Here is a 49,596-nt window from a genome sequence, read left to right on the forward strand (position 1 = left end):
GCTTGCCCTTGGCGTGCTGGGTCTCGGTCGCGCGGTCACTCGGGCCGCGCCGCGCCTGCTCACGCAGCGAGTGCAGCTCGGCCACGCGCCCGCGGGCGTCCGTGGGCTCGCTCGGGGTCTGGTCCACAACGGTCATGTACCGACCTTACGAAGCGGGCCATCAAAAACCTCCGTTCATTCCGCACAGTCTCCGGAGTGTTCCGCTGTCCGGCCCGCACAGTACGGCGAAGGGATGCAAGGACTTCACCAGACGGGACCTTCGTCCTTTGTGTGACTTCCACAAATCCGCGCGACACCCACCGAGGATGTTGAATTTTGAACGGAATAGGCCTAACGTCGTTCTCGTTGAGGTCGTTGAACATTCAACAGACCGGATCCCCCCACCGAGGAGTACGTCATGGGCATCTTCACCCGCCGCAGCCAGACCGCCGACGCCACCACCACCGCCGCCACGCTCGCAGTGGACCCGGCGCTCGCCGCCCTCACCGGCGACTACGCCATCGACCCCGCCCACAGCAGCATCGGCTTCACCGTCCGGCACGCCATGGTGACCAACGTGCGCGGCGGCTTCGAGACGTTCGAGGGCAGCCTGCACCTGGACGGCGGCGAGCCCGCCCGGTCCACCGCCTCCATCGACGTGACGATCGGTTCGGTCAACACCGGCATCGCGGACCGCGACGCCCACCTGCTGGGCAGCGACTTCTTCGACGCCGAGCTCTTCCCGAAGATGACCTTCCGGTCCACCGGGGCGGCGCAGCTGGGCGGCGACAAGTACCGCATCACCGGCGAGCTGACCATCAAGGACGTGACCCGGCCGCTCTCCATCGACCTGGAGTTCAACGGCTCCGCCACCGACGTCTACGGCAGCGAGCGCGTGGGCTTCGAGGGCTCGGCCGAGATCCTGCGCTCCGAGTGGGGCCTGACCTGGAACGCCGCGCTGGAGGCCGGCGGCGTGATGGTCAGCGACAAGGTGAAGCTGACCTTCGACATCTCCGCGATCAAGCAGGCCTGAGCGGAGCCCGGGGGCGGCTAGAAGCCGCCCCCGCCGTCGAACCCGCCGCCCCCGTCGAACCCGCCACCGCCACCGAAGTCCCCGCCGCCGAAGTCGGACGGGTTGAAGTCGGCCCCGGACACGTCCCCGCCGTCGAAGCCGTTGTCGAAGCCGTTGCCGCCGCCGAAGTCGGAGGCGTAGGCCGGGCTGGACATCATCGAACCGAGCATCGTGCCCACGAGGAGGCCGGGCAGGATGCCGCCGCCGAAGTAGCCGCCGGCCCAGGGACCGTACGCCGGGCCGGCGTCGTAGTAGGGGCGCGGCCCGTGTTCGGTGTCGACCGTGCGCACCGCCGGGTCCAGGCCGTCGCGCAGCCGGACCGCGTCCGCCGTACAGACGGGCACGGTACGGGCGGCCCCGCCGGCCGGAGCCCAGGTGGCGTCCTCGGTGCTCGGCCCGTGGCGCGGGTCGAAGAAGCACGGCGAACGGCGCTCGGGCAGGGGCTCGCCCTTCCGGCGCGCGTCCAGGCGGGCCAGCGCGTACCGGCCGTCCTCCAGGGCCTGTGTGACCCCCTTGACCTCTTCCGGGTACTGGACCGAGGCCATGATCTGCTTGGCCCTCTCGTACGAGTCGAGCCCCTGCTCGTAGTCCTTGCGCATGGCGTCGTCCGCGCCGGGCTCGCCGGGGTGGAAGTCGAGCCGGTCGAGTTCCTCGCCGAAGGCCGTGATGTCCTCGTCGACGACCACGCCGAGCCGCTCGATCGCCTCGCGCCGGGCCTCTTCCTTCTTCTTCCGGTTGCGCCGCACCAGCGCGTACGCACCGCCGCCGCCGACTGCGGCGACCGCGGCGAGGGTGATCAGTCCGCCCACGGGGGCTCCGGAGTCCGCGGCGGTGCCGCCCCAGGAGGCGGGGGCGCGGCCCTTGGTCTGGCTCAGGGCCTGGTCCACGAAGTTGTCCAGCTGGGTGCTCGCGTCGGGCGAGCCCACCTTCACCGCGTCGGTCAGGTTGCGGACGGCGTTCCCCGGCATGACCGCCCGGTCGGCGCCGGCGTCGAAGCCGTCGCCGAGCCGGATCGCGTACAGCCCGGTGATGCCCGTCTCGGCGCGGACGGCGCGCAGCACCGTGTCCTGGGGGAACTCCGAGGTGGCGGGCAGCACGGCGACGAACACCGGCTTCCCCGCGTCCTTGATCTTCTTCGCGAGGGCGTCCGCCTGGGCCTTCGGCAGCTGGGCCTCGGCCCGGGGGTCGACGTAGACGGGCCCGCGCTTGAGGGCCTCCCCCACGGCGGCGACGCCCGTGTCGGCCGACGCCTGCGGGGCGACCACGAGAGCGGTCGCCGACAGGGCCAGCAGCAGACCGGACAGCACCGATCCAATTCGTACGGATATCAGCCTGGTCCTCATACACACGAAGCTACCCGAACGGGCTAACTCTTGTGTGAATGGGACATAAGCGCGCCCGGGCGGGTGACGGGGCTACTCGGGCGGTTCCACGCCCGCGTGCAGGAGGCCGTACGTGAAGGCGTCCTCCAGGGCCTGCCAGGAGGCGGCGATCACGTTTTCCGCGACGCCGACCGTGGACCACTCGCGGCTGCCGTCCGTCGTGGAGATCAGGACGCGGGTCGTGGACTCCGTGCCGTGCTTGCCCTCCAGGATGCGGACCTTGTAGTCGATGAGCTCGAACTTGGCCAGCTGGGGGTAGAAGCGCTCCAGGGCCACCCGCAGGGCGCGGTCCAGCGCGTTGACCGGGCCGTTGCCCTCCGCCGTGGCGACGATCCGCTCGCCCTTGGCCCACAGCTTGACCGTGGCCTCGTTGGCGTGGGTGCCGTCCGGGCGGTCCTCGACGATCGCGCGCCAGGACTCGATGCGGAAGTACCTGCGGGCCCGGCCCTCGGCCTCCGCGCGCAGCAGCAGCTCGAAGGAGGCGTCGGCCGCCTCGTAGGTGTAGCCCTGGAGCTCGCGCTCCTTGACCCGCTCCACGACCCGCGAGATCAGCGCGCGGTCGCCGTTGAGGTCGACGCCGAGTTCCTTGCCCTTGAGCTCGATGGAGGCCCGGCCGGCCATGTCGGAGACCAGCATCCGCATGGTGTTGCCGACCCGCTCGGGGTCGATGTGCTGGTAGAGGTCCGGGTCGACCTTGATGGCCGAGGCGTGCAGGCCCGCCTTGTGCGCGAAGGCGGAGAGGCCGACGTACGGCTGGTGCGTGGAGGGGGTGAGGTTCACGACCTCGGCGATGGCGTGCGAGATCCGGGTCATCTCGGCCAGCGCGCCCTCGGGGAGCACCTGGCGCCCGTACTTGATCTCCAGGGCCGCGACCACGGGGAAGAGGTTGGCGTTGCCGACGCGCTCGCCGTAGCCGTTCGCCGTGCACTGGACGTGCGTGGCGCCGGCGTCGACGGCCGCGAGGGTGTTGGCGACGGCGCAGCCGGTGTCGTCCTGGGCGTGGATGCCGAGACGGGCGCCGGTGTCGGCGAGGACGGTGGCGACGGTGGCGGTCACCTGGGCGGGGAGCATGCCGCCGTTGGTGTCGCAGAGGATGACGACGTCGGCGCCGGCCTCGTGGGCGGCGCGCACGACGGACTTCGCGTACTCGGCGTTGGCCCGGTAGCCGTCGAAGAAGTGCTCGCAGTCGACGAAGACGCGGCGCCCCTGGGCGACCAGGTGGGAGACGGTGTCGCGGACCATCTCCACGTTCTCGTCGAGGGTGGTGCGCAGGGCGAGCTCGACGTGGCGGTCGTGGGACTTGGCGACGAGGGTGATCACCGGGGCGCCGGACTCCAGCAGGGCCCGCACCTGCGGGTCCGTGGCGGCCGAACCGCCGGCGCGGCGGGTCGCGCCGAAGGCGACGAGCTGGGCGTTCTTGAAGTCGATCTCCGCACGGGCACGGGCGAAGAACTCGGTGTCACGGGGGTTGGCGCCGGGCCAGCCGCCTTCGATGAAGCCCACGCCGAACTCGTCCAGGTGACGGGCGATCGTCAGCTTGTCGGCGACGGTGAGGTTGATGCCCTCGCGCTGGGCGCCGTCGCGCAGGGTGGTGTCGAAGACGTGGAAGCTGTCGTCCAGGCCCCCGGACAGCACATGTGCCGCCTCTGGTGTCGTCGTCATGCTGATCTGACTCCTGTCGGATGAGTGGTTCCGGATACCCGGGGGATCCACTGCCCCCATCATCGCGCGCGTTCACGTCCCGGCATGGATGAGGCCGGGAAACGAAAAGACCTCTCGCGGGTGCGAGAGGTCTGCGCGCGGGTCTGGGGCACGGTGGCCGCTTCCCGCGAAGGTCTTCCACGGTTCAGCGGTCACTGAGGACCGGCGCGCTGCTGGCGATAATCATGAGCTGAGCAGGCACGCTCGCAGTGTGCCATACCGCTTGCCGCGGATGGACGGCGATCTCACGATGCGGGCACTCGCCCCGCACCCACCCGCTCCGGGCCGCGGGCGATCCAGCCCTGCCGGCGTTTGAGGCGCGGGGTCCGGGGCGGAGCCCCGGCAGCGGCGCCGTGGCCGACCGCCCGTGCACCACCGGCCGTGCCCGCAAGAGCCGGGCCTACGGCAGGGGGGTGAGTGCTGCCGTGAGGTATTCGCGGACGTGGTCCAGGATTTCCGCACGGTCGACCGTCGGCAGACCGACCGCCAGCTGGATGCTGAAGCCGTCCAGGAGCGCCCGGGTGCGTGCCGCGAAACGATCGGCGTCCACCGGGCGGAACTCGCCGCGCGAGATGCCCTCCGCGAGCAGGGCCACCAGGTCGCGGTGCCAGGCGCCCTCGATGGCCGCCTGTCGGTCGCGCTCCTCGGGGCCGGCGTTCTGGGAGCGGTTCCAGACCTCCAGCCACAGCGTCCAGTGCGGGTCGCGGGCCTGCGTGGGCACGTAGAGGTCCACGTACGCCGCCAGCCGCTCCCGCACCGGCCCGCGCCGGGACAGCAGCGCGCGCCGTTCGGTGCCCAGTTCCGCCTCGCTCCACTCCAGGGTCTGCAGCAGGAGCTCGTCCTTGCTGCGGAAGTAGTAGAGGAGGTGGCCGCTGCTCATGCCCACCTCGCGGCCCAGACCGGCCATGGTCAGGCCCTCCAGCCCGCGCTCGGCGATCGTGGCCATGGCGGCGACGAGTACGTCCTCGCGCGGGGGCGCGTTCTTGCGCGCCGCCCGTACCGGTACTCCGCCCGCCGCCATGGTCACTCCTTCGAACGTGGTGCCTCGGGTCAGACCTTCGGCTGCTGCTGGGTGATGCAGTGGATACCGCCACCCCCGGCGAAAATCGTACGTGCGTCGACGAGCGTCACCGTCCGCTCCGGGAACAGTCCGCGGAAGATCTCGGCCGCCTCCTCGTCGCGCGGGTCGTCGAAGGAGCACAGGACGACGCCGTCGTTGCACAGGTAGTGGTTGATGTAGGAGTAGTCCACCCACTCCCCGTCCTCTTCCAGCACGGTCGGCGCCGGGATCTCCACGACCTCGAGCCGCCGGCCCTGGGCGTCCGTGGACGCGCGCAGGATGGCCGCGATGGTCTTGCAGCGCTCGTGGTCCGGGTGGGCCGGGTCGGGCTGGCTGTGGACCATGACGACGCCGGGGCGGGCGAAGGCGGCGACGATGTCGACGTGGCCCTGCGTGCCGTAGGTGCCGTAGTCGCCGGCCAGGCCGTAGGGGAGCCAGATCGCCTTGGTGGTGCCGAGGTGGGCGTGGATCTCCTGCTCGACCTGCTCGCGGGTCCAGTCGGGGTTGCGGCCCTTGCCCAGCTGGACGGTGTCGGTGAGGAGCACGGTGCCCTCGCCGTCCACGTGGATGGCGCCGCCCTCGTTGACGAGCGGGGTGCTGTAGGTGCGGGTGCCGACCACGTCCGAGATGTGCCGGGCGATCTTGGAGTCGTGCTCCCAGCGGGCCCATTCCTGGGCGCCCCAGCCGTTGAAGGTCCAGTCGACGGCCGCCAGCTCGCCGGCGTCGTTGGTGACGAAGGTCGGGCCGATGTCGCGCATCCAGGCGTCGTCGAGGTCCCGCTCCACCAGCACCAGTTCGTGGCCGTCGGCCCCTCCGGCGATCGCGCGGGCGCTCTCGGCGTCACCGGGCGAGACGACGAGGGTCACGGGCTCGTACGTGCGTACCGCGCGGGCCACGGCTCCCCAGGCCTCGCGGGCCTCGGCGAGCTCCTGCTCGTTGGTGAAAGTGGGGTTGGGGCTCGGCCAGGCCATCCAGGTGCGCTCGTGGGGCATCCACTCGGCGGGCATCCGGAATCCGTCGTTCACGGGCTTGTTCGTGGTCATGAGGGGTCCTTACGGGCTTGCGGGCAAGGCTGCTTAGAGGAAGTACAGGCGATTGAGGGAGACCGAGTCGGCCGCTTCGGAGCGCAGCGGTTCCCCGTCGAGGGAGACGAGGCCGCTGCGCGCGTCCACATCGACCGCGCCCACCCGGGAGTTGAGGAGCAGGTCCCCCGGGCCGATGCCGCGGGTGCCGCGGACGGCGACCCGGCGCCGGCGGGTCGGCATCTCGTCGCTGCCCAGGGCCGCCGCGGCGGCCGAGACGAAGGCGACGGAGATGTCGGCGGCCGTGGCCCCGTACGAGCCGAACTGCGGTCCGAGGACCAGCGGTTCGCAGGTGTCGGTGGCCGCGTTGGGGTCGCCGGTGACCCCGTAGGCCGGGAAGCCCGACTTGAGCACCAGCTGCGGCTTGGCGCCGAAGAACTGGGGGCGCCACAGCACGATGTCGGCGAGCTTGCCGACCTCGATGGAGCCGATCTCGTGGGCCAGGCCGTGGGCGATGGCCGGGTTGATGGTCAGCTTGGCCATGTAGCGCAGCACGCGGGCGTTGTCGTCGCCCTCGCCGTCGCCGTCCAGCGGGCCGAGCTCGCCCTTCATCTTGGCGGCCATGGCGAAGGTGCGGCGTACGGTCTCGCCCGCGCGTCCCATGCCCTGGGCGTCGGAGGAGGTGATGCCGATCGCGCCCAGGTCGTGCAGCACGTCCTCGGCGCCCATGGTGCCCGCGCGGATCCGGTCCCGGGCCATGGCCGCGTCGCCGGGGAGGTCCGGCTTGAGGTCGTGGACGGAGACGATCATTCCGTAGTGCTCGGCGACCGCGTCCCGGCCGAAGGGCAGGGTGGGGTTGGTGGAGGAGCCGATGACGTTCGGCACGCCCGCCATCTTGAGCACGTTCGGGACGTGCCCGCCGCCGCAGCCCTCGATGTGGAAGGCGTGGATCGTACGGCCTTCCAGCACCCGCAGGGTGTCCTCGACGGAGAGGCATTCGTTCAGGCCGTCGCTGTGCAGGGCGACCTGTACGTCGTGCTCCTCGGCCACGCGCAGCGCCGTGTCCAGGGCCCGGGTGTGGGCACCCATGTCCTCGTGGACCTTGAAGCCGGACGCACCGCCCTCGGCGAGGGCCTCGACGAGCGGGGCGGCGTCCGAGGATGAGCCGCGGGCGAGGAAGCCGATGTTGACGGGCCAGGCGTCGAAGGCGTTGAAGGCGTGCTTCAGCGCCCACGGGGAGTTGACGCCGACGCCCCAGACCGGGCCGAACTCCTGGCCGATGATCGTGGTGACGCCCGCGGCGAGCGAGGCCTCCATGACGCGCGGGGAGAGCAGGTGCACGTGGGTGTCCACCGCTCCGGCCGTCGCGATCAGGCCCTCGCCGGAGACGATCGACGTGCCCGTGCCGACGACCACGTCGACGCCGTCGAGGGTGTCGGGGTTGCCGGCCCGGCCGATCGCGTGGATCCGGCCCTCGCGGATGCCGATGGACACCTTGCGGATGCCGAGCACCGCGTCGATCACCAGGACGTTGCTGATGACGACGTCGCAGGTCTCGCGGACCGCGGCGGCCTTCAGGTGCAGGCCGTCACGGGCGGTCTTGCCGAAGCCGGCCAGGAACTCGTCCCCGGGCTTCTGCGCGTCGGACTCCACCCGGACGGTCAGTCCGGAGTCGCCGAGCCGCACCCGGTCCCCGGCGCGGGGGCCGAAGACGGAGGCGTACTCGTGGGGGTCGATGTGCCGGCTGCCGGGGGCGCAGTGCGCGCTGTGGTCGGTGTGCGGGGTCTGACGGCTCACGCCTGGTCTCCTTCCGGGGCGCCTGCGGTGGTGTCGGCCACGCCCAGGTAGCCGCAGGCGGCGGCCCGGCGCAGGGCCTCCGCCTTGGCGCCGGGGGCGTCGAGCGGGCCGTCGACCAGGCCCGCGAAGCCGATGGCGATGCGGTCGCCGCCGATCGGGACCAGGCCGACCTCGCCCTCGCCGTGCGGGTCGAACCGGACGGACGAGCCGGCCGGCACGCACAGCCGCATGCCGTAGGCGGCGGCGCGGTCGAAGTCGAGGCGCGGGTTGGCCTCGAAGAAGTGGAAGTGGGAGGTGACGCTCACCGGCACCGCGGCGGTGTTGCGCACCCGCAGGTGCAGCACCGGTTCCGGCTGGGGGACGCCGGGGCCGGGGACGACCGCGCCAGGGGCGTCGTCGCCGAGCGACGCCGCGCCCTGGATGGGCGACGAGACCACCGCGAGACGGGATCCGTCGTCGAAGACGGCCTCCACGTGCACCTCGGAGACCACATCGGCCACACCGGGCAGGACGTCGTCCGGGCCCAGCACGCCGCGGGCCTCCTCGATCGCCTCCGCCAGTCGCTTGCCGTCACGGGCCGCCTCGCAGACCGTGTCCGCGATCAGCGCGGTGGCCTCGGGGACGTTGAGCCGCAGGCCCCGGGCCCGCCGGGCCCTGGCCAGTTCAGCAGCGCTGCGGAGCAGCAGCCGGTCGCGCTCCGTAGGGGTCAGCCGCATGCCGATCCACCACCTCTTGAGTCGATGGGTTAGAGCATCACTCTAACTCTTCATTTCCTCGCAAGGAATCATTGACCTGAGACCAGGGAGTAAGTCACATTGAGTGTCGCTCAAACGAATACGCAACCACCCCCCGCCCTGCCAAGGGAGTCCCCCCATGCCCATCGAACAGCGCGGAGTCGACACCATCCCGGAGGAGGAGCGGACGAGCGGTCCCCGTGACCTGATCTCGATCCTCCTCGGCTCCAACCTCTGCCTCGGTGTGATCGTCTTCGGCTGGCTGCCCCCGTCCTTCGGGCTGGGTCTGTGGCCCTCGGTCACCGCCATCGTGACCGGCACCCTCGTCGGGATCGCCTTCACCGCGCCGCTGGCACTCGTCTCGCTGCGAACCGCCACCAACCTCTCCACCTCCAGCGGCGCCCAGTTCGGCGTAAGGGGGCGGCTGGTCGGCTCCGTCGTCGGCCTGCTGCTCGCCCTCGGCTACACCGCGCTCACCCTGTGGATCGGTGGTGACGTGATGGTCGGCACCCTGGCCCGGCTGATCGGCCTGCCGGACACGGGCCTCACCCACGCCGCGATGTACGGGGTCCTGGCTGCGTTCACGGTGGTCGGAGCGGTGTTCGGCTACCGCCTGCTGCTGCGCATGAGCAAGGCGCTCTCGATCGGCATGGTGATCCTGCTGGCCATCGGGATCTACGCCTACGCGCCCGGTTTCACCACCGCCGCCCCGGCGGACACCTCGTACCTGCTCGGCTCCTTCTGGCCGACCTGGATACTCGCCGCCGTCGCCGCCGGCCTCAGCGGTCCCGTCGCCTTCATCACCCTGCTCGGGGACTACACGCGCTACGTCTCCCCCCGCAAGCACAGCTCCCGCAAGGTCTACTGGGCCACCTGTCTGGGCCTGCTGATCGGCCTGCTGGTGCCGCAGCTGTTCGGCACCTACACCGCGCTCGCCGCCGGCGCCGGAGCCGACTACGCCGGGCCGCTCGTGGAGGCGTCGCCCTTCTGGTACCTGGTGCCGCTGCTGGTGGCCGCGGCCGCCGGTTCGGTGGGCAACGCCGGCCTGATGCTCTACTCCATGGGCCTCGACCTGGACGCCATCGTCCCCAAGGCCACCCGCACCAAGGCCACCGTGATCGCCGCTTCCGTCGCCACGGCCTTCGTCTTCATCGGCTCCTTCGAGTGGGACGTCCAGTCCGCGATGACGTCCTTCGTACTGCTGCTGACCGCAATCGGCACCCCGTGGGCCGTGATCACCCTGATCGGCTACGTGCGCTGCCGCGGCCGGTACGACGCCGACGCCCTCCAGGTCTTCAACCGCCGCTCGGTCGGTGGCATCTACTGGTACCGCGGCGGCTGGAACATCGCGGCCACCGCCTCCTGGGCGATCGGCGCCGGGGTCGGCCTGCTCGCGGTGACCACCCCCTTCTACGAGGGCCCGCTGCTCTCCCTCACCGGCGGCGTGGACTGCTCCTTCGTCCTCTCCGGCCTGGTCGGAGGCCTGGTCTACACGGCCCTGACCGCCCGCACCGCCCCGGTGACCGCCCCCGCCCCCGCCTCCGCCTCCGCCGAGGAGCCGGAGCCCGCGGCCGCCGTCTGATCCGGCCCCGTACGCGAGAAGGGCCCGCCTCCCGATCGGGAGGCGGGCCCTTCTCGCGTTCCGGGGGACTAGCCCAGCGGGTGCATCCAGCCGTGGGTGTCGGCGGCGTGGCCCGTCTGGAGGTCCAGGAGGGCCTTGCGGAGCTTCATGGTGACCTCGCCGGGCTCGCCGTCGCCCTGGGTCCAGTTGGCGCGCTCGGACTTGACCGAGCCGACCGGGGTGATCACGGCCGCGGTGCCGCAGGCGAACACCTCGGTGAGGGTGCCGTTGGCGTTGTCGCGCTCCCAGTCCTCGGTGGTGATCCGGCCCTCCTCGGCGGTGTAGCCGAGGTCGCGGGCGATGGTGAGGAGGGAGTCGCGGGTGATGCCCGGGAGGAGCGAGCCGGTGAGCTCGGGGGTGACGATGCGGTCCCCGTACACGAAGTACAGGTTCATCCCGCCCATCTCCTCGATCCAGCGGTGCTCGACGGCGTCGAGCCAGACCACCTGGTCGCAGCCGTGCGAGGCCGCCTGGGCCTGGGCGACCAGGGACGCCGCGTAGTTGCCGCCGGTCTTGGCCGCGCCGGTGCCGCCCTTCGCCGCCCGGACGTACTCCTCGGAGAGCCAGACGGAGACGGGCTTCACGCCGCCGGGGAAGTACGCGCCGGCGGGCGAGGCGATGACGATGAAGAGGAACTCGTTGGCCGGGCGGACACCGAGCCCGACCTCGGAGGCGAACATGAAGGGGCGCAGGTACAGGGAGGCCTCGCCGGAGTCCGGCACCCAGGCCCGGTCCTGCTGGACGAGGGCGTCGCAGGCCGCGATGAACAGCTCGGTCGGCAGCTCCGGCATGGCCATGCGGCGCGCGGAGGCCTGGAAGCGCTCGGCGTTGGCCTGCGGGCGGAAGGTGGCGACGGTGCCGTCGGTCTGCTTGTACGCCTTGAGGCCCTCGAAGATGGTCTGCGCGTAGTGCAGGGTCATGTTCGCCGGGTCGATCGACAGCGGCGCGTACGGGACCAGCTCTGCGTCGTGCCAGCCGCGACCCTCGGTCCACTTGATCGTCACCATGTGGTCGGTGAAGTGGCGGCCGAAGCCGGGGCTGGCCAGGATCGCCTCGCGCTCCGCGTCGGACAGCGGGTGCGAGGAGGGCTTGAGCTCGATCGTGGGCGTCGTCATGAGTGCTTGTCCTTCACCGGTTGTGTATGGCGGACCGCGCTCACGGCGTACTAGGACGTCCGAGCTTCCCCGTATTCCGCGGCCTCGCGTTCGATTATCGCGCGCACGAGGACTTCGGAGAAGCGGGGGTAGCGGCCCAGGGGAGATGGTGGCACCCGGGGCCGCGCAGGAAAAGCCGCCGGGTCGCCTGTGTGACCCGACGGCTTCCTGGAGTGGTGCTGCCGGGTCAGCCGGCTACTCGCGCGGCGAGTGCGTCGCCGATCGCGTCGGTGGAGCGGAAGGTGCCGTCGCGCTCCGCGAGGTCGGCGGAGACCGCGTCCTCGATGCGGACGGCCTGGGCCTCGTAGCCCAGGTGACGCAGCAGGAGGGCCACGGAGAGGATCGTCGCGGTCGGGTCGGCCTTGCCGGTGCCCGCGATGTCCGGGGCCGAGCCGTGGACGGGCTCGAACATGGACGGGAACGCGCCGGTCGGGTTGATGTTCCCGGAGGCGGCGAGGCCGATTCCGCCGGTCACGGCGGCGGCCAGGTCGGTGAGGATGTCACCGAAGAGGTTGTCCGTCACGATGACGTCGAAGCGCTCGGGCTGGGTGACGAAGAAGATCGTCGCGGCGTCGACGTGCAGGTAGTCGGTGGTGACCTCGGGGTACTCCTGGCCGACCTTGTCGAAGATGTTCTTCCACATGTGGCCCGCGTACACGAGGACGTTGTTCTTGTGGACCAGGGTCAGCTTCTTGCGGGGGCGGGCGTTGGCCCGCTCGTACGCGTCACGGACGACGCGCTCGACACCGTACGCGGTGTTGATGCTGACCTCGGTGGCCACCTCGGCGGGGGTGCCGGTGCGCAGGCTGCCGCCGTTGCCGGTGTACGGACCCTCGGTGCCCTCGCGGACCACGACGAAGTCGATCTCCGGGCGACCGGCCAGCGGGGTGGCCGTGTTCGGGAAGAGCTTCGAGGGGCGCAGGTTGATGAAGTGGTCGAAGGCGAAGCGGAGCTTCAGCAGCAGGCCGCGCTCCAGCACGCCGGACGGGACCGAGGGGTCGCCGATGGCGCCCAGCAGGATCGCGTCGTGGTGCTTGAGGGCTTCGAGCTCCGCGTCCGGGAGGGTCTCACCGGTGCGGTGCCAGCGCTGGGCGCCGAGGTCGTATTCCTTGGTCTCCAGCTTCACATCCTGGGGCAGGACCGCGGTAAGGACCTTGAGGCCCTGAGCCACGACTTCCTGGCCGATGCCATCACCGGGGATCACTGCGAGATTGATGCTGGTCGACATGGCGAAACCGTACTCCCTGTCCCAGCCCTCAGACATATTGCGTCCGCCATGTGGACGCGTGCCGCAATATGTCCGATGAGCGGGTTGATCAGTGGCCGGTCGCGCCGCCGTTGTCACGGCGGTCGAGCGCGCGCTGGAGGGCGGCGGCGGCGTTCTTGCGGTCGACGTCGGCCGTGGAGGAGCGGCGGACGCGGCGGGCTGCGGTGGCGGTGGTGGTCTTCATGAGGGGAGCGACTCCTTGAGATCACGGCGTGGCGGGGCCACGGATGAGGGGTTCCTTCAAGGCGCCGGAAGGGGCGGGGAGCAGTGCGCCGCAGGGGTTGCCTGCCGGGGCGCGCGCTCTCTACCGCCATTCGCCTGATCAGCGAGACGTTCGGCTCCTACAAAGCTAGGGCAGCTCCCGCTGTCTGTCTCCGCAATTACTCGGACTTCCTACTATCTGAGACGCCGAGCCACCCGGAAGGCCGCTCCAAGGGCTCCGTTTTCAGCCGCTTGAGGAGCGAAGTTCCCTGATCAGGGCCCTTGTGGCGAGGGTGGCGGCCGATTCCGGTGTGGTGACGTATCCCACGCGCCTCACCGGCCCCTCGGGGCCCAGACAGGTGACGTCGACGGCGCCGGTCGCCTCCCGGAGGGACAGCTCGGGCATGATCGCCATGCCGAGCCCGCGGCCGACCATGGTCAGCACCATCGCGTCGTCCTCCGCCTTGACGGTGGCCCGGGGGATCCAGTCCTGCGCCCTCCACCAGGCCCGCGTGTACGAGCCGCAGTTCTCGTCCCAGTCCATCAGGGGCAGCGTCTTCGGCTCGGGGTGCCCCGCCGGGTGCACCAGGGCGTACGCCTCCTCCACCAGCACCCCGCTCAGCAGACCCGGCGCCACGCCCTGCGCGCCGCCCAGGGTCGCGATGCCGAGGTCCGCGCGACCGGCGGCGACCTCCCCCGCCGCACCGGGGCCGATCTCCCGGACCACCCTGACCTCGGGGCGGATGCCGGGGTGGCGGGCGGTGAGCCGCTCCAGGGCGGGCGGCAGCAGGTGCAGGGCCGCACTGCGGAAGGCGGCGATGCGGAGCACACCGCCCACCGGGTCCGCGCCGGTGCCCGCGCCGCGCACCTCCGCGCCCATCACCTCGTACAGCCTCAGGATCCGGCGGGCGTGGCCGACGGCCCGCTCCCCGGCAGCGGTGGGCGTGGCGCCGCTGCGGCCGCGTGCGAAGAGCACCGCGCCGAGCTTGGTCTCGGTGCCGCGCACGGAGTGCGAGACGGCCGACTGGGTGAGGCCGAGCGCGGCCGCCGCGGCGGAGAAACCGCCGCTCTCGGCTACTGCGACCAGGACCCGCAGTTCCCGCGGCGCGGGCTCGCTGGCTGTCATGGCCTTCACCTCGTTCTATGAGCGCCGTTCATGGATGTGCCGCTTCCATGAACCGAACCCCCTGCCCGGCCCCTTGATTCCCTCCTAGCGTCTGCGCCATGACCACGAACACCGCATACGCCGTCCACCAGATCGCCCGGCCTTCCGGCTTCCCCACCGCCCGCGACTTCGCCTACGCCGAGATCCCGATGCCGCGGCCGGCGCCCGGCACGGCCCTCGTGGAGAACCTGCTGCTCTCCGTGGACCCGTACCACCGCGGGTTGATGGACGGCGGCGAGGGCGGCTTCGAACTCGGAGCCCCGCTCGAAGGCCGTTCGGTGGGCCGGGTGATCGCCTCCCGCGACCCCGGCCTGACCGAGGGCGACCTGGTCTTCCACCGCGAGGGCTGGCGCACGCACGCCCTGGTCGCCCTGGGCTCGGGCGGCACACGCAAGCTGCGCGGCCACGAGGGCGTCCCCCTGGAGGCGTACCTCTCCATCCTCGGCGGCACCGGCCTGACCGCGTACGCCGCCCTCACCCGGACCGCGGCCCTGCGCGAGGGCGAGGACCTCTTCGTCTCGGCCGCGGCGGGCGGGGTCGGCACGGCCACCGGCCGCATCGCCCGGCTGCTCGGCGCCCGCCGGGTCATCGGCAGCGCCGGCTCGGCGGCCAAGGTCCGCCACCTCACCGGGATGCTGGGCTTCGACGCGGCCTTCGACTACCACGACGGGCCGGTCGGCGAGCAGCTCGCGAAGGCCGCCCCCGACGGCATCGACGTCTACGTGGACAACGTCGGCGGGGAGCACCTGGAGGGCGCGATCGACGTGCTGCGCGAGTACGGGCGGATCGCCTGGGTCGGCGGCCTCTCGCTCTACAACGGCGACCGGTCCCCCGCCGCGCCCCGCAACCTCTTCGAGGTCGTACACAAGTCACTGCGACTGGAAGGAGTATTGGTTCGCAATCACACCAATCTCCAGGACGAGCTGGAGGACTTCCTCGTCCCGCATCTGCGCAGTGGCCGGATCGGCACCGACACCACCGTTGTACAGGGCTTCGATCACACGGTGGACGCTTTCCTGGGCATGTTCCGGGGGGACAATCTGGGCAAGATGCTTGTGCGGATCGACGACTGATTCCAGCCAACCGGATGTTCACCGAGTTCTTACCGCACGGATGTAGACCTTTGCATCGGCTGCCGCCACTCTTTCCTGCGTCAATGTGCCAACGGGGCACTGCAGTTGGAGGCGAGGACCCAGTGACACCGATCAGCCGCAGAGGTTTCGTGGGAATCGGCGCGGGACTGGTGGCCGGGGCGGCCCTGCCTCCGCTCCTGCCGACGACGGCGGCCGCGGCCGCCGCGACCGGCACCATCACCGATGTGAAGCACGTCGTGATCCTGATGCAGGAGAACCGCAGCTTCGACCACTACTTCGGCAAGCTGAAGGGTGTCCGCGGCTTCGGCGACCGCGCCGCCGGCAACATCCCCGGCGGCTGGGGCACCTTCAACCAGTACAACTGGGGCGCCCGCCAGTACCCGTGGAAGCTGTCCGCCACCCCCGCGGCCGGCGGGGCCGACAGCGAGACCCTCGCCCAGTGCACCGGTGACCTCCCGCACAGCTGGAGCTCCCAGCACGGCGCCTGGAACAAGGGCCGGATGGACAACTGGGTCACCGCCGTCGGCAAGACCCACACCCTCGGCTACCTCGACCGCGGCGACATCCCCTTCCACTACGGGCTCGCCGACAACTACACGATCTGCGACGCCTACTTCTGCTCCACGCTCAGCGCGACCGGCCCCAACCGCACCTTCCTGTGGAGCGGCAAGGTCGACGCGGGCAGCAAGGACGGCGGCGACGAGTCCGGGCTGACCTGGGAGACGTACGCGGAGGCGCTCCAGCGTGCCGGGATGACCTGGAAGGTCTACCAGAACGCCCAGGACAACTACGGGGACAACGGGCTCGCCTACTTCAAGAAGTTCACCGACGCCAAGCCGGGCGACCCGCTGTGGGACCGCGGCATGGGCTCCGTGCCGAAGGTGACCGGCTCCACCCCCGACGACATCGCCGCCGCCATCCGCGCCGACGTCGTCGCCGGAACCCTCCCGCAGGTCTCCTGGGTCGTGGCGAACGAGGCCTTCTCCGAGCACCCGTACGCCCCGCCCGGGGACGGCGCGCACTTCGTGGACCTGGTCTACCGAGCGCTCGCCGCGAACCCGGAGGTCTTCGACTCCACCGTCCTGTTCCTCAACTACGACGAGAACGACGGCTTCTTCGACCACGTGGCGCCGCCCATAGCCCCGCCGGGCACCCCCGGCGAGTACATCGACGGGATCCCGGTCGGCCTCGGCTTCCGCGTCCCCATGATCGTGATGTCGCCGTGGACGCGGGGCGGCTGGGTCAGCTCCGAGGTCTTCGACCACACCTCCGTGCTGCGCTTCATGGAGACCTGGACGGCCGCCCTGGGCACCCCCGCCACCTGCCCGAACATCAGCGCGTGGCGCCGCAAGGTCGTCGGCGACCTGACCGGCGTCTTCGACTTCGCACACCCGGTCTACGGGGTGCCCTCGGGCCTCCCGGGCACGGCCAAGGTCATCGGCCAGTCGACGTGCGGCCCGCTGCCCAACCCGGCGCCGCAGGACAACGCCCTCCCGGCCCAGGAGCCCGGCACCCGCCCGGCTCGGGCCCTCCCGTACCAGGTGAACGGCAACATGGACCGGCTGGAGTTCGGCGCGGCCGGCAAGATCCTGGCCTGGTTCTCCATGACCAACCAGGGCGCCGAGGCGAAGCGGCCCGCGCACTTCTCGATCCACCCGCACCAGTACCGGGACACGGCCGCCTGGCAGTACACGGTCGACCCGGGCGCCACGTCGAGCGACTACTTCAACATCGGGCTCGGCAGCGGCTCCGGGAAGTACGACATCTCGATGTACGGCCCGAACCGCTTCCTGCGGCGCTTCCTGGGCGACGCCACGAAGCCCGGCAAGTCCCTGGAGGTCGCGGCCCGCTTCGCCGTCGAACCGGGCACCGGCAAGACCGCGATCTGGTTCAAGATGACGAACGCCTCGGCCTCGCCGGTCACCTTCACGATCCGCTCGAACGCCTACCGCACCGACGGCCCGTGGACGTACACCGTCCCGGCGAACTCCTCCACCGAGGACTACTTCAACGCGGTGGCGTACAGCAACGGCTGGTACGACTTCACGATCCTCGCCGACTCCGACGGCACCTGGTCGCGCCGCTACACGGGCCACATCGAGACGGGCGCCCCGAGCATCTCGGGCAGCTAGGCCCACCGGGGGCGGCTCAGAGCACGTCCCCGTCCCGCCAGTCGAAGTCGAGCCGCCCGGCGGGGTCCAGCCGGACCCCGCCGGGCGGCACCCACACGTACGTGGAGCCCTCCTCGTCGGCGAGCCGCACCGGCCCGTCCGGCGAGAGCGCCCCGATCCGGCCGCCCCACACCTGCCAGCCGCGCCCCTCGTAGAGCCTGGCCCCCGCCTCCGAAGCCGACAGCGCGCCCAGTACGTAGGCCCGCGCCACGACCCGTTCCAGCCCGGCCATGACCTGCCCACCGAGGCCACGGCGCCGCGCATCGGCCCGTACGGCGACGGCCTCGACGTATCCCGTGCGCAGGGCGCGTCCCGCGTGCACGACCCGCCGCTGCACCACACTGCCGTGCGCGACGAGCCGGCCGTCCTCGCGGATCAGCACGTGCATCCCGCCCAGCGCGTGCTCGTGGTCCTCTTCGGAGAAGTCCCCGCCGAAGGCCCCGTCGAGCAGCTCCCGTACCTCCCGCAGCTCGCCGTCGGTCAGCTCCGAGGTGTGCGCGGTCCGCGTGTCGGTCATCCCGGGACCGTACCAAGGCGGCCTCATCGCGGACGCGGAACGCCGTACACCGGCCGCGATGGGGCCGACGCGGCTCTGGCGGTCTGGACCATTGCCTCGGCAGACTCGCTCCATGTCGCCCGATACCGAAGCGTGGACCCCGATCCACGGCCTGCCCTACCGTCCCGCCCCCTACCGCCCCGCACGGATGCCGAGCGGTGAATCCCTGGCCCGGGCCGCCGAGTTGCGCGCCCGCATGGACGAGCGGCGCACCGTGCGCCACTTCTCCCCCGACCCCGTGCCCGAGCAGGTGGTCCGCGACGCCATCGCGTGCGCCGCGACCGCCCCGTCCGGGGCGCACCAGCAGCCGTGGACCTTCGTGCTGGTCAAGGACCCTGCCGTACGGGAACGGATCCGCGCCGCCGCCGAGCAGGAGGAGGAGCTCTCCTACGACGGCCGCCTCGGCGACGAATGGCTCGCGGCCCTGCGCCCCCTCGGCACGGACGCCGTCAAGACGCACCTCACGGACGCGCCGGCCCTGATCGTGGTCTTCCAGCAGCGCTACTGGCTCGGCCCGGACGGTACGAAGCGCAAGCACTACTACGTGGACGAGTCGGTCGGCATCGCGGTCGGCATGCTGCTGTCAGCCCTCCACCTGTCGGGCCTGGCGGCGCTGATCCACACGCCGAGCCCGATGCGTTTCCTCTCCCGGGTGCTGGAGCGCCCGGAGAACGAGAAGGCCTTCGCGGTGATCCCGGTGGGCTACCCGGCGGACGACTGCGAGGTCCCGGACCTGGTCCGCAAGTCCCTGGACCAGGTCATCGTGGAAGTCTAGCCCTCCGGTTCGGCGGGTGGCCCGGCATCATCGGCCTGTCGCCCGCCGAGCGCACCGGCCAGCCGCAGTCCGATCCGTACCCGGTCCCTGGCGGAGCAGCCCTCCATCGCGGCCCGCACCTGCCTGAGGATCAGCCAGTCCCGCACCACCTTGGCCACGGCGAGCACGGCCGCCGTGACGATCGCCGCGGTCAGCATCAGCGGACCCCTCCCCGCAGGGCCCGCATCGGCTGTTCGGCACAAGGCGCTTGCCGGACCGTGACGAGGGCTTCTCCGAGCTGGAGCTTGCCGTACCGCGTCCAGTTCCCCGCTTCGGGGTCCTGGTCGCCCGTCCAGCCCGGTGGCACCGCGGTCAGACCGCTGCGGACGAGGCGCTCCGCCATCTGCGCGCTGCCCATGGCGCAGCACCATTCGATCACGACGCCCCGGCTGCCGTGCGTGTACGTGTTCGCCCAGCCGTGCGCGGCACCGGCCTCGTTGACCAGGGACGAACGGCGCAACAGACGGCTGATGAGCCAGTCGCGCGCCTCGCCCCAGGAGGCATGGGGACTTTCCGTCTCGATGCCCTCCGGTCGCCGTGGGCTGCGGCGCCACACATACGCCGTGTCCGCCTGGTCGCCCGGCAGGGTCGGCATCCAGGTCGGATCGGGATGGACCAGTCGGATGCACGTGTCGTCGACGAGCCCGGACAGGCTCCAGCGGCCCGGCCCGCCGACCAGCCGCAGTCCGGGGACGCCCCGCAGACCTCCGTACCTCGTGTCCAGGCGCGGCAGCAACTCCGAGACGACGCGGTCCGCCATGGCCGGGTGGACGGTCAGGACCAGCCCCTCGGAAGTGGGCTCGGCCCGGGTGAATCCGAGCAGCGCCCCGCCCGCCTGCTCATGACGCAAACGGTCCGCGAGGACGAGGACGACGTGCGCCTCGAAGGCCCGCTGGGCCGCTCGTGCGGCGTCGGGCACCGGTTGGGTCCGCGTGATGAGGCCCTCACCGGCCCAGCGGTGGCAGATGTGGTGCGGCAGTCCGGTGGCCCGGCGGCAGATGGTGGCCACACGGTGGCGGTTGTTCGTGCGCTTGGACATACGTCTCCCCGGACGCCGTCCCGGTACGGGCGCGTAGAGGTGTCGTATCTCCTGGCGAACAGCCCACCCCGTACGGGAACTCGTGAGAGCCCTCAGCTCCCTCGGGGAACCGGGCCCGAGTCCTGGAGCGTGTCGCCGTACACGACAACTACGCCCAGGCTAGCAGGAGTTGCCCATCCGGGATATGGAAACCGCCCCCGCTCCGGACTTGGGGGTACCGGAACGGGGGCGGGGTTCGGCGGGGCCGGGTCAGCCCATGTGGGGGTAGCCGTACTCGGTCGGCGGGACCAGGGTCTCCTTGATGGAGCGGGTCGAGGTCCAGCGCTGGAGGTTGGTCGCGGCGCCGGCCTTGTCGTTCGTGCCCGAGGCGCGGCCGCCGCCGAAGGGCTGCTGGCCGACCACGGCGCCGGTGGACTTGTCGTTGATGTAGAAGTTGCCCGCGGCGAAGCGGAGCTTCTCCATCGCGTCCGCGGCCGCGTACCGGTCGGCGGCGATGATCGAGCCGGTCAGGGCGTAGGCCGAGACGGACTCCATCTGGGCCAGCATCGCGTCGAAGTCGGCGTCCTCGTAGACGTGCACGGCGAGGATCGGACCGAAGTACTCGGTCGTGAAGACCTCGTTCTCCGGGTCGGTGCAGGCGATGACGGTCGGGCGGACGAAGTAGCCCTCCGAGTCGTCGTACGTGCCGCCCGCGATGATCTCGCAGGTCGGGTCGGCCTTCGCCCGGTCGATCGCGGCCTTGTTCTTCGCGAAGGACCGCTCGTCGATGACGGCGCCGATGAAGTTGGTCAGGTCGCGGACGTCACCCATGGTGACGCCGTCGACCTCGGCCGCGAAGGCCTCCTTGAAGCCGTCGTTCCAGATCGAGGCCGGGACGTAGGCGCGCGAGGACGCCGAGCACTTCTGGCCCTGGAACTCGAAGGAACCGCGGGTCAGGGCGGTCTTCAGGATGGCGCGGTCCGCGGACGGGTGCGCGACGACGAAGTCCTTGCCGCCGGTCTCACCGACCAGGCGCGGGTAGGACTTGTACTTCTCGATGTTGTTGCCGACCGTCTTCCACAGGTACTGGAAGGTCTTGGTCGAGCCGGTGAAGTGGATGCCCGCCAGCTCGGGGTGGTTCAGGGCCACCTCGGAGACGGCGAGGCCGTCGCCCGTCACCAGGTTGATGACGCCCTTCGGCAGGCCGGCCTCCTCCAGGAGCTCCATGAGGAGGACCGCGGAGTGGGTCTGCGTCGGGGACGGCTTCCACAGGACCACGTTGCCCATGAGGGCGGGGGCGGTCGGCAGGTTGCCGGCGATGGCCGTGAAGTTGAACGGCGTGATCGCGTAGACGAAACCTTCCAGCGGGCGGTGGTCGCTGCGGTTCCACACGCCGGCGGAGTTCGCGACCGGCTGCTCGGCCAGGATCTGGCGGGCGAAGTGGACGTTGAAGCGCCAGAAGTCGACGAGCTCGCACGGGGTGTCGATCTCGGCCTGCTGCGCGGTCTTGGACTGGCCCAGCATGGTCGAGGCGGCGAGCTTCTCGCGCCACGGGCCGGCCAGCAGCTCGGCGGCGCGCAGGATGATCGCGGCGCGGTCGTCGAAGGACATCGCGCGCCAGGCCGGGGCGGCGGCCAGGGCGGCGTCGACGGCCTCCTGCGCGTCGGCCTCGGTGGCGTTGGCGTAGGTGCCGATGACCGACTTGTGGTCGTGGGGCTGGACCACGTCGAAGCGCTCGCCGCCGCCCATCCGCTTGACGCCGTTGATCGTCATCGGGAGGTCGATCGGGTTCTCGGACAGCTGCTTGAGCTGCGCTTCGAGACGGGCGCGCTCGGCGCTGCCGGGGGCGTACGAGTGGACCGGCTCGTTGACCGGAGCGGGGACCTGGGTCACTGCGTCCATGGCTCTGCTAACTCCTTGACCTGGTTCTGGACTAGTTCTTGGTGATCATCGAGCGGAGGAAGAAGAGGAGGTTGGCGGGCTTCTCCGCGAGGCGGCGCATGAAGTAGCCGTACCAGTCCGTCCCGTACGCGGTGTAGACGCGCATCCGGTGGCCTTCGGCGGCGAGCCGCAGGTGCTCTTCGCTGCGGATGCCGTAGAGCATCTGGAACTCGTACTCGTCCAGCTTGCGCCCGGCCGCCCGGGCGAGCTCCTGTGCGATGGCGATCAGTCGCGGGTCGTGCGACCCGATCATCGGGTAGCCCTCGCCCTCCATCAGGATCTTCATGATCCGGACGTACGCCTTGTCGATCTCCGCCTTGTCCTGGTAGGCGACCTCGGCGGGCTCCTTGTAGGCGCCCTTCACGATCCGGACGCGGCTGCCGGCGGCGGCCAGGCGGCGGGCGTCGGCCTCGGTGCGGAAGAGGTACGCCTGGATCACGCAGCCGGTCTGCGGGAAGTCCCGGCGCAGTTCCTCGTGGATGGCGAACATCGAGTCGAGGGTGGTGTGGTCCTCGGCGTCGAGGGTCACGGTGGTGCCGATGGCGGCGGCGGCCTCGACCACCGGGCGGACGTTGGCGAGGGCGAGCTCGTGGCCGCCTTCCAGCGCCTGGCCGAACATCGACAGCTTCACGGACATCTCGACGGTCTCGCCGAGGCCGAGGACGTCGAGGTGCTCGATGAGCTGGAGGTAGGCGTCGCGGGCGGCGTGCGACTGGGCCACCTCGGTGATGTCCTCGCCGACGACGTCGAGGGTGACCTCCAGGCCACTGCGCGTGAGGTCCTCGACGATCGGGATCACCTGGTCGACCGTCTCACCGGGGATGAACCGGTTCACCACGGGCTTGGTCACCGGGGCGGCGGAGACGATTCGGCGCATCTTGTCGCTGCGCGAAGCGGCGAGGATCACGGGACCCAGCACGGGGGCACCTCCAGCGGGTGGCAGAAGAAAAGCTCAAGTAAAACCACCGTGAAACCTAAGGATCGCTTCGATGCTCTGCCATCGACAGCTGTCACGCATCCGTGTCCCGGATCTCATACATCTGTCTGAAGAGCCGGTCCGCGGGTGGGAGAATGTCCGGGTGAAGGGCGATTACCAGGACCTTGTGGACGAGATCTCGGCGCTTCTCGGCGCCCCGGCGACGCTGGAGAACCGGGACTTCCGCCTCATCGCCTTCGGCGCGCACGACAGCGAGGACGACTCGGCGATGGACCCGGTCCGGACCCGGTCGATCCTCACGCGGCAGTCGACGGCCGCCGTCCGGTCCTGGTTCGAGGGGTTCGGCATCGCGCGCGCCACCGGACCCGTCCGGATCCCGGCGGCGCCCGACGCGGGGGTCTTCCGGGGGCGGATCTGCCTCCCGGTGCGCTACCGGGGCATCGTGCAGGGGTACGTGTGGCTCCTCGACCAGGAGCCCGGCAAGCCCGGCCGCCCCTCCCCCGGCGCCCATTCTCCCGGGGCCCCCTCCTCCGGCCCGAGTGCCGCGGCGCTCGACGCGGCCATGGAGGTGGCCGAGCGGATCGGGGTCCTGCTCGCCGAGGAGGCGAAGGCGGGGGCCGACCTCTCGCGGGAGTTCCTGGCGGTGCTGACCGCCGGGCGGGGCTGGCAGCAGGACATGGCGGTGTCCGCGCTGCGGCTCGCCCTGGGCCCGGGCGGGGACGGGCTGCACGCGGCGGTGTGCGTGACGCCGTGGCCCGGGGAGGCCCCGGCGTCGGTCCCGGGCGCGGCGGCGGTGTGCGTGGTCCCGCGCGGGGCGGGCGGGAGCGGCGGCGATGCCGGCGGGGCCCACGGCGCCGCGTCCGGGGGCGGCGACCTCGCGGTGCTGCTGCGGCTGCGCTCGCCGGACGCCCTGGATCCGGCCCTGGCGGCGGTGGCCCGGCTGCTGCCGCGCGCGGCCGGAGCGGGTGCGGCCGGAAGCGGCACGGCCCCCGCGGGCACTGCCGCATCCGGAGCGCGCCTGGCCACCGCCGGCGTGGCCGAGCCGATCCGGGGCCTCGGGGCGCTGCCCGCCGCCTGGGAGCAGGCCGTCGCGGCGGCCCGCGCGGCCGCGGCGCAGCCCCGGCTGGGCCGGGTCGCGCGGTGGTCGGACATCGGCCCGTACCGGCTGCTGGCCGCCCTCGCCGCCGACCCCGTGGACGACCCGGCGGCCCGCGCCCTGCTGGACCCGGCCCACCGCGAACTGGCCCGGACGGCCGAGGTGTTCCTGGACTGCGCGGGGCAGGCGGGTCGCGCGGCGGCCGCGCTGGGCATCCACCGGCAGACCCTGTACTACCGGATCTCGCGGGTGGAGCAGCTGACGGGGCTGGACCTGGACGAGGGCGAGGACCGGCTGCTGCTGCACATGGTCCTCAAGGCGTCCCGGCTGCACGGCTGACCCGGCGTCACCTAGGGGTCGTCCCCGATACCCGTGCGCGAGCCCCTCGCCTACCGTCGCGAGTACCGAACTCGCGCGCTGCGGAGGCCCCATGAAGGCGATCGTCCAGGACCGGTACGGCTCATCCGACGTTCTGGTGTTCAAGGAGGTCGACCGCCCGACCCCCGGGGACGGCGAGGTGCTCGTACGGGTGCGCGCGGCCTCGGTGAACGCCCGCGACTGGCACGTCATGCGCGGCGATCCGTACATGGCACGCCTGGCCTTCGGGCTGCGCAGACCCAGACAGCCCATCCAGGGCACCGACTTCGCGGGGGTGGTGGAGGCCGTCGGCAAGGGGGTCACAGGGCTGCGTCCCGGCGACGAGGTGTACGGCGAGGCCGAGGGGGCATTCGCCGAGTACGTGTGCGCTCCGGCGGCAGTGATGGGCGCCAAGCCGGCCAATCTGACGTTCGAGCAGGCCGCGGCGGTGCCGCTGGCAGGGAACACCGCCCTGATGGGCCTGCGCGATCTGGGGCGGCTGGAGCCGGGACGGCACGTCCTGGTCAACGGTGCCTCGGGCGGCGTGGGCACGTTCGCCGTGCAGATCGCGAAGGCGCTCGGCGCGGAGGTGACCGGCGTGTGCAGCACGCGCAACGTGGACCTGGTCCGCTCGCTCGGCGCGGACCACGTCGTCGACTACAAGCAGGAGGACTTCACCCGGACGGGCCTTCGGTACGACCTCGTGCTCGACCTGGTGGGCAACCGGACGCTGACCGACCTGCGGCGCGCGCTGTCCCCCGCGGGCACCCTGGTCCTGTCCGGCGGTGGCGTGTCCGAAGGCGGCAGCCTGTTCGGCCCGATGGGCCTCCTCATTCGCGGGACGCTCATGTCCCGCTTCGGGGGCCGGCGGATCCACGTCCTGACGGCGAAGCCGAGTGCGGACAACCTGGCGGCGCTGCGCGAGCTCGTCGAGCGGGGTGCGGTCGTCCCGGCCGTGGACCGGACCTACCCGCTGAGCGAAGGGGCCGAGGCCATCCGCTACCTCGAGATGGAGCACGCGAGCGCCAAGGTCGTCATCGCCTGCTGACGGGGCTTCAGCGCCGCCGAGGCCCCTGCTCCAGTGGTGTGCCGCTCGCGGAGTCGAGGATGACGCGCTCTTTGACCGGCCGGGTGAGGGTGACGGGGACGGTCTGCTCATGCATCACGGCGTCGCAGGCCACGCCCGGTCCGAGCTCTTTGCCGGGCAGGATCCGCCCGGCGAGGACCACGGTGTCCGCGCCTTCCAGGACGTCCACGGCGACCCCGCCGTCGCAGCTTCCGTGACCGGCCGTCACCTCGAAGGAGGTGGCGTCCGGGGAGGCGGCCGAGTGGCCGAACAGCTGGGCCGTGCCCCCGTCGAAGGTGTGCAGCGGCTCGATCGGGGGCTTCGGCAGCTCCTGCGGCCGGATCGCGATCCGGGCGAGCGGGGTGTCGTAGCCCTCGATGGTGAACAGCCACGCGGGCACCCGGGCCGGACCTCGACTCGTGCGCACGGCGGTCTCCCCGAAGCGGACGGCTGTGACCGGCAGGGCGTGTCCGGACTCGGGCGGCGGCCCCTTGGGCCTGGCGAGTTCCGCGTACACCTCCTGCGCGCCCAGCAGGGGCAGGGTGAGCTCGGCGCCGCCGGCGTCCCACCGGACCGGGGTGGCGGGCGGGGGCCCGGCGGGCAGTTCGGCTCTCAGCACGAAGTGCCCGTTCACGGCGGCCGCCTTGTCCTCGCCCGAGCGGAACCCGCCCGGCGGCGCCCAGTCCTGTTCGTCCAACGGGTGGAAGCCCTCCCGCCACTGGCCCAGGGCCGCCGAACCCTCCCAGGCGGCGGCCACCTGCTCCATGCGCGGCCGGGTGTCGGCCGGAGCGGCCGGCCCGCCCCGCGCCCCCGGCGCCGGGCCGCATCCGGCCGCCAGCACCACCGCCGCCACCAGACCGCACAGCGCAGCACCGGCTCCGGCTCTCCTTGCCACCATCGCAGCTCCCCCTCGGGTCGATTCGGGGGTGGGACGGGGCGGGCCCGGCGGTGGTTCCTCCTCCGCTTACTCCGCCGGAGGCGCCAGCGCAGCGGTGGCGGCCATCCGCATGCCCTCGGTCAACTCTTCCGGGCTGGCTGCGGACTTCGGGTCGAACAGCCACCCGATCATCAGGCCGTTCAGCAGCGCCTGATAGAAGGCCCCGAGTGTCCGCTCGTCCCGCTCGCTGATCTCCTCCTCCGGGGTTCCCGTGAGCATCGCGATCAGGCCTCGGCGCCCCTCGCCCTGCGAGGCGGCGATCATCGCGTGCAGATCCGGCATCCGGTCGCGGGAGAGCGCGACCTCCAGGCTGGCCGACCAGACCGGACCGGCTTCATCCCGGTGCGCGAGGAAAACCTCCCAGACCTCTTGGAACCGTTCCAGCGAGCCGCCCTCACCTCGCATGCCGTCCTGGGACGCCGCGCCGCCGATCTCCTGCATCAGGGAGATGAAGGCCTCGGTGAGGAGGGCGTCCTTCGAGCCGTAGTGGTAGCCGATCGAGGCCAGGTTCGCACCCGAGGCCTTCACGATGTCGCGCGCCGTCGTACGCACGAAGCCCTTTTCGACCAGGCATTTCTTGGCGCCTTCAAGCAGATCCTCGCGATGTCCCATGCCGTCACCGTAGCAAGACGGAAGTCACAGACGAAAGTTCAAGACGACCGTTTCACACAACCGTCATAGACAAACGTTTATGACGGTTGTACATTCCTTCTCATGACGAACCCCAGCGCCACCGCGCGACTCGCCGGCCGCCGCGAATGGACCGCCTTCACGGTCCTCCTGCTGCCTCTGCTCCTGGTCTCGATGGACGCCTCCGTCCTCTACTTCGCGATCCCCGCCATCACCGAGCAGCTGGACCCGAGCGCCACTCAGCAGCTCTGGATCTTCGACAGCTACGCCTTCGCCCTCTCCGGCCTGCTGATCACGATGGGTTCGCTGGGCGACCGGATCGGCCGCCGCAGGCTGCTGCTGATCGGAGCCGCCGCCTTCGGCCTCGCCTCGGTCGGCGCCGCCTACGCCACGAGCGCGGAGATGCTGATCGCGGCCCGCGTGCTGCTCGGCATCGGCGGCGCCACCCTGATGCCCTCCACGCTCGCGCTGATCCGCAACCTCTTCCAGGACGACAAGCAGCGCGGCAAGGCCATCGCCATCTGGTCCGGGGCCATGACCGGCGGGATCGCCCTCGGCTCGGTGCTCAGCGGTGTGATGCTGAACCACTTCTGGTGGGGTTCGGTCTTCCTGATCAACGTGCCCGCGATGCTGCTCCTGCTGGTCCTGGCCCCCGTGCTGGTCCCGGAGTTCAAGGACCCGGCCCCCGGCCGCTTCGACCTGCTGTCCGTCCCCCTGTCCATGGCCGCCGTGCTCCCGGTCGTCTACGGGCTCAAGGAGATCGCCGCCGAGGGCGTCACCCCCCTCCACCTGGCCTGCCTGCTCGCCGGCCTGGCCTTCGGATACGTCTTCGTCCGCCGCCAGCGCACCCGTGAGGACGCGATGGTCAGCCGGGCGCTGTTCCGGGGCCGCGGCTTCGGGGCCGGCGTCGGCCTCAACACGATCGCCGCCTTCGCCATGCTGGGCTCCGCCTACTTCACCACCCAGTACCTGCAGTCCGTGCTCGGCATGGGCACCCTGGAAGCCGCGCTGTGGAGCCTCGCCCCCTCGGTCGTCATCGGCGCCGCCGCCCCGGTCTCCGCCGCCCTCGCCCAGAAGGTGGACCGGGCGTACGTCATCGCCGGCGGGTTCGTCCTCGCCGCCGCCGGCTTCGCCCTGATGGCCCTGGTGGGCACCGACTCGCTGTGGCTGCTGCTGACCGGCGCCGGGGTGCTCGCCTCCGGCATCGTCACCGTGATGTCCCTGGTCTCCGACATGGCGCTCGCCTCCGCCCCCGCCGAGAAGGCCGGTTCCGCCGCCTCCCTGCTGGAGACCGGCCAGGAATTCGGCGGCGCCCTGGGCATGGCGGTCCTGGGCAGCCTGGGCACCGCCGTCTACCGCGGCGACCTCGCCGCCGCCGACCCGGCCGCACGGGAGACCCTGGGCGGAGCGGTGGCCGTCGCCCACCGGATCGGCGGGGAGGCGGGCGGGCAGCTGCTGGCCCTGGCCCGGGAGGCCTTCTTCCACGGAATGCAGTACGCGGCCTGGGGCGGCACCGCACTGCTGCTCGGCGCGGCGCTGCTCGCCGCGGCCCTGATGCGGGGAATCGGCACCCCCGCCCCGGCCGCGGCGGAGCCGGCCGGGATTCCCGCACCCCCGGCGAACGAGCCGTCGTACATGTGATCGGACACGAGAAAGGGCCCGGGGATCCCCCCGGGCCCTTCTCCGTGTCCGGTGCCGGTCAGCCGAGGCTGACGGTGCGCGCGGAGACCGCGCCGATCTCGGTGGCGATGTCCGCGAGGACGTTCGCCGGGACCTCGGCGTCGACGGTGAGGACGGCGAGCGCCTCACCGTGCTCCTCGGCGCGGGCGACCTGCATGCCCGCGATGTTCAGACCGGCCTCGCCGAGCAGCTGACCGACCTTGCCGACCACGCCGGGGCGGTCGGTGTAGCGCAGCACGACCATGAAGTCGGCGAGCGCCAGGTCCACGTCGTACTCGCCGACGCCGACGATCTTCTGAAGGTGCTTCGGGCCCGCGAGCGTGCCGGAGACCGAGACCTCCTGACCGTCCGACAGGGTGCCGCGGACGGTCACCACGTTGCGGTGGTCCGGGGACTCCGAGCTGGTGGTCAGACGCACCTCGACGCCGCGCTCCTGCGCGAACAGCGGGGCGTTGACGTAGGAGACCGTCTCGTCGACGACGTCCTCGAAGACACCCTTGAGGGCGGAGAGTTCGAGCACCTTCACGTCGTGCTGGGTGATCTCGCCGCAGACCTCGACGTCGAGGCGGACCGCGACCTCGCCCGCGAGGGCGGTGAAGATGCGGCCGAGCTTCTCGGCGAGCGGCAGGCCGGGGCGCACGTCCTCGGCGATGACACCGCCCTGGACGTTGACCGCGTCCGGCACGAGCTCGCCGGCGAGCGCGAGGCGCACGGACTTGGCGACCGCGATACCGGCCTTCTCCTGGGCCTCGTCCGTGGACGCGCCGAGGTGCGGGGTGCAGACGACCTGGTCGAGCTCGAAGAGCGGGGAGTCCGTGCAGGGCTCCTTCGCGTACACGTCGAGGCCGGCGCCGGCGACGCGGCCCTCCTTGATGGCCGAGTACAGCGCGGCCTCGTCCACGATCCCGCCGCGCGCGGCGTTGACGATGCGAACGGACGGCTTCACCTTGTGCAGGGCCTCGTCCCCGATGAGACCGAGGGTCTCGGGGGTCTTGGGCAGGTGCACGGTGATGAAGTCGGCGACCTCGAGGAGCTCGTCCAGCGCCAGCATCTTGACGCCCATCTGGGCGGCGCGCGCGGGCTGCACGTAGGGGTCGTACGCGACGACCTTCATGCCGAAGGCCGACATGCGCTGGGCGACCAGGACGCCGATGCGGCCCAGGCCGACGACACCGAGGGTCTTCTCGCTGAGCTCGACGCCGGTGTACTTGTTCCGCTTCCACTCGCCGTTCTTCAGGGCGGTGTTGGCCTGCGGGATGTTGCGGGCGGTCGCGACGAGCAGGCCGCAGGCGAGCTCGGCGGCCGTCACGATGTTCGAGGTCGGGGCGTTGACGACCATCACGCCGGCCTTGGTGGCGGCGGAGACGTCCACGTTGTCCAGACCGACGCCGGCACGGGCGACGACCTTCAGCTTCTTCGCCGCGGCGATGGCCTCGGCGTCGACCTTGGTGGCGGAGCGCACGAGGATCGCGTCGACGTCGGCGATCGCGGGCAGCAGCTCGGCGCGGTCAGCGCCGTTGCAGTGCCGGATCTCGAAGTCCGGGCCGAGCGCCTCGACGGTCGCGGGCGACAGCTCTTCGGCGATGAGTACGACAGGTTTCGAGCTCACGTGGGTCCTCACAAGTCCAGTGCGGACGGCCGTCCCGACGGCCGCAGGCGGTGGAGGGGGTAGCCGCGTGGAAGACGCACGACACTGTGGGCCTGACGCGTATGTGTTGAGAGTGTAGTGGCGGCAGCGGACCGGATTTCCGCCTGTACGGAAGGATCACCCGTCCGTGGTTGGCCGCGTTGGACAAGCCGGGCCTTGTCGGCCCGTCCGGCCATGCACGGCGGGGCCGGGACGCAGTGTCCCGGCCCCGCCGCTCATCCGATCAGCTCTCGTCGCTGTCGACCCAGCTCATGAGCTTGCGCAGCTTCTTGCCGGTGGTCTCGAGCAGGTGCTCCGAGTCGGCCTTCTTGTACTCGTTGTACTTGGGCAGACCGGCCTTGTACTCGGCCATCCAGGTGTTGGCGAACTCGCCGGACTGGATCTCGGCCAGGACCTTCTTCATCTCGGCCTTGGTGGCGTCGGTGATGACGCGCGGGCCGGTGATGTAGTCGCCCCACTCGGCGGTCTCGGAGACCGACCAGCGCATCTTCTCCAGGCCGCCCTCGTACATCAGGTCGACGATGAGCTTCAGCTCGTGCAGGCACTCGAAGTACGCGATCTCCGGCTGGTAGCCGGCCTCGGTCAGCGTCTCGAAACCGGCCTTCACCAGCGCGGAGGCGCCACCACAGAGAACGGCCTGCTCACCGAACAGGTCGGTCTCGGTCTCCTCGGTGAAGGTGGTCTTGATGACACCGGCGCGGGTACCGCCGATACCGGCCGCGTACGACAGGGCCAGGTCGAAGGCGGAACCGGTGAAGTCCTGCTCGACGGCGGCGATGCAGGGCACGCCGCGGCCTTCCTCGTACTGGCGGCGGACCAGGTGACCCGGGCCCTTCGGGGCGACCAGGGCGACGTCCACGTTGGCCGGGGGCTTGATGAAGCCGTAGCGGACGTTGAAGCCGTGGCCGAAGAAGAGCGCGTCGCCCTCCTTGAGGTGGTCCTTGATGGACTCCTCGTAGATCTCGGCCTGCAACGGATCCGGGGTCAGGATCATGATGACGTTCGCCCACTCGGCGGCCTCGGCCACGGGGACGACCTTCAGGCCCTGCTCCTCGGCCTTCGCCTTGGACTTCGAGCCCTCCTTCAGGCCGACGACGACGTCGACGCCGGAGTCACGGAGCGACAGCGCGTGGGCGTGGCCCTGGCTGCCGTAACCGATGACCGCGACCTTGCGGCCCTGGATGATGGACAGGTCGGCGTCGTTCTCGTAGAACAGCTCGGCCACTGGGATATCTCCTTGGTGCGCTGGTGTTGCACCCACCGTACGGCGGGGAACGGAATCTGAGTTTTCGGTCTCGCTATGCGAACGTGACGTGTCGACGCGTCAGGCGGTGCGGTCGAGCGCCCGCAGGCTGCGGTCCGTGATGGACCGGCCGCCACGCCCTATGGCGATCGTGCCGGACTGGACGAGCTCCTTGATGCCGAACGGCTCCAGCATCTTGAGCATCGCGCCGAGCTTGTCGGCACCGCCGGTGGCCTCGATGGTGACGGCCTCCGGAGAGACGTCGACCGTCTTGGCACGGAACAGCTGGACGATCTCGATGATCTGCGAGCGGGTCTCGTTGTCGGCGCGGACCTTCACCAGAACGAGTTCGCGCTCGATGGCGTTGTGCGGCTCCAGCTCGACGATCTTGAGCACGTTGACCAGCTTGTTGAGCTGCTTGGTCACCTGCTCGAGCGGGAGGTCCTCGACATTCACGACGATGGTGATGCGGGAGATGTCGGGGTGCTCCGTGACACCGACCGCGAGGGAGTCGATGTTGAACCCGCGGCGGGAGAACAGCGCGGCGATCCGGGCGAGGATGCCGGGCGTGTTCTCGACCAGGACGGAGAGCGTGTGCTTGGACATGTGAGGCGTTCTCTCTCTCGGCTCTCTCGGCTCAGTCGTCTTCGTTGTCGCCGAAGTCGGGACGCACGCCCCGGGCAGCCATGACCTCGTCGTTGGAGGTGCCGGCGGCGACCATCGGCCACACCATGGCGTCCTCGTGGACGATGAAGTCGACCACGACCGGGCGGTCGTTGATCGCGTTGGCCTCGGCGATGACCTTGTCCAGGTCGGCCGGGTCCTCACAGCGCAGCGCCACGCAACCCATCGCCTCGGACAGCTTGACGAAGTCCGGGACGCGGGTGCCCATGCGCGGGGCGATGGACTCGCCGAGCTGGGAACCGACGGTGTCGTGCCCGGTCTCGCCCGCGTGCAGGACGGTGTTGGAGTACCGCTGGTTGTAGAACAGGGTCTGCCACTGGCGGACCATGCCCAGCGCACCGTTGTTGATGATCGCGATCTTGATCGGGATGTCGTTCAGCGCGCAGGTGGCCAGCTCCTGGTTGGTCATCTGGAAGCAGCCGTCGCCGTCGATCGCCCAGACCGTGCGGTCCGGCATGCCGACCTTGGCACCCATCGCGGCCGGGACCGCGTAGCCCATGGTTCCGGCGCCGCCCGAGTTCAGCCAGGTGCGCGGCTCTTCGTAGTTCACGAAGTGCGAGGCCCACATCTGGTGCTGGCCGACGCCGGCCGCGTAGATGGTGCCCTTCGGCGCGAGCTGACCGATCCGCTCGATGACCTGCTGCGGCGACAGGGTGCCGTCTTCGGGCAGGTCGTAGCCCAGCGGGTAGGTGTCGCGCCAGCGGTTGAGGTCGTTCCACCAGGCGGCGTAGTCGCCGGTGTTGCCCTCGGTGATCTCGGCCTGGACGGCCTGGATCAGATCGGCGATGACCTCGCGGGCGTCCCCGACGATCGGGACGTCCACGGCACGGTTCTTGCCGATCTCCGCCGGGTCGATGTCCGCGTGGATCACCTTGGCGAAGGGGGCGAAGCTGTCCAGCTTGCCCGTGACGCGGTCGTCGAAGCGGGTGCCCAGCGCGACCAGCAGGTCGGACTTCTGGAGCGCGGTGACGGCGGTGACCGCACCGTGCATGCCCGGCATGCCGAGGTTCTGCGGGTGGGTGTCCGGGATCGAGCCCAGGGCCATCAGGGTGGTGACGACCGGGAGGCCGGTGAGCTCGGCGAGGACCTTCAGCTCGGCGGTGGCGCCGGCCTTCATGACGCCGCCGCCGACGTAGAGGACCGGCCGCTTGGCGGCGGCGATCATCTTGGCCGCCTCGCGGATCTGCTTGGCGTGCGGCTTGGTGACCGGCCGGTAGCCGGGCAGGTCCTGGCTGGGCGGCCAGGAGAAGGTGGTCTGCGCCTGGAGGGCGTCCTTCGCGATGTCGACCAGGACCGGGCCCGGGCGACCGGTCGCGGCGATGTGGAACGCCTCCGCGATCGTCTTCGCGATGTCCTCGGCCTTGGTGACCAGGAAGTTGTGCTTGGTGATCGGCATCGTGATGCCCACGATGTCCGCCTCCTGGAAGGCATCCGTGCCGATCGCCTTCGAGGAGACCTGACCCGTGATCGCGACCAGCGGCACGGAGTCCATGTGCGCGTCCGCGATCGGCGTCACCAGGTTCGTCGCACCGGGACCGGAGGTGGCCATGCACACGCCCACCTTGCCGGTGGCCTGCGCGTAACCGGTCGCCGCGTGGCCCGCGCCCTGCTCGTGCCGGACCAGGATGTGACGGACCTTCTTGCTGTCCATCATCGGGTCGTACGCCGGGAGGATGCAGCCGCCCGGGATGCCGAAAACGGTGTCGCACCCCACCTCTTCGAGAGAGCGGATGAGGGACTGCGCGCCCGTGACGTGCTCAACTGCGGCGGACTGCTGTCCGCCGGAACGGGGCCGCGGCTGCGGATGGTGGGCCCCGGAGGCCTGCTCGGTCATCGGCATTCTCTTCTCGAAGCTGAGGGTTTTACGGGATTCGGCTCTGTGCCAGTGCAACAAAAAACCCCTCGTGCCGTTGGGCAAGCGAGGGGAGCGCGTCGGGTGCGTTCAGCGGGGACATGCTGGTCCCGGCTTCAGCCGACGCGCTTTCCAAGTACGAGAATTCGGGTGCGCATGGCACCGACCTTCCCTCTGGCGGGAGGTTGATGTCAAGTAGGTGGGACGGCCGTCTCATTATGTGAGCCTCTGTGGATGACCATGGAGCCCGCTGTGGAACCACCGGCCAGGGCCGGCTGAACCGCTCCGCCCGGTACTGGGAACGTACCTCGCACGAGCGCGCGGCGCAGCCGGTACTCGTCCAGCGGGCCGGAGAAGGCCATTCCCTGGCCGTGCGTGCAGCCCATCGCGCGCAGGGTCATCACCTGCTCGGGCAGGTCCACGCCGTCGGCCACCGACCGCATGCCGAGATCGTTCGCGATCCGCAGGAGGCCGGCGGTGATCTTGTGCAGCCGGGAGGACTCGACGACGCCCTCCACCAGACCCCGGTCCAGCTTGAGCATGTCCACCGGCAGCCGGCGCAGGGCGCTGATGGCCGCGTAGCCGCTTCCGAAGCCGTCCAGGGCGATTCCCACACCGAGTCGGTGCAAGGCCGTCAGGCGGCGCTCCAGGTCGTCGAACGGCACCCTGGGGTCGGAGACGGCCAGCTCCAGGACGAGGGCCCCGGAGGGCAGCCCGTGCCTGGTGAGCAGGGCCTCCACGGAGCCCAGCGGCACCGCGCGGTCCAGCAGCCGCTGGGCGGTCATCCGGACGGCCACGGGCACGTCGTGCCCGGCGCGGTGCCGGTCCGCGGCCTCCTCGACGGCCTGCTCCAGCAGCCAGCGCCCCAGCTCGGCGGTGCGGGAGGCGTCCGGGCCGGCGGCGCCCGCGGCGCCCTCGCCGCACTCGGCGACCCGGAGGAACTCCGCCGGTGTGAAGAGGATCCCCTGCGCGGAGCGCCAGCGGGCCTGCGCGGCCACCGCGGCGATCTCACCGGTGGCCAGCGAGACCACGGGCTGGTGCAGCAGGGCGAACTCCCCCTCGTGGAGCGCGGTCCTCAGCCGCCCCGCCACCTCGGCCTTGCGTACGACCTCGGCCTGCATCTGGGGGGCGTACATCTCCACGCGGTCCTTGCCGCCGGCCTTGGCCCGGTACATCGCGAGATCCGCGTTGCGCATCAGGTCCGAAGGGGTGATCCCGGGGTCGGCGAAGGCCACGCCGATGCTCGCGGCGACCCGGACCTCGCTGCCCGCGATCCGGTACGGCTGGGAGAGGGTCGTGCGCAGCCGGTCCGCGATCTCGTGGACCTGGTACTCGCGGGCGCTGCGGTCGCGGTTCCCATCGCCGAGGATCAGCGCGGCGAACTCGTCGCCGCCGAGGCGGGCGGCCGTGTCCCCGGCGCGCACCGAGTCCTGGAGCCGGCGCGCGGCCTCGATGAGCAGCTCGTCGCCGGCCTGGTGGCCGATGGTGTCGTTGACCGCCTTGAAACCGTCGAGGTCGATGAAGAGCACGGCGGTGCTGTGGTCCCCCGCCCGGCGGCCGGTCAGCGCCTGGCGCACGCGGCGGGTGAACAGGGCCCGGTTGGGCAGGTCGGTCAGCGGATCGTGCTCGGCACTGTGCTGGAGCTGCGCCTGGAGTCGGACGCGCTCGGTGACGTCACGGCTGTTGAGGATGAGTCCGCCCTGGTGGCGGTTGACGGTGGACTCCACGTTGAGCCACTCGCCGGTACCCGACTTGAAGCGGCATTCGATGCGGGTGGTGGGCTCCTCGGCGGGCGGTGCGGCGAGGAACCGGCGTACCTCGTGGACCACCCGGCCGAGGTCGTCGGGGTGGATCAGCGTGGCGAGCTCGGTGCCGACCAGCTCCTCGGCGTCGCGGCCGTAGACCCCGGCGGCGGCGGGGCTCACGTAGCGCAGGGTGCCGGTGGGCGCGGCGATCATGATGACGTCGCTGGAGCCCTGGACCAGGGAGCGGAAGTGGTTCTCCTTCTGGGCCAGTTCCTGGGTCAGCGCGATGTTGTCGAGCAGCATGATGCCCTGTCGGACGACGAGGGCGAGCACGACCGTGCAGCCGGTGACGACGACCACCTTGTCGACGCTGCGGCTCTCCAGCACGTTGTAGAGGATGCCGAGGGTGCAGACGGCGGCGGCGAGGTACGGGGTGAGGGCCGGCAGCGACCGGGCGATCGGGCGGCTGACGGGGCGCGGGCCGCGGGGCTCCGCCTGTTCGTGGACGGCACCGATCCGGCGGGCGCCCCAGGGCGCGTAGGCGAGCAGCAGGGATCCGGCGAACCATCCGGCGTCGAGGAGCTGCCCGGAGCGGTAGGTCTCCTTCAGCAGCGGCGAGGTGAAGATGGCGTCGCAGAGCACCGTCAGCGCGAGCGCCGCGATGGCGGTGTTGATGGCGGAGCGGTTGGTCGCGGAGCGCCGGAAGTGCAGCACGAGCACCATGGAGACGAGCGCGATGTCTAACAGGGGGTAGGCAAGTTCGAGCGCGGCTCCCGCGACGCTGCCGGCGCTGTGGGAACGGGCCGCCTTCGCGAGGGCCAGGCTCCAGGACAGGGTGAGCAGCGAGCCGGCGATCAGCCAGGAGTCGAGGGCGAGGCAAACCCAGCCCGCGCGGGTGACGGGCCGCTTGGCGAGGACGAGGAGGCCCACGATGGCGGGCGGCGCGAAGCAGAGGAAGAAGAACTGGGCCGGGGACGGGCTCGGCATCTCCTCGTGGATGACGACCTCGTACCAGCCCCAGACCGCGTTGCCGCAGGCCGACATCAGGGACGAGAGAGCAAAGAGCACCCAGGCGAGCCGGTCTCGGTTCGCATGGGTGCGCGCGTACTGGTAGCAGGATCCGGCGGCCACGAAGGCCGCGGCGGCGAGGCCGAAGTCGCCCATGGTGTCGGCGAGTTCACTGCCGCCCCAGCCGAGGCCCGCGCCCACCGCGTAGCCGCACCACACCACGGCCAGGAGTACCTGGACGGCCACCACCCGGCCGCCTCCGCCCCGCGGGACGGGCGGCCGGTTCAGGAGCGCCGCCCCCGGGGCACTCACCGCTCCCCCTCGCCCGCTGGTTCCGGTGCAGCCCAGTCTCGGCAGCGTCGCCTCCGGCGGCCCTGCCGCATCGGATCCTTCGTCCATTGGCCGTACATCGCCCGTCGCCCCCCAAAGTGTCCGATCACTCCCCAGCGCCAGACGTTCGTGGCGCAGCCCCTTCTTCCGGACGATACACCACTTTCGTCACTCAGCGACATAGGTTCTCTACTCTCCGTCACCAATACGGGAGTTGCGGCGCCCTCCGGGCATCCGCGGGAACGCGGCGCGGGCGCCCGGCGTCACTCGGTGATCAGCACCGTGTGTTCCACGGGCTCCCCGGCGGCGAACCGGCCGAGCTGACGCGCCAGCAGGCGCTTGGCCCGTGGTTCGAACGCCGAGCTGCTGCCACCGACATGAGGGGTGATCAGGACATTCGGAGCATGCCAGAGCGGGTGGCCGGCCGGCAGCGGTTCCGGGTCGGTGACGTCGAGTGCGGCGCGGAGCCGGCCCGACTCCAGCTCGGCCAGCAGGGCCTTCGTGTCGACGACCGGGCCGCGCGAGACGTTGACCAGCAGGGCGCCGTCCTTCATGCGGCTCAGGAATTCGGCGCCTGCCAGGCCCCGGGTGGCATCGGTCAGCGGCGTCACGAGGATCACCACGTCCGCGCCGGGCAGGAGTCCGGGCAGGTCGGCGAGGGCGTGCACGGGGCCGCGCGGAGCGGTCCGCGCGGAGCGGGCGACGCGGGTGATCGGCCCGCACTCGAAGGGCGCCAGGCGGTCTTCGATGGCCGAGCCGATCGATCCGTAGCCGACGATCAGGACGGACTTGTCCGCCAGGGCGTCGTAGAAGCCGCCGCGCCATTCCTCGCCGTCCTGGCCGCGGACCATGCCGGGGATGCCGCGCAGCGAGGCGAGCGTCAGGGTGAGGGCGAGCTCGGCGGTGCTGGCCGTGTGGACCCCGACGGCGTTGCACAGACGGACGCCGGGTCGCAGGTCTCCGAGGCCGCCCAGCACGTGGTCGATGCCCGCGGTCAGGGTCTGCACGACCTCCAGGGCCTGCATGGCCGCGAGCGGGCGCACGGTGACCTCGGCGGACTTCATGTACGGGGTCACGTAGAAGACGCAGTCGGCCGGGTCGGCCGGGAAGGTCTCCTCGCCGTCCCAGAGGCGGTAGCGGAAGGAGTCGGGCAGGCCGGCGATCTCGTCGGCGGGGAAGGGGAGCCAGACGTCCCCGGTCTTTGAGCTCATGATCACGAGGCTATGCCAAGCCATCGCGATCAAGCCGTTAGTTTGTTTGCCGGAGCGGGAGGGGGACCCAGGGGTGGAGCGCAGGTCGATCGGGGCGGGGGCGCTGGCGGTGGGGGCCGTGGGCCTCGGCTGCATGCCGATGAGCTGGGCGTACGCGCCTTCGCGGCGGCGGGGGCAGGAATCGCTGGCCGCCGTGCACACCGCGCTCGACCTGGGGTCGAACCTGCTGGACACCGCCGATGTGTACGGGCCGTTCACCAATGAACTGCTGCTCGGGCGCGTGCTGCGGGAGCGCCGCTCCGAGGCCTTCGTCTCTGCGAAGGTGGGGCTGCGCGCGGGTGATCAGCACGTGGTGGCCGACGGGCGGCCCGGCTATCTGCGGCGGGCGTGCGACGCCTCGCTGCGGCGGCTGCGGACGGACGTCATAGACCTCTACCAGTTGCACCGGGTGGATCCGGAGGTGCCCGTGGAGGAGACCTGGGGGGCGATGGCCGAGCTGGTGGGTGCGGGGAAGGTCCGGGCGCTGGGGTTCTGCGCGCTGGGCGCGGGTGCCGGGCCGGGGGCCGGGCGGCGCGGGGACAGGGCGTACCGGACGACGCTGGCGCACCTGGAGCGGGTGCAGCAGGTGTTCCCGGTGAGCGCGGTGCAGGCGGAGCTGTCGGTGTGGTCGCCGCAGGCCGCGTGGCAGCTCCTGCCGTGGTGCGAGGCGCGCGGGGTGGGGTTCCTGGCGGCGATGCCGCTGGGCAGCGGGTTCCTCACGGGGACGCTGACGCCGGGCGAGGGTTTCGAGTCGCAGGACGTGCGGGCCAGGCATCCCCGGTTCACGGCGCATGCGATGGCGTCGAACCAGGGGCTGGTGGCGGGCCTGCGGCGGGTGGCGCTGCGACACGGGGACGGGGTCACCGCGGCGCAGGTGGCGCTGGCGTGGGTGCTGGCGCAGGGGCCGCAGGTGGTGCCGGTGCCGGGGGCGGACCGGTCGCACTGGGCGGCGGAGAACGCGCTGGCGGCGGAGGTCCGGCTCTCGGCGGGGGACCTGGAGGAGATCGCGGCGCTGCCTGCGGCGGTGGGAGCCTGGGACTGACGGGCTCCGCGGAACGGCGCGACGACCACTCGATCGAGTGTACGAAGGGTGGAACTCGGGGTACGGCCGAAGCTGTTGAGACAGGTGTAGGGCACGAGTGGCGCACGGGAGGGGAGCAGGGCGATGCGATACGGATCGGGGACGTACGGGAGCGCGGGCGCGCGGCGCCGGAGCATGGTGGTGGCCGCGGTGGCGGCCGGGTGCGGCGCCCTGCTGGCGGCCGGGTGCTCGCCGCCGGGAGGGGCCGGGGCGGGGCCGAGCGGCTCCCCACCGGGCACGACGGCCGCGAGCCCGGGGTCACCGGGCCCGTCGGGGAGTCCGTCCGGCCCTCCGGCGGCCTCCGGTCCCCCGGCGAAGGGCTCGGTGACGGTGAGCGGCGAGATCGCCAAGGGGCTGGAGACTCCGTGGGGCGTGGCCCCGCTGCCCGGCGGGGATCTGCTGGTGGCCTCGCGGGACAAGGGGACGATCAACCGGGTCTCGGTGGGCTCGGGCGCGGTGACCGAGATCGGTGAGGTACCGGGGGTGGCGCCGGGCGGGGAGGGCGGGCTGCTGGGCCTCGCGCTGTCGCCGTCCTTCGCCTCGGACCGGCTGGTGTACGCGTACTTCACGACCGAGTCCGACAACCGCATCGCACGGATGCGCTATGACGAGCACAGAGCGCCCGGTCAGCAGCTGGGCGCTCCGGACACGGTGCTCCGGGGCATCCCCAAGGGCACGATCCACAACGGCGGCCGGATCGCCTTCGGCCCGGACAAGATGCTCTATGCGGGGACGGGCGAGTCCGGCGACGGTGCGCTCGCGCAGGACAAGAAGTCGCTGGGCGGCAAGATCCTGCGGATGACGCCGGACGGGCAACCGGTGCACGGCAATCCGGAACCCGATTCCGTCGTCTACTCCTACGGGCACCGCAATGTGCAGGGCCTCGCGTGGGACAAGGACAAGCGGCTGTGGGCCGCCGAGTTCGGGCAGAACACGTGGGACGAGCTGAATCTCGTCGAGCCCGGCGCGAACTACGGGTGGCCGGAGGCGGAGGGGAAGGCGGGCAGGCCGGGCATGCGGGATCCGGTGGCGGTCTGGCGGACCGACGAGGCCTCGCCGAGCGGGATCGCGTGGGCGCAGGGCTCGATATGGATGGCCGCGTTGAAGGGCGAGCGGCTGTGGCGGATCCCGCTGGCCGGAGCGGAACCGATCGCGGCGCCCGAGGCGTTCCTCGAGGGGAAGTACGGCCGGCTGCGCACGGTGGTGGCGCTCGGCGGGGACAGGTTGCTGCTGGTCACGAGCGAGACCGATGGGCGCGGGTCGCCGGAGGCGGGCGACGACAGGATTCTGACACTGACGGTGCAATAGCCGGCCCGGGCCGAGGCGCGGACCGGCGGGGAAGGCACGGTGGGCACGGTGTTCAACATGATCGAGGAGCTGTTCAGTCCGAGCCGCAGGCACACGGACGAGGAGAAGAAGCGGCTGGAGCTCTCCCGGGTCGACGTCAATGACGGCGACCCGGGGAAGGGTCCGATAGACCTGGACTCCGGCAAGGTGCTCATACGCCTCGAAGAGGAGCCTCCGTCCGGGCGGTGACCGGCACGGGCGGGGCGAAGAGCCTCAGCCGGTGGGCGAGGGCGGCGGCCTCGCCCCGGCCTGCGACGCCCAGCTTAGCCAGGATGTTCGAGACGTGGACGCTCGCCGTCTTCGGGGAGATGAAGAGTTCCTCGGCGATCTTGCGGTTGGTGCTGCCGGCCGCCACCAGGCGCAGTACGTCCCGTTCGCGACTGGTCAGGCCGAGCTCCTCGACCGGGTCGGTCTGCGGGGCGGGGATCGCCGGGGGCGTGTCGGCCGCGGTGAGGGAGATCCGGGCGCGCTGTGCGAGCAGGGCCAGGTCCTCGCGCAAGCGGCGGGTGCCGAGCCGGTCGGCGGTGGCGTAGGCGTCGCGGAGCAGGGCGGTCACGGGCTCCCGGTCGCCGCCGGCGGCCAGCAGGGCCTCGGCGAGCTGGTGGCGTGCGCTCGCCAGCAGGTACGGGCGTTCCAGCGGGCGGACGGCCTCCTCGACGGCGGTCCAGTCGGCGACGGTGTCCCGGGCCTCGGCTCGCAGCAGTTCGGCGCGTACGTACTCGGCGTGGGCGCACCACACCGGGGTCGGGGTCGACAGGCGGCGGGCTGCCTCGCGCAGGACGTCGAGGGCGGCTTCCCGGCCGGCTTCGGCCGCGGGGAGTCCCCGGGCGTCGGCCTCCGCGGTGGCGGAGGCCAGCAGCACCGGCCAGGCGTAGCGGTGCTGCCCGAGCGGGAATCCGTAGGCGACGGCGGCGGCCGTCTCGGCGCGGACGTCGGCGATGCGGCCCTCCCCCGCGGCGACGCCGACCGCGAGGTGGTACAGCGGTATCCGGTGCTGGGGCTGGATGTCGTGGGTGCCGAAGTGGGCTTGGGCCGCGGCCAGCTGCTGGGTCGCTTCCGTCAACTCGCCTCGTCCCAGTGCCAGATAGGCGAGCCGGGCCGCGGCCGAGCCTCGGGGGCCCGCGCTCTGCCCGACGCGGAGGGCGCGTTGGGCGGCCTCGCCGGCCTCGTCCCACCGGCCGAGGCCGTACAGGCTCTCCGCCATGTTGCCGCGGATCCAGGCCTCGGCGTCCAGCAGCCGGGACTTCCTGACCAGTTCGGCCCCTTGTTCGGCCAGTTCCACGGCTTCGCGGGACCGGCCCATTCCTTCCAGCTGAGAGGTGAGATTGATATGCGCACGTCCTGCGAGCACGATGAGGCCGAGTTCCGTGGCCCGTTCCCTGACCGCGTGGAGCTCGGCCAGGCCCCCTTCGCGGCCGCCGGAGTCGGTGAGCAGACTGCCCACCGTGATCCGCGCGTTGAGCTCGATGTCCTCGGCGCCGACCATCCGCGCGTACTCGACGGCGCGTTCGGCGGCGACGATGTTGCCGGGGCCGGGGTCGTGGAGCATGCCCCAGCCCGCGGCCCGGACGAGGACCTCGGCGTGCACCTGGGACGGGGGCAGCCCCTGCACCAGTTCCTGGGCCTTGGCGATCTCGTCCCAGCCGTCGCCCCGCCCCAGGCTCGCGACCAGCCGGGAGCGCTCGGTCCAGAACCAGGCGGCCCGCAGTGGGTCGTGACCGTCCTCCAGCATGCGCGCGGCCGTCTTGCAGAACTTCAGGGCGCGTTCCCGTTCCCCGCCGTAGCGGGCCGCCACGGTCGCCTCGGCCAGCAGGTCGAGGCGCTGGAGCGGGGTGTCCGGGTCGCAGCCGCACGGCGGGTACACATCGGTGTAGTCCGCCGGGCGGAGCTCCTCGCGGACCTGTTCCGGGACGCTGTCCCACAGGTCCATCGCGCGCTCCAGCAGGCGCAGCTGCTCGGAGTAGGCGTGCCGGCGGCGGGCGGCCACGGAGGCGGCCAGTACGGCCGGCAGCGCCTGGGAGGGGTCGTTGGCGTGGTACCAGTAGCTGGCCAGCCGGATGACCCGCTCCTCGGCGCGGATCAGCGAGCCGTCGGCCTCCATGGCCTCGGCGTAGCGGCGGTTGACGCGGGCGCGTTCGCCGGGCAGCAGGTCGTCGCTGACGGCTTCCCGGACCAGCGAGTGGCGGAAGCGGTAGCCGTCGCCGTCGGGGGTGGCGAGCAGGATGTTGGCTCCGACGGCGGCCCGCAGCGCGTCGATCAGCGCGTCCTCTCCCAGCCCGGCGACGGCGCGCAGGAGCGGGTACTCGACGGTGGATCCGCCCTCGGCGACGATGCGGACCACTCGCTGGGCCTCGTCGGGGAGGACCTCGACGCGGACGAGGAGCAGGTCGCGCAGGGATTCGGTGAGCCCGGCGCGGCATCCGCTCTCGTGGGAGGCGACGAGTTCCTCGACGAAGAAGGCATTGCCGTCGGACCGCTCGAAGACGGAGTCGACGAAGTCCTCCCCGGGCTGGGAGGCGAGGATGCCCGCGAGTTGGCGGCGCACCTCGGCGCGGTTGAAGCGGGGCAGCTCGATGCGGTGGACGGTGCGGAGCCGGTCCAGTTCGGCGAGGAGCGGGCGCAGCGGGTGGCGGCGGTGGACGTCGTCCGCACGGTAGGTGGCGACGACGACGAGCCGGCCGCCGGCGAGGGTGCGGAAGAGGTAGGAGAGCAGGTGCCGGGTGGAGGTGTCCGCCCAGTGCAGGTCTTCCAGGACGAGGACGACAGTGCGGTCGGCGGCGAGCCGTTCCAGCATCCGTGCCGTCAGTTCGAAGAGCCGGGCGGTGCTCTCCTCGTCGTGCGGGCCGCGCGGGGTGTCTCCGAGTTCGGGGAGGATCCGGGCGAGTTCGTCCTCCTGGCCGGCGGCCGCGGCGGCCAGCTCCTCGGGGAGTGCCCGGTGCAGGCTGCGCAGGGCCGTCGAAAACGGGGCGAAGGGAAGGCCCTCCGCCCCGATCTCCACACAGCCTCCGACGGCGACGACGGCGCCGCGGCGGGCGGCCTCGCAGAGGAACTCCTCCGTGAGGCGGGTCTTGCCGACCCCCGCCTCTCCCCCGATGAGCAGTGCCTGCGGCTCCTGGCCGGCGGCTCGCGTCAGTGCGTCGGTGAGTACGGCCAGTTCGTCGGCGCGGCCGACGAACACCGGGCTGACAGATCTGGTCTCCACGTCGCCGAGCATCGCACATCCGTGCTGCTGGGCGGCACTTGTTATCGGTGCGCTCCTCATGACGTGTCAGTCCACGCGTGTCGCGGCGCGGGTCACGCGGCGCGGGTGAAGCGGCTCCGGTGTGCGCTCACCGCCCTCTCGGTTTCCCGGCTTCGGGAGGAGGCGCGCCGCGCCTTCTTGGCCTCCCGGATCAGGCGGTACTCGTCGGCCTCGCGAATGAGGTCGGCGCTGCGGGCGGTGGCGATCTCGTACTCGAACATCTCGTACTCCCTGGTTGCGTTTCCCGGTCACCTCGTTCGGTGTGATCCAAGCTTCGCGTCCCAGGGGGTACCGGCACATCGGTCGCATGCCGCATCCGGGAGGGGCAGGGGGCCTTAGTCCCGGGCCCAAGGCCCCTCAGTCGGGCCGAGGACGCCTAAGGCCGTGCTTAGCGGGTGGTGGGGCGGTGCCTAGCTCATCGCCGGAGCCGGGATGGTGAGGAGGAGGTCGAAGTACATGAGGACGAAGAGCAGGACGCCGACGGCGCCGAGCGCTACGCCCGCCCAGGAGACGGAGCGGACCCAGGCGGGGAGGGTGCGCTGGGGGGAGGCGAGGGCCGGCAGGGCCAGCGCGAGGATCCCGATGATCAGGGCGAGAGCGGAGAAGATGCCGTTCACCAGGGCGGTGGTGTGCCACGGGTCGACGAACTGGGCGGCGATCTGCGCGTTGACGTCCGCGGCCTGGCTGAGCTTCAGCTGGCTGGTGACGCGGGCGCGTTCGGCGACTATGCCGCCGATCCAGCTTCCGCTGAGGGCCACGGCGCCGAGGCCCGCTGCCACGATCCCGAAGGCCGCGGCTCCGACGTGGCCCGGCTCCTCCGCCGCGGCCTCCTCGTCGGCGAACTCCTCGTCGTTCAGGTCCTCGTCGGCGAGCTCGGCGGTGGCGGGCTCGGCGTCGGCGAGCCCGGCAGCGGGTTCGACGGCGGGTTCGGCCTTGGTCAGGTCGGCCGGGGTGGTCTCCGCCTCGGGGGCGTCGGGGGTCTTGGTGGTGTCCATGCGGGGCACCGTAGGTGCCTTGTCTGAGAGTTTTCTGAGAATCCGCTGGTCATGGCCGTCCCGGGCCCCGCGGTCCGCGGGGCCCGTACGGACGCGTGCCTCAGGCGGGCCGGGCCCCGGGCCACTCGTGGGCGAGGACCGACCAGACCTCGGTGCTCTGGCGGACGCCCCGGTGCAGGTGGTTCTCGCGCATCACGCCCTCACGGGTGAGGCCGAGGCGCTCGGCGACGGCGATGCTCTTCTTGTTCCCCGTGGCGACGTGCCACTCCACGCGGTGCATGCCGCGCCCGTTGAAGGCCCAGTCGATGAGCACCCGGCAGGCGGCGGTGACCAGTCCGCGTCCGGCCGCCGAGGGCTCCAGCCAGCAGCCGACCTCGCAGTTGCCGGTGGCGGCGTCGAAGGCCGGGTAGAGCACCCCTCCGACGAGGGTGTCGTCGACCCAGATGCCGAAGAACCGGGTGCCGTCGTTCGCCGCCTTCTCCGCGTTCGAACGGAGCAGCTCGCGCGCCGAGTCCAGGTCGGTGGCCCGGTCGGGGAAACCCACGTACTGACCGATGAATTCGCGGCCGCGGTCGATGTGGGCGAGGAATTCCTTGGCGTGCCACACCTCGAGGGGCCTCAGCTGGGCGTCTTCGGCCAGGTCTATCGCGAACATGAGTTGAGTCCTTACGGCTGGTCAGCTGGACACGGGTACAGAGTCAGCCGGCTCCGCGCTGTCTTCGCTCGGCCGCTGTGCCGGAAGTTTCCCATGCGGGTGGTGCTCCGGCGGCTCGATGCTGATCCTGGGCAGCCGTCGGTCGAGCCAGGCGGGCAGCCACCAGTTCGCGCCGCCGAGCATGTGCATCAGCGCCGGGACGAGGAGGGTGCGCAGCACGAAGGCGTCCAGGGCGACGGCCGCGGCGAGCGCGATGCCGAACATGGCGATGATGCGGTCGCCGCTGAGCACGAAGGCCAGGAAGACGGAGATCATGATGACGGCCGCCGAGTTGATGACCCGGCTGGTCTCCGCGAGGCCGACGCGGACGGCTCGCTTGTTGTCGCCGGTCTCCAGCCACTCCTCGTACATCCGGCTGACGAGGAAGACCTGGTAGTCCATCGACAGTCCGAACAGGACGGACACCATGATCACGGGCAGGAAGGGTTCGATGGGGCCCGCACTGCCCAGGCCCAGCAGCTCGCTGCCCCAGCCCCACTGGAACATGGCGACCACGACTCCGAAGGAGGAGGCGACGGCGGCGATGTTCATGGCCGCCGCCTTGAGCGGGATCCCGATGGAGCGGAAGGCCAGCAGCAGGAGGACGCAGCCGAGGGCGACGACCACCGCCACGAAGAGCGGGAGCTTGCCGATGACGACCTCGGCGAAGTCGTCGTAGCCGGCGGTCACGCCGCCGACGTGAGCTTCCATGGAGTTGCCGTGCTCCGCGCGCGGAACCACGTCCTCGCGGAGCCGGTCGACGAGCTCGCTCGTGGCCCGGGACTGGGGGGCGGAGTCGGGGACGACCGTGATGACCGCGGTGTCGCCGCTGCGGTTGAAGACGGCGGGGCCGGTGGAGGCGACGCCCTTCGTCTTGCCGAGCGCCTCCGCCAGGTGCCCCACGGCGAGGCGGTCGGCGGCCCCGTCGAGGCGGGCGACGACGGTGAGCGGGCCGTTGCTGCCGGGGCCGAAACCGTCCGCCAGCAGGTCGTAGGCCTGCCGGGTGGTGGAGGTCGCCGGGTTGTTGCCCTGGTCGGAAGTGCCGAGGTGCAGCGAGAGCGTGGGCAGGGCCAGTACGACCATCACGGCGGTGGCGACGATGCCGAGCAGCTTCGGGTGGCGCTCCACGAAGGCGGACCAGCGGACGGCGAAGCCCGTGGTCTGTTCGGGCAGCGGGCCCTCGGCGGCGAGCCTGCGGCGTTCGCGGCGCGACAGGGCGCGCATGCCGATCCAGGAGAGGAGGGCGGGCAGCAGGGTGACCGAGGCGGCGACCGTCAGGACGACCGTGACGGAGGCGGCTATCGCGACGCCGTTCAGGAAGTTCAGCCGCAGGACCAGCATGCCGAGCAGGGCGATGCAGACGGTGGCTCCGGCGAAGACGACGGCACGGCCGGTGGTGGCGACGGCGTTCTCGGCCGCCTCCTCGACCGGGACTCCCCGGGCGAGTGCCTTGCGGTGCCTGGTGACGATGAAGAGGGCGTAGTCGATGCCGACGCCGAGGCCGATGAGCGTGCCGAGCATCGGGGCGAAGTCGGCGACCGCCATCGCGTGCCCGAGCAGCGTGATCCCGAAATAGGCGGTGCCCACGCTGACGAGGGCGGTGGCGATGGGCAGCAGGCTCGCGGCGAGCGAGCCGAAGGCGAGGAAGAGAACCAGGGCCGCCACGACCACGCCGATGACCTCGGCGAGATGGGTGGCGGGGGCCTCGGTCAGGCCGATGGCGCGGCCGCCGAGTTCGACCTGGAGACCGCCGCTCTCGGTGGCCGGGTTCTTCGCCGCGTCGACCACGGCCTTGGCCTGGGCCTTGGGTACGGAGTCGGCCTGCCGGTCGAAGGTCACCACGGCATAGGCGGTGCGCCCGTCGGAACTGATCTGGGCGCCGCTCTCGGGGCCGGGGCCGTAAGGGCTGCTCACCGACCCGACGCCGGGGAGACCGGCGATGGTGTCGAGCGCGCGGGTCATGCGCTGCTCGATGTCCGGGGTGCGGGCGTTGTGATGGTCCGGGGCCCGCCACACGATGGTGTCTGTGTCGCCGCCCTGGCCGTGGAAGCCCTCGCGCAGCAGTGCGTGCGCCTTGCCGGACTCGGTGCCGGGCACCTCGTAGTCGTTGGAGAACGCCGATCCCGCGGTCCCGGCGGCCACCGCGGTCGCACCGAGGGCGAGCAGCCAGATCAGGACGGCGAGGAGACGGTGGCGAATGCACCACCGTGCTATTGCTGCCAACGGACGTGCTCCCTGGTGGTTCGGATCTTTACCGGGGGCGGCCCGTCGCAAAGAACGCTGGAACTCGTGAAGGCCCGGCTGCGCGTTCGGGGGGTCACCCCTGGGCGCGCCGAGATGGTCTACAAGGCAACGATCGCAGCGTTTCGTGATCGTTGGCCCGTTTCGTGTGCTTCGTCACAGGGGTGCGGCGTCGCCAGGTCCACCGTCGGGTTCGTCCACCCGGTAGCCGGGGATCGAGGGCCAGCGGACGGTGAGGACCACGGCGTCCTCCTCCGCATACCAGGAGTGGTCGACTCCGCGGCCCCACAGCACGTAGTCCCCCTGCTCGGCGAGTACGACGGTCCGCCCGGGGAAGTCCAGCCGGAACCGCCCGCTGATCAGGACCAGCAGCGCGGTCCGCTTCTCCGCGGTCGCCCACCGCTCCCGCGCCTCGCCCTTCGGGTGGACGCCCCACTTGATCTCCACGTCCTCGCTGTGACGGGGATCGCCGGGGTCCTTGAAGTGGCCGAGGAGCCAGCCCCGGTCGACGGCCGCGTCGGGGCCGGCCTTGCCGGTGTGGATGGTGGAGTCGTGGTTCACGGGGTGAGGCTAATGCAGTTGTGCGGGCCGGTCCGACACTGGTGATCTGGGGTGATGACCATGGATCACGATGAACTGGTGAAGGTGCGGGCCCGCTTCGACGCGGAGATGCGCGAGGGCGCACAGCCGGACGCGGCGCAGGCGCGCGTGGAGCGGGTGGGGCCGGTGGTGCGGCAGATCATTCCGGGGCTCGGCTGGAGCGGTGTGCTCTGGTCCGACCTCGACGAGGAGACGGCGGACGCCGTGATCGCGGAGCAGGTGGCGTTCGCGGAGGAGTGCGGGGCGTCGGAGTTCGAGTGGAAGCTGTACGACCACGACCGGCCGGCTGACCTCGGGGACCGGCTGCGGGCGGCCGGGTTCGTGCCGGAGCCGGCCGAGACGCTGATGATCGGGCGGGTCGCGGAGCTCTCGCTGCTGCCGGTCGATCCACCGGAGGGGATCACCCTTCGGGTGGTGACGGACGAGGCGGGGGTGGACCTGATGATGGAGGTCCACGCGCGGGCCTTCGGGACGGAGCGGCCGCTGATCCGGGAGCAGATGCTGGGCCTGCTGCGGGACGAGCCGGAGACCATCGCGGCGGTGCTGGCGATGGCGGGCGACACCCCGGTGAGCGCGGCCCGCATGGAGATGCGGCCGGGCACGTCGTTCGCGGGCCTGTGGGGTGGCGGTACGGTCCCCGAGTGGCGGGGCCGTGGCATCTACCGGCTGCTGGTGGCGCACCGCGCGCGCATCGCGGCGGAGCTGGGCATCCCGTACCTCCAGGTGGACGCCTCGGACGACAGCCGCCCGATCCTGGAGCGGCTGGGCTTCGCCCGGCTGGGCGTCACGGTGCCGTACGTACTCACCGGCCTCGCGGACGACTGAGCCCACGCCGGAGCCCGCGCACCGCCGCGCCGTCGGGGTCGGGCGTGCGGCGGGGCGCCGCCGTGGGTGGGGCACCCCCCGCGCCGGCGGGGTCGGGCGTGCGGCTGAGCGCCACCGTGGGTCGGGCCACCCCCCGCGCCGTCGGGGTCGGGCGTGCGGCGGGGCGCCGCCGTGGGTGGGGCACCCCCCGCGCCGGCGGGGTCGGGCGTGCGGCTGAGCGCCGCCGTGGGTCGGGCCACCCCCCGCGCCGTCGGGGTCGGGCGTGCGGCGGGGCGCCCCCGCAGGGCGTCGAACGCAACCGGGTTGTGCATGTCCGCTGCCTCTGCACGTTCGACGCCCGAGGAGGTGCCCGGCCGCGCG

The 49,596-nt window shown here is 71.6% G+C and carries 41 protein-coding genes; 12 read left to right on the forward strand and 29 right to left on the reverse strand.

Annotated features, from left to right (window positions below):
- Positions 1-397 precede the first annotated feature (397 nt).
- The gene (locus ACIQ5Y_RS37520; protein WP_403891241.1) at positions 398-1,012 is read left to right on the forward strand and encodes a YceI family protein; all 615 of its coding nucleotides are present in this window, start codon (positions 398-400) and stop codon (positions 1,010-1,012) included.
- A gap of 17 nt (positions 1,013-1,029) precedes the next feature.
- On the opposite strand, the gene ACIQ5Y_RS37525 is transcribed toward ACIQ5Y_RS37520, so the two are convergent.
- From ACIQ5Y_RS37525 to ureA, 6 genes are all read right to left on the reverse strand, one after another.
- A complete protein-coding gene (locus tag ACIQ5Y_RS37525) occupies positions 1,030-2,394 on the reverse strand; it encodes a hypothetical protein (RefSeq protein WP_403891244.1) in 1,365 nt (454 codons plus the stop codon).
- 72 nt (positions 2,395-2,466) lie between these two features.
- Positions 2,467-4,095 carry a citramalate synthase gene (gene cimA, locus ACIQ5Y_RS37530; protein ID WP_403891247.1) on the reverse strand — a complete coding sequence of 543 codons (1,629 nt, stop codon included), beginning with the start codon at positions 4,093-4,095 and terminating at the stop codon, positions 2,467-2,469.
- Between the two features lie 439 nt (positions 4,096-4,534).
- Positions 4,535-5,155, reverse strand: a complete 621-nt coding sequence (locus ACIQ5Y_RS37535) for a TetR/AcrR family transcriptional regulator (protein ID WP_403891250.1) — start codon at positions 5,153-5,155, stop codon at positions 4,535-4,537.
- 29 nt (positions 5,156-5,184) lie between these two features.
- Positions 5,185-6,237, reverse strand: a complete 1,053-nt coding sequence (locus ACIQ5Y_RS37540) for an agmatine/peptidylarginine deiminase (protein ID WP_403891253.1) — start codon at positions 6,235-6,237, stop codon at positions 5,185-5,187.
- A gap of 33 nt (positions 6,238-6,270) precedes the next feature.
- Positions 6,271-7,953, reverse strand: coding sequence for an urease subunit alpha (locus ACIQ5Y_RS37545; RefSeq protein WP_403891351.1), 1,683 nt, complete (start codon positions 7,951-7,953; stop codon positions 6,271-6,273).
- Between the two features lie 56 nt (positions 7,954-8,009).
- Positions 8,010-8,729 (reverse strand): urease subunit gamma, encoded by a 720-nt coding sequence (ureA, locus tag ACIQ5Y_RS37550; protein ID WP_403891255.1) that lies wholly within the window; start codon positions 8,727-8,729, stop codon positions 8,010-8,012.
- Between the two features lie 157 nt (positions 8,730-8,886).
- Between ureA and ACIQ5Y_RS37555 the strand changes: the two genes are divergently transcribed.
- On the forward strand, positions 8,887-10,329 hold the full coding sequence (locus ACIQ5Y_RS37555; protein WP_403891258.1) for a cytosine permease: 1,443 nt from the start codon (positions 8,887-8,889) through the stop codon (positions 10,327-10,329).
- A 68-nt stretch (positions 10,330-10,397) separates the two neighbouring features.
- Here the strand turns inward: ACIQ5Y_RS37555 and ACIQ5Y_RS37560 are convergent, their stop codons facing one another.
- The 4 genes from ACIQ5Y_RS37560 to ACIQ5Y_RS37575 all read right to left on the reverse strand — a co-directional run bounded on the left by ACIQ5Y_RS37560 (position 10,398) and on the right by ACIQ5Y_RS37575 (position 14,116).
- The gene (locus ACIQ5Y_RS37560; RefSeq protein ID WP_403891261.1) at positions 10,398-11,483 is read right to left on the reverse strand and encodes a branched-chain amino acid aminotransferase; all 1,086 of its coding nucleotides are present in this window, start codon (positions 11,481-11,483) and stop codon (positions 10,398-10,400) included.
- A gap of 226 nt (positions 11,484-11,709) precedes the next feature.
- Positions 11,710-12,750: a 3-isopropylmalate dehydrogenase gene (locus ACIQ5Y_RS37565; RefSeq protein ID WP_384754010.1), complete on the reverse strand. Its 1,041-nt coding sequence runs from the start codon at positions 12,748-12,750 to the stop codon at positions 11,710-11,712.
- Positions 12,751-12,838: 88 nt separating this feature from the next.
- A complete protein-coding gene (locus ACIQ5Y_RS37570) occupies positions 12,839-12,973 on the reverse strand; it encodes a hypothetical protein (protein WP_403891265.1) in 135 nt (44 codons plus the stop codon).
- A gap of 261 nt (positions 12,974-13,234) precedes the next feature.
- The gene (locus ACIQ5Y_RS37575; protein WP_403891268.1) at positions 13,235-14,116 is read right to left on the reverse strand and encodes a LysR family transcriptional regulator; all 882 of its coding nucleotides are present in this window, start codon (positions 14,114-14,116) and stop codon (positions 13,235-13,237) included.
- A 98-nt stretch (positions 14,117-14,214) separates the two neighbouring features.
- Between ACIQ5Y_RS37575 and ACIQ5Y_RS37580 the strand changes: the two genes are divergently transcribed.
- Together ACIQ5Y_RS37580 and ACIQ5Y_RS37585 are read left to right on the forward strand one after the other, a co-directional pair.
- Entirely contained in the window at positions 14,215-15,228 is a 1,014-nt protein-coding gene (locus ACIQ5Y_RS37580) for an NADP-dependent oxidoreductase (RefSeq protein WP_403891271.1), read from the forward strand.
- A 122-nt stretch (positions 15,229-15,350) separates the two neighbouring features.
- On the forward strand, positions 15,351-17,381 hold the full coding sequence (locus ACIQ5Y_RS37585) for a phosphocholine-specific phospholipase C (protein ID WP_403891274.1): 2,031 nt from the start codon (positions 15,351-15,353) through the stop codon (positions 17,379-17,381).
- A 16-nt stretch (positions 17,382-17,397) separates the two neighbouring features.
- Here the strand turns inward: ACIQ5Y_RS37585 and ACIQ5Y_RS37590 are convergent, their stop codons facing one another.
- Positions 17,398-17,937, reverse strand: coding sequence for a GNAT family N-acetyltransferase (locus ACIQ5Y_RS37590; RefSeq protein ID WP_403891277.1), 540 nt, complete (start codon positions 17,935-17,937; stop codon positions 17,398-17,400).
- A 112-nt stretch (positions 17,938-18,049) separates the two neighbouring features.
- On the opposite strand from ACIQ5Y_RS37590, the gene ACIQ5Y_RS37595 reads away from it, so the two are divergent.
- A complete protein-coding gene (locus ACIQ5Y_RS37595) occupies positions 18,050-18,751 on the forward strand; it encodes a nitroreductase family protein (protein ID WP_403891280.1) in 702 nt (233 codons plus the stop codon).
- On the opposite strand, the gene ACIQ5Y_RS37600 is transcribed toward ACIQ5Y_RS37595, so the two are convergent.
- From ACIQ5Y_RS37600 to ACIQ5Y_RS37615, 4 genes are all read right to left on the reverse strand, one after another.
- Entirely contained in the window at positions 18,748-18,948 is a 201-nt protein-coding gene (locus tag ACIQ5Y_RS37600; protein WP_403891283.1) for a hypothetical protein, read from the reverse strand. The two genes, ACIQ5Y_RS37595 and ACIQ5Y_RS37600, sit on opposite strands and share 4 nt — an antisense overlap.
- Entirely contained in the window at positions 18,948-19,829 is an 882-nt protein-coding gene (locus ACIQ5Y_RS37605) for a hypothetical protein (RefSeq protein ID WP_403891286.1), read from the reverse strand. Before ACIQ5Y_RS37605 ends, ACIQ5Y_RS37600 begins: the two co-directional genes overlap by 1 nt.
- 249 nt (positions 19,830-20,078) lie before the next feature.
- Positions 20,079-21,710, reverse strand: a complete 1,632-nt coding sequence (gene pruA / locus ACIQ5Y_RS37610) for an L-glutamate gamma-semialdehyde dehydrogenase (protein WP_403891288.1) — start codon at positions 21,708-21,710, stop codon at positions 20,079-20,081.
- Positions 21,711-21,741: 31 nt separating this feature from the next.
- The gene (locus ACIQ5Y_RS37615; RefSeq protein WP_403891291.1) at positions 21,742-22,668 is read right to left on the reverse strand and encodes a proline dehydrogenase family protein; all 927 of its coding nucleotides are present in this window, start codon (positions 22,666-22,668) and stop codon (positions 21,742-21,744) included.
- 160 nt (positions 22,669-22,828) lie between these two features.
- On the opposite strand from ACIQ5Y_RS37615, the gene ACIQ5Y_RS37620 reads away from it, so the two are divergent.
- Both ACIQ5Y_RS37620 and ACIQ5Y_RS37625 read left to right on the forward strand, forming a co-directional pair.
- A complete protein-coding gene (locus ACIQ5Y_RS37620; RefSeq protein ID WP_403891294.1) occupies positions 22,829-24,121 on the forward strand; it encodes a PucR family transcriptional regulator in 1,293 nt (430 codons plus the stop codon).
- A 91-nt stretch (positions 24,122-24,212) separates the two neighbouring features.
- Positions 24,213-25,187, forward strand: a complete 975-nt coding sequence (locus ACIQ5Y_RS37625; protein WP_403891297.1) for an NAD(P)-dependent alcohol dehydrogenase — start codon at positions 24,213-24,215, stop codon at positions 25,185-25,187.
- Positions 25,188-25,194: 7 nt separating this feature from the next.
- On the opposite strand, the gene ACIQ5Y_RS37630 is transcribed toward ACIQ5Y_RS37625, so the two are convergent.
- Positions 25,195-26,103, reverse strand: a complete 909-nt coding sequence (locus ACIQ5Y_RS37630) for a hypothetical protein (RefSeq protein WP_403891300.1) — start codon at positions 26,101-26,103, stop codon at positions 25,195-25,197.
- 66 nt (positions 26,104-26,169) lie between these two features.
- Positions 26,170-26,754, reverse strand: a complete 585-nt coding sequence (locus tag ACIQ5Y_RS37635; RefSeq protein WP_403891302.1) for a TetR/AcrR family transcriptional regulator — start codon at positions 26,752-26,754, stop codon at positions 26,170-26,172.
- A 102-nt stretch (positions 26,755-26,856) separates the two neighbouring features.
- Between ACIQ5Y_RS37635 and ACIQ5Y_RS37640 the strand changes: the two genes are divergently transcribed.
- Positions 26,857-28,413, forward strand: a complete 1,557-nt coding sequence (locus ACIQ5Y_RS37640; RefSeq protein WP_403891305.1) for an MFS transporter — start codon at positions 26,857-26,859, stop codon at positions 28,411-28,413.
- Positions 28,414-28,471: 58 nt separating this feature from the next.
- Here ACIQ5Y_RS37640 and serA read toward each other — a convergent pair whose 3' ends face one another.
- From serA to ACIQ5Y_RS37670, 6 genes are all read right to left on the reverse strand, one after another.
- Positions 28,472-30,061, reverse strand: coding sequence for a phosphoglycerate dehydrogenase (gene serA / locus ACIQ5Y_RS37645; RefSeq protein ID WP_403891308.1), 1,590 nt, complete (start codon positions 30,059-30,061; stop codon positions 28,472-28,474).
- Between the two features lie 262 nt (positions 30,062-30,323).
- Positions 30,324-31,325, reverse strand: coding sequence for a ketol-acid reductoisomerase (gene ilvC, locus ACIQ5Y_RS37650; protein ID WP_403891311.1), 1,002 nt, complete (start codon positions 31,323-31,325; stop codon positions 30,324-30,326).
- A 99-nt stretch (positions 31,326-31,424) separates the two neighbouring features.
- Positions 31,425-31,949 carry an acetolactate synthase small subunit gene (ilvN, locus tag ACIQ5Y_RS37655; RefSeq protein WP_376656536.1) on the reverse strand — a complete coding sequence of 175 codons (525 nt, stop codon included), beginning with the start codon at positions 31,947-31,949 and terminating at the stop codon, positions 31,425-31,427.
- Between the two features lie 31 nt (positions 31,950-31,980).
- Positions 31,981-33,867: an acetolactate synthase large subunit gene (locus ACIQ5Y_RS37660; RefSeq protein ID WP_403891315.1), complete on the reverse strand. Its 1,887-nt coding sequence runs from the start codon at positions 33,865-33,867 to the stop codon at positions 31,981-31,983.
- Positions 33,868-34,070: 203 nt separating this feature from the next.
- Positions 34,071-36,944 carry a putative bifunctional diguanylate cyclase/phosphodiesterase gene (locus tag ACIQ5Y_RS37665; RefSeq protein ID WP_403891317.1) on the reverse strand — a complete coding sequence of 958 codons (2,874 nt, stop codon included), beginning with the start codon at positions 36,942-36,944 and terminating at the stop codon, positions 34,071-34,073.
- A 281-nt stretch (positions 36,945-37,225) separates the two neighbouring features.
- Positions 37,226-38,173, reverse strand: a complete 948-nt coding sequence (locus ACIQ5Y_RS37670) for a 2-hydroxyacid dehydrogenase (RefSeq protein ID WP_403891319.1) — start codon at positions 38,171-38,173, stop codon at positions 37,226-37,228.
- A gap of 73 nt (positions 38,174-38,246) precedes the next feature.
- Between ACIQ5Y_RS37670 and ACIQ5Y_RS37675 the strand changes: the two genes are divergently transcribed.
- The 3 genes from ACIQ5Y_RS37675 to ACIQ5Y_RS37685 all read left to right on the forward strand — a co-directional run bounded on the left by ACIQ5Y_RS37675 (position 38,247) and on the right by ACIQ5Y_RS37685 (position 40,829).
- The gene (locus ACIQ5Y_RS37675; protein WP_403891322.1) at positions 38,247-39,254 is read left to right on the forward strand and encodes an aldo/keto reductase; all 1,008 of its coding nucleotides are present in this window, start codon (positions 38,247-38,249) and stop codon (positions 39,252-39,254) included.
- A gap of 123 nt (positions 39,255-39,377) precedes the next feature.
- Positions 39,378-40,601 carry a PQQ-dependent sugar dehydrogenase gene (locus tag ACIQ5Y_RS37680; RefSeq protein WP_403891325.1) on the forward strand — a complete coding sequence of 408 codons (1,224 nt, stop codon included), beginning with the start codon at positions 39,378-39,380 and terminating at the stop codon, positions 40,599-40,601.
- A 39-nt stretch (positions 40,602-40,640) separates the two neighbouring features.
- Positions 40,641-40,829 carry a DUF6191 domain-containing protein gene (locus ACIQ5Y_RS37685; RefSeq protein WP_403891328.1) on the forward strand — a complete coding sequence of 63 codons (189 nt, stop codon included), beginning with the start codon at positions 40,641-40,643 and terminating at the stop codon, positions 40,827-40,829.
- On the opposite strand, the gene ACIQ5Y_RS37690 is transcribed toward ACIQ5Y_RS37685, so the two are convergent.
- The 6 genes from ACIQ5Y_RS37690 to ACIQ5Y_RS37715 form a co-directional block, all read right to left on the reverse strand.
- The gene (locus ACIQ5Y_RS37690; protein ID WP_403891331.1) at positions 40,792-43,854 is read right to left on the reverse strand and encodes an AAA family ATPase; all 3,063 of its coding nucleotides are present in this window, start codon (positions 43,852-43,854) and stop codon (positions 40,792-40,794) included. The genes ACIQ5Y_RS37685 and ACIQ5Y_RS37690 overlap by 38 nt on opposite strands.
- A gap of 80 nt (positions 43,855-43,934) precedes the next feature.
- On the reverse strand, positions 43,935-44,102 hold the full coding sequence (locus tag ACIQ5Y_RS37695; RefSeq protein ID WP_403891334.1) for a hypothetical protein: 168 nt from the start codon (positions 44,100-44,102) through the stop codon (positions 43,935-43,937).
- A gap of 189 nt (positions 44,103-44,291) precedes the next feature.
- Positions 44,292-44,876 carry a hypothetical protein gene (locus tag ACIQ5Y_RS37700; protein WP_403891337.1) on the reverse strand — a complete coding sequence of 195 codons (585 nt, stop codon included), beginning with the start codon at positions 44,874-44,876 and terminating at the stop codon, positions 44,292-44,294.
- Between the two features lie 100 nt (positions 44,877-44,976).
- On the reverse strand, positions 44,977-45,531 hold the full coding sequence (locus tag ACIQ5Y_RS37705) for a GNAT family N-acetyltransferase (RefSeq protein ID WP_403891340.1): 555 nt from the start codon (positions 45,529-45,531) through the stop codon (positions 44,977-44,979).
- 21 nt (positions 45,532-45,552) lie between these two features.
- Positions 45,553-47,793 (reverse strand): MMPL family transporter, encoded by a 2,241-nt coding sequence (locus tag ACIQ5Y_RS37710; protein ID WP_403891342.1) that lies wholly within the window; start codon positions 47,791-47,793, stop codon positions 45,553-45,555.
- Positions 47,794-47,967: 174 nt separating this feature from the next.
- Entirely contained in the window at positions 47,968-48,372 is a 405-nt protein-coding gene (locus ACIQ5Y_RS37715; protein ID WP_403891345.1) for a signal peptidase I, read from the reverse strand.
- Positions 48,373-48,432: 60 nt separating this feature from the next.
- On the opposite strand from ACIQ5Y_RS37715, the gene ACIQ5Y_RS37720 reads away from it, so the two are divergent.
- Positions 48,433-49,236 (forward strand): GNAT family N-acetyltransferase, encoded by an 804-nt coding sequence (locus ACIQ5Y_RS37720; RefSeq protein ID WP_403891348.1) that lies wholly within the window; start codon positions 48,433-48,435, stop codon positions 49,234-49,236.
- The last annotated feature ends 360 nt before the right edge of the window (positions 49,237-49,596 follow it).

Source organism: Streptomyces sp. NPDC096339 (genome assembly GCF_044762985.1).
Classification (GTDB): Bacteria; Actinomycetota; Actinomycetes; order Streptomycetales; family Streptomycetaceae; genus Streptomyces.

Bases quoted from the DNA above. Each gene is read 5' to 3' on its own strand.
- ACIQ5Y_RS37520 (WP_403891241.1), top strand. From the start codon at position 398: ATGGGCATCTTCACCCGCCGCAGCCAGACCGCCGACGCCACCACCACC.
- ACIQ5Y_RS37525 (WP_403891244.1), bottom strand. From the start codon at position 2,394: ATGAGGACCAGGCTGATATCCGTACGAATTGGATCGGTGCTGTCCGGT.
- cimA (WP_403891247.1), bottom strand. From the start codon at position 4,095: ATGACGACGACACCAGAGGCGGCACATGTGCTGTCCGGGGGCCTGGAC.
- ACIQ5Y_RS37535 (WP_403891250.1), bottom strand. From the start codon at position 5,155: ATGGCGGCGGGCGGAGTACCGGTACGGGCGGCGCGCAAGAACGCGCCC.
- ACIQ5Y_RS37540 (WP_403891253.1), bottom strand. From the start codon at position 6,237: ATGACCACGAACAAGCCCGTGAACGACGGATTCCGGATGCCCGCCGAG.
- ureA (WP_403891255.1), bottom strand. From the start codon at position 8,729: ATGCGGCTGACCCCTACGGAGCGCGACCGGCTGCTGCTCCGCAGCGCT.
- ACIQ5Y_RS37555 (WP_403891258.1), top strand. From the start codon at position 8,887: ATGCCCATCGAACAGCGCGGAGTCGACACCATCCCGGAGGAGGAGCGG.
- ACIQ5Y_RS37560 (WP_403891261.1), bottom strand. From the start codon at position 11,483: ATGACGACGCCCACGATCGAGCTCAAGCCCTCCTCGCACCCGCTGTCC.
- ACIQ5Y_RS37565 (WP_384754010.1), bottom strand. From the start codon at position 12,750: ATGTCGACCAGCATCAATCTCGCAGTGATCCCCGGTGATGGCATCGGC.
- ACIQ5Y_RS37570 (WP_403891265.1), bottom strand. From the start codon at position 12,973: ATGAAGACCACCACCGCCACCGCAGCCCGCCGCGTCCGCCGCTCCTCC.
- ACIQ5Y_RS37575 (WP_403891268.1), bottom strand. From the start codon at position 14,116: ATGACAGCCAGCGAGCCCGCGCCGCGGGAACTGCGGGTCCTGGTCGCA.
- ACIQ5Y_RS37580 (WP_403891271.1), top strand. From the start codon at position 14,215: ATGACCACGAACACCGCATACGCCGTCCACCAGATCGCCCGGCCTTCC.
- ACIQ5Y_RS37590 (WP_403891277.1), bottom strand. From the start codon at position 17,937: ATGACCGACACGCGGACCGCGCACACCTCGGAGCTGACCGACGGCGAG.
- ACIQ5Y_RS37595 (WP_403891280.1), top strand. From the start codon at position 18,050: ATGTCGCCCGATACCGAAGCGTGGACCCCGATCCACGGCCTGCCCTAC.
- ACIQ5Y_RS37600 (WP_403891283.1), bottom strand. From the start codon at position 18,948: ATGCTGACCGCGGCGATCGTCACGGCGGCCGTGCTCGCCGTGGCCAAG.
- ACIQ5Y_RS37605 (WP_403891286.1), bottom strand. From the start codon at position 19,829: ATGTCCAAGCGCACGAACAACCGCCACCGTGTGGCCACCATCTGCCGC.
- pruA (WP_403891288.1), bottom strand. From the start codon at position 21,710: ATGGACGCAGTGACCCAGGTCCCCGCTCCGGTCAACGAGCCGGTCCAC.
- ACIQ5Y_RS37625 (WP_403891297.1), top strand. From the start codon at position 24,213: ATGAAGGCGATCGTCCAGGACCGGTACGGCTCATCCGACGTTCTGGTG.
- ACIQ5Y_RS37630 (WP_403891300.1), bottom strand. From the start codon at position 26,103: ATGGTGGCAAGGAGAGCCGGAGCCGGTGCTGCGCTGTGCGGTCTGGTG.
- ACIQ5Y_RS37635 (WP_403891302.1), bottom strand. From the start codon at position 26,754: ATGGGACATCGCGAGGATCTGCTTGAAGGCGCCAAGAAATGCCTGGTC.
- ACIQ5Y_RS37640 (WP_403891305.1), top strand. From the start codon at position 26,857: ATGACGAACCCCAGCGCCACCGCGCGACTCGCCGGCCGCCGCGAATGG.
- ilvN (WP_376656536.1), bottom strand. From the start codon at position 31,949: ATGTCCAAGCACACGCTCTCCGTCCTGGTCGAGAACACGCCCGGCATC.
- ACIQ5Y_RS37660 (WP_403891315.1), bottom strand. From the start codon at position 33,867: ATGCCGATGACCGAGCAGGCCTCCGGGGCCCACCATCCGCAGCCGCGG.
- ACIQ5Y_RS37670 (WP_403891319.1), bottom strand. From the start codon at position 38,173: ATGAGCTCAAAGACCGGGGACGTCTGGCTCCCCTTCCCCGCCGACGAG.
- ACIQ5Y_RS37680 (WP_403891325.1), top strand. From the start codon at position 39,378: ATGCGATACGGATCGGGGACGTACGGGAGCGCGGGCGCGCGGCGCCGG.
- ACIQ5Y_RS37690 (WP_403891331.1), bottom strand. From the start codon at position 43,854: ATGCTCGGCGACGTGGAGACCAGATCTGTCAGCCCGGTGTTCGTCGGC.
- ACIQ5Y_RS37695 (WP_403891334.1), bottom strand. From the start codon at position 44,102: ATGTTCGAGTACGAGATCGCCACCGCCCGCAGCGCCGACCTCATTCGC.
- ACIQ5Y_RS37700 (WP_403891337.1), bottom strand. From the start codon at position 44,876: ATGGACACCACCAAGACCCCCGACGCCCCCGAGGCGGAGACCACCCCG.
- ACIQ5Y_RS37705 (WP_403891340.1), bottom strand. From the start codon at position 45,531: ATGTTCGCGATAGACCTGGCCGAAGACGCCCAGCTGAGGCCCCTCGAG.
- ACIQ5Y_RS37720 (WP_403891348.1), top strand. From the start codon at position 48,433: ATGGATCACGATGAACTGGTGAAGGTGCGGGCCCGCTTCGACGCGGAG.